The following is a 57,671-nucleotide window of genomic DNA, read 5'->3' as shown; positions in this document are numbered from 1 at the left end:
CATACAAAACGCCAAGGTTGCCGACTCCGGGCTTTTTTCCCATCAATCGACAGAATCGCGCCGAAGCGCATCAGGGCAAAGGAGGAACGTCATGCTCGGAACTATTATACTGGTCGTCTTGATTTTGATGCTGCTCGGTGCATTACCCACATGGCCTCACAGTCGAGGTTGGGGTTACTACCCAAGCGGCGGGCTGGGGCTGCTTCTGATCATCCTGATCATCCTGCTGCTCTTAGGACGAATTTAAGGCGGCTGCGCGCATGGTTCCTGAAAATCACGCGCGGAAAACGGACGCAAAACTCTTGCATGGAGAGCGCAGAGCTTGCATCACAACGTGGCCGTACTGCAACAGTGCGCAACCATACTGGTTTTTATGAAGGAGGTAATAGTTATGAAAAAACTGAAAGCGGCGAATATTTTCTTTGCGGTTGTTCTTGTGCTCGGATTCACGGCTCCCACGTTTGACGTGCTGGCCGCCGAGCGAAGTCCTGAGCAGAAAGCCGACCAGCAGGCCCTTCGGGAAGGATTGCAGGAATCCCTGGGAATGCCGGTTCTCAAGGGTAATGTCTGGCAAAAAATGCCGCACGACTCCAAGGTGGCTTTTGTTTGGGGCTTTGGCCATGTTGTGTCGATTGAACAGCACCTGATGGAAAAATTCCCGGAACTCAAAAGGGATAGTTTTGTGGCCAAGGTTGTTGAGGGCATGGCTGATATCCCCATGGACAATGTCATTGCCCGGGTGGACGAGTACTACGGTGCAAACCCGAATAAGTTAGAAACCCCGGTCACGAATGTGATGTGGGATTTAATGATCAAGCCGAATATAAAAACGGGCATCGCAGGCCGTCCGCTCACGAAATGACAGAAATCATCATAACCAAAGCAGGAGAGATGAGATGAAACACATCATGGTTGTTTTTATTATTTTTGCCCTTGTTTCGACATTCGGCTGTTCCGGAATGAGCAGGACAGAACAAAAAACCCTGAGCGGTGCTGGGATCGGCGCCGGCGGCGGAGCCGTGCTCGGAGCCGTAACCGGCGGAAGTCCCGTTGTCGGAGCCGTTGTCGGTGGCGGTGTCGGCGCGGTTACCGGCTACATCCTCGGCGAAAGTGATAATTAAGCAGATTTCTCGCACGTGTCACTATTTTGCACCTCCCCCTAATTGATAAAAGGAAAATTATGAAAAAAATTGCATACATTCTTTGTTTGTTCCTGTTCATCTTTTCCTGGATGGGCAGCAGTTTTGCCTTTGACGACCTCAAGGTGGAAACGCCCCGGCACAAATCAAAACTGAGCTTTGAGGCCGTAAACGAAAACAAGGTGCTGGCTTCGGTCTTAAATGAACAAAACGAGGCCATCCTCGGTCTGCAGAAAGAGGATTTTCAGATTACCAGAGGCCCCAAGACCGCCGAGATCATCTCCGTGGAAGAAGTCAGGGAACAGCGGGACACGGGACTCAATATCGTCCTGGTGGTGGACAACTCCTATTCCATGCAGCAGCGCAAGGCCATTGATCCGGTTCTGGCAGCCATGGATGAATTTCTTTCCCTGGTCCGTCCCATTGACAATGTCCATATCATCACCTTTGCCGACCCCGGCAGCGTCGCTCAACAAACCGGCCGCTCCAGGGTGTCAACCAAGGTTACCCAGTCAGGCGATCCGGCCTTGCTCAACCTGGCCTTGAAGGAAAGCTATTCCGAACCCACCGACGGCACGTATCTGTATGACGCCATGCAGGAAGGCATGAAAATCATCCGCGGCATGCCGGAAAAGAACCAGAAGTTCATGGTGGTCTTCTCCGACGGGGAAGACATCAACAGTATCACCAAAACCGGTGATCTGCAGATGGCCACCGCAGGGCTGCGGAATTTCACCACCTTTGCCGTGGACTACATGGATAAACCAGGTCTGGACCCGTTTCTGCAGTCCTTTGCCGAGGGCACGGGCGGTTCGATCCGCAAGGCCAAGTCATCCAGCGATTTTCTCCCCATTTTCAAACAGTTCTCCACCACCATCTTTCACCGCTATGCCGTGACCTTCCGCTTCCTCACCCCGCCGACCGGCACGCTCACCAGTGAGCCATCGGCAATCAACATCGAGGAAATCACCATCATGGACAGCTCGCCGTTGTTGAACTACGTCTATTTCGACACCGGCAGAAGCGAGATATCCACCCGCTACGTCACTTTTGCCCATCCGGACGAGACAACGGGATTCGCCGAGGATAAGCTCACGGACACCATGGAAAAATATCACCACATCCTGAACGTCATCGGCAAACGCCTGGTGATGAACCCGGAGGCCAGGATCAGCATTGTGGGCTGCAATTCCAACACGGGTGAAGAAAAAGGCCGGATGGAGCTGTCCCGCAGCCGGGCCGATAAGGTTTTTGCCTATTTCAGATATGTGTGGGGCATTGATCCGTCACGCATGGAAGTCAAAGCCCGGAACCTCCCCGCCGTGCCCAGCGCCGGCCGGGTGCCGGAAGGAATCATTGAAAATCAGCGGGTTGAGATTTATTCCGATCATCCGGCCATACTCGACACCATCAAAAGCACCTATATGCAGGAGTACTGCGACACCAAACAAATTCGCATCGTCCCGGCAATTGAGGCACAGGCCGATCTCGCCGCATGGCGGCTCAATCTGATGGGCGGCGGCAATGTGATCCTGACCAGGGAGGGCACCGGTAATCTTCCTCCGGAATTTGTCTTTGACATGGAAACCCTCGGCGGCCTGCACAATGTTGCCCTGATGGATCAGATCATTGCCGAGATCGAAGGCCGGGACAACGAAGGCAATGTCTTCACCTTCCCGACCGTGGCGCCGATCACAATCAACTTCATCAAGCGGGAGGAGCGCCTCGCTCAGAAGCTGGAATCCAGGGTGGTGGAGAAATACGGCCTGATTCTCTTTGAATTCGACCGCGCGGATCTGAAAGACCGCAATCAGATCATTGTCGACCGGGTTATCACCAGAATGGGCGAGCTGCCGTCGGCGGCAATGAATATAACCGGCCATACGGACACCATCGGCAAGGAGGATTACAACATCAAATTATCCGAACGACGGGCGAGCGCCGTCTACTCCGCCATGATCAGGAGCGGCATCCCCACTGGTGCATATATCAGCCATGCGGGCAACGGTCCCAATTACCCGCCCTATGACAACTTTATTCCGGAGGGCCGGGCGCTGAACAGGACCGTCATCATCACCCTCACCTATACGGAGTAAGCAAACTGTGCCGTGACGTCTCCCCGGTAAACAAAGGCCGAGAGAAGCCTGTTGACGGGGAGACGCGCAAGAAACGCTGTCGGAAGGCGAGGCGCCATCCGAAGCAAGAAATTGGAAAATTCAAAACCGAAAAAATCACACAAGGAGGACCACCATGAAGGCATTCAATCTCTTCGCTCACTTTTTTCTCGTCATTCTGCTTTTTTCTTTTCTGGGATGCGCGTCAACGGCAAAACAGGAGGGAACGGGAGAATACATTGACGACTCCGTCATTACCGCCAAAGTAAAGACGGAAATTATTAGAGACAATACGCTGAAGTCAAGCGAGATCAACGTTGAAACGTTCAAGGGCGTGGTTCAGTTGAGCGGCTTCGTCAATTCTCAGGCCGACATAGCCAGAGCGATCGAAGTTGCGCGAAACGTCAAAGGAGTGACGTCGGTCAAAAATGACATGCGCGTCAAGTGAAGATTCGTAACGCAGGCCGTCTTTCATCGGAACGGAGTGGTCCCCATGCCCATCACCAGCATTATTGACCACGATCTGTTTTACATGGAGGTATTCGCCGGGGGACCAATCGGCTGGGAGGAAGTCAAAACGCATCTGCTGGAGGAGCGTCTTGAACGCGGCCTGAGCTACCGGGAGCTCATCGACGCTCGCGCCGCAACGCCTGCCTGGTCTGCGGCCCAAGCCCGCGAGATCGTTGCCCTGCTCTCGGACTTCAGCCGCAAATCAGCCCTCGGGCCAACCGCGATAGTGGTTTCCAGTGAATTTGCCTTCGGCATGATACGCATGCTTGAGATTCTGCTTGAAGACGTGTGCATCGTGAAGCCGTTTCACGATTATGACGAAGCGGCGCAATGGCTCCGGAATACAAAAAGACTATAAACCGACAAACAAAAACAAGGAGGATTCTATGTTGTGGACAATTGCCGTGATACTGATAGTTTTGTGGGCCCTGGGACTGGTCAGCAGTTACACCATGGGAGGCTTCATTCACATCCTGCTGGTGATTGCCGTTATCGTGGTGCTGCTCAACATCATTCAGGGACGCCGACCTTTGTAACCGGCTAAATATTATCGGCCCATCCAGGTCGACAACAAAAGGAAGATTGAAATGAAATCATACACGCTGGTAGCCGTCATTCTCATCGCTCTGGGGATCGTGGCCTTTGCCTACCAGGGCATTACCTACACGACCAGGGAAAAGGTCGTCGATCTTGGTCCCATTCAGATGACCGCCGAGACGACGAAAACATTCCCGCTGCCGCCGATCGTGGGTGGTATTGCGCTTGTCGGCGGCATTGTCTTGCTGGTCATGGCAAGGAAAAATTACTGATGATGGATGGAAAAGTACAATTCAACCACGATGAGGTCGCCGTGACGAACAAACATGAGGCGTTCGAAGAAATGTTTGAGGCGCAACTGCAGGAATGGAACGCGCAAATCGCTTTGCTCAAGGCCAGGGCGGACAAACACAAGGCCGAAGCAAAGATAGAATATTACAGTACAATCGAAGCGTTGCAGCACAAACGAGATGCTGCCAAGGCCAAGCTGAAGGAGCTAAAGGACGCAGGACCCGGAGCATGGGAAGAACTCAAGGACGGCACGGAAAAGGCATGGGATGATGTCAAGACCGCCTTGCACGATGCGGTTTCAAAGTTCAAATGAAAACGGACGATAAACATATCGGAGTTACCGGCCTCCTCTGCTCCGTCTCACTCTTTCTCGTGCTCCTTTGTTCGTCTCCCCCCGCAATGGCGGCGGACAGGGGTGGCGATGAATTTCTGGCAGGGTATATTGCCGCCATCCTTGAGAGGGACCTGGGCTGGAAGAGAGACAGCTATATCTTGCGCATTGTCAACGGTGTTGCCACCATTACCTTGTTTCAGGACGATCCGATGCGGCAGGAGGCCGCCGACAAGCAACTGCGCGAAATCGACGGATTACAGAGGATTGCGATTGTGGTAAAGCCCGCGGATAGCGCCAAGCCCGGGATGGTAAGCAGGTTGCTGGGCATCAGCGGCGAAGGGGAAGCCTTTCCCACCGGCGACCTGTTCCGGCCACTCATCGCCGACCCGAAACAGCCGCAGTTCTTTGTCAGCCTCAACGGCTTCAAATCATCGGAAGTGCGATACACCCTGGCGGCAGTCGGTTTCGGCGAGACATTCGGCATGTACAGGTTCTTCGGGAGCAGTGAGGGAAACGGACTGCAACTCAGCGTGCAAGGCGGCCTGTTCGCCCAATTCAACCTGGACAGTTCTTCCTCGGACCTCATCAATGCGGATTACACCATCGGCATTCCCGTCACCTACCGGCATAACGACAATTCGCTTCGTTTCCGCCTTTATCACCAAAGCTCGCATCTGGGGGATGAATTACTGCTGAGTACGAATCATCCGGAACGGGTGAACCTCAGCTACGAAGCCGTGGAACTCATCTATTCCCGCGAATGGCGGGGATGGCGAGGGTACGGCGGCGGCGAGTACCTGATCCACAAGGAACCGGATGATCTCCGGCCGTTAATCGCCCACTGGGGGATCGAATATCGCGGCGCCAAGCCGGTTGCGTGGAACGGCAGGCCGGTTGCAGGGGTGGACATGAAGAGCATGGAGGAAAATGACTGGAACGTTGATACCAGCGTCAAGGCCGGTCTCGAGTTCGGCCATCCCAATCCGGGGCAGCGTCGTCTGCGGCTCATGGCCCAGTGGTACAAGGGATTTGATCCGCACGGCCAGTTTTACAATAACGAGATTGAATACTATGGCCTGGGTCTGTCTCTGGGATTCTGACAAAATCCGGGCATGGAGCATGAAGGCAACCAATCGAAAATATTGCGGCATTGTAATGGAGGACCGCTGCCATGAGCGATAAAACCAGGATCAAGGGCATGGGATCGATTCCACATGCGCAGGGAGTCGCCTTCCGCGTGTGGGCGCCCCATGCGCAACGAGTATCCGTCATCGGCTCGTTCAACGACTGGGACGGCACCAGGCACCCCATGCAGGCCGAGGAAAACGGCTACTGGTACGCCGACGTGGCCGAGGCCCGTGCCGGCGATCAGTACAAATTCCTGCTGATCACTCCAAACGGCGAGTTGAAACGCATCGACCCGTATGCCCGCGAGGTGACCAACTCGGTCGGCAACGCCATTGTTCATGATCCTGGTTTCGACTGGCAAGGGGACGACTTCCACCTCGCACCGTGGAACGAGCTTGTCATCTACGAACTGCATGTCGGCACGTTCAACGACCAGGACGACGACAACCATCCCGGCAAATTCCCCTCGGTGTCGGCAAGGTTGGAACATTTGCAGAAACTCGGCGTCAATGCGATCCAGATCATGCCGGTGGGCGCCTTTGCCGGAGGGTGGTCGTGGGGGTACAATCCCGCCCATATCTTCTCGGTGGAGAACACCTACGGCGGCCCGTTGGCGTTTAAGCAGTTTATCAAGCGCGCCCACCGGCAGGGCATCGCCGTGCTTCTGGATGTTGTATACAACCACCTGGGCCCCAGCGACCTCGATCTTTGGCGGTTCGACGGCTGGTACGAAAACGATCGCGGCGGAATCTACTTTTACAACGACGAACGGGCCGTCACGCCGTGGGGAGAAACCAGGCCCGATTACGGCCGCGGCGAGGTGCGACAATATATTCTCGATAACGTCATGATGTGGCTCGAGGAATACCATGTTGACGGCATCCGCTTCGATTGCACCCAATTCATTCGCACCGTTGACGGGTTTGGCGCTCGTGACCTGCCCGAGGGCTGGGGGTTGCTCCAGTGGATCAACCGAGAGGTTGCGCAGAAATTTCCCGGCCGGATCACCATCGCCGAGGATCTGCAAAACAACAAATGGCTCACCAAGGATGTCGGCGGCGGCGGAGCCGGGTTCGCCGCGCAGTGGGACGCCATGTTCGTCCACCCCATCCGCTGGGCGGTGATCACTCCGGAAGACGAGCAACGTTCACTCGCCGCCATCCGCGACGCCATCTGCTATCGTTACAACGACGACGCCTTCGACCGGGTCATCTACAGCGAGTCCCACGACGAGGTGGCGAACGGCCAGGCGCGGGTGCCGCAAGAAATCAGTCCGAACGACCCCAAGGGTTGGCACGCTCGCAAACGTTCGACCATGGCCGCGGCGATGGTCTTCACCGCCCCGGGCATCCCCATGCTTTTCCAGGGGCAGGAATTCCTTGAGGGCGGATGGTTCCGCGACACGGTCCCCGTCGACTGGGACCGGAACGAAGAATTTCACGGCATCGTTCGACTGTACCGAGACATCATCCGTTTGCGCCTCAACCGGGACGGCTTCACGCGCGGTCTCTGCGGGCAGAACACCCAGGTCTATCACCTGCGCGAGGATCGCAAGGTCCTCGCCTTCCACCGGTGGGACAAGGGGGGAGCGGCGGACGATGTCGTGGTCGTCGCCAATTTTTTTCACGAGCCGCAGGATGGCCACGTCATCGGCTTCCCGGCCCCGGGAAACTGGAAGCTCCGTTTCAACAGCGATTGGCAGGGCTACAATGACGACTTCGGCAACCATCCGAGCGTTGACGTCATCGCCGGGCCGGGCCCCTGCGACGGCCTGCCCTGGCATGCGGCAGTATCCGTCGGGCCGTACAGCGTGCTGATTTTTTCGCAATAAGCCTGTCCTGCCCAGGTGGAGAAACCGGAGGTATTCAAACAACTGAAAAAATACCGGAGAAAGCGCGCTTGGCACCCTTTATTCGCCATCGCTTTTTGCGGACTGACCCCGGTATAATAATTAGACTCAGCCGAGAAATGACAAAAAAATCAACAAAACAGGAGATGCATCATGAGCGAATATAAACGCATTCTGGTTGTGGTCCGAATGATCCAGTCCTGCAGAAAGGCCATTCAATACGGGGTTTCCCTTGCCCGCAAATACGAGGCCGACCTGTATGTCATTCATTCCATCCACAATCCCTTCGGACTCAAGGGCTGGGGACTCGGCACCAGGGCCCTTGCCCTGGAGTACGAGAAGAGTATCCTTAATGCCAAGCGCCAGTTGTCAAATCTTGTCGAGACCGAGAGAACGCACGGCATGAGCATAACGGAAATGGTCCGGGAAGGAGATCCCACCGATGAAATCCTGGCAACCGTCGAGGCGGAAAAAATCGACCTGCTGGTTCTGCTCGCCCACGAAGAGGGGCATGTGGAACACTTTCTTTTCGGCCGCAGCAACGAAGAACTGATCAGAAAGATGCCCTGCTCGATCATGCTGGTGAAAAAGGAACCGGGGGAAAGTGCTGAAGAAAAGGACGATGAATAGGACTGCCTGGTTTCACCAGGAATCCCGGAGGTAACGCCATGAAAATTTTGCTTGTTTATCCCGAATATCCGGACACATTCTGGAGTTTCAAGCATTCCCTCAAATTTATTGCCAAAAAAGCCGCTTTCCCTCCCCTTGGCCTGTTGACCGTGGCCGCCATGCTGCCTGGCGACTGGGAAAAAAAGCTGGTGGATCTCAATGTCGAATCCTTGACGGATGAGCATCTGGCCCGGGCGGACATGGTCCTGCTCAGTGCCATGATCGTCCAGCAGGAAAGCGTCCGGCAGATCATTGCACGGTGCAAGGGACTGGGCAAAAAAATTGTCGCCGGTGGACCCTTGTTCACCACCCAGCATGACCAGTTTGCCGGAATTGATCATTTTGTCTTAAACGAAGCGGAAATCACCCTGCCCCTCTTTCTCCGGGATCTGGCCGCCGGTCATGGGCAGCCGGTTTATTCCTCCACGGAACGACCCGATATCAGCAAAACGCCGGTTCCCCTCTGGTCGCTCATCGACCTCGGCAATTATGCAACCATGTCCATTCAGTATTCGCGCGGATGCCCGTTCAACTGCGAATTCTGCGATATCATCATCATGAACGGCAGGATTCCGCGACTGAAATCAGCGGAACAGATGCAAAGGGAATTCCAGGCGCTGTTTGACGCGGGCTGGCGGAAATCAGTCTTCATCGTTGACGACAATTTCATCGGCAATACCCGCCAGGTGAAGCAGCTGCTGCCCGTGCTGATCAGATGGCAACAGGAGCACCGCTTTCCCTTTACCCTGTTGACCGAGGTCAGCGTCAACCTGGCACAGGATGAGGAACTGATGCAATTGATGAGCGCCGCCAATTTCTTCAAGGTCTTTCTCGGCCTTGAAACGCCGAACCAGGACAGCCTGGTGGAATGCGGCAAAAAACAAAATACGGCGGGCAGCCTGGCCGGGGCCGTGGAAACGATTCACCGGCACGGCATGCAGGTCATGGGCGGTTTTATCGTTGGTTTTGATCATGACCCGGAGAACATCTTCGACATGCAGATCCGCTTTATTCAGCAGATCGGCGTGGTCACGGCCATGGTGGGCATCCTGACCGCTTTACCGCAGACCCGCCTCTGGCACCGGCTGAAGGCGGAAGGACGGCTGCTTGGCGATGCCACCGGCGAAAACACCGATGGCCGTTTGAACTTCGAGCCGCGCATGGAAAAAGAAAAACTGATCGAGGGCTATCAAAAACTGCTTTCCACCCTCTATTCGCCGAAATGCTATTATCAGAGGATAAACACCTTTCTCAAGAACTACACCCCCACCGCCCGAACAAGAATCAGCAGGGATGACCTGCTGGCCTTCATGCGGGCTGCCTGGCGGCTTGGTATTGTGTCGAAAACCCGGTTTCGCTATTGGAAATTGATTATCAAAACATTTTGCGTCAAACGACGGGCTTTGCCCATGGCCGTGGAAATGGCCATCCATGGGTTTCATTTTGAAAAAATCCTGAAACGGATTTGCCGGCCGTAAAGGATTGCACTATTTGTGGTGCGCGGTTATCATTCATCCCCGGATTGCCGTGTTGCACGGCGCTCTTTCCCGACCGGGAAAAACATCAACAAAGGAGGCCTTTATGAAAAAAATATCACTTCTCATGCTTGCCGCAGCGGCATTGCTGACGTCCTGTTTAATGGTGCCGGCGGAACGCCGACACCATTCAGGCGGTGTCGTTATCGCTCCCCTTCTTCCGTCGGTCGTGGTGCTGGAGGCGGAACCATACTATTATTACAGCGACTTTCACTATCATTACTCAAACGACCGGTGGTACTACTCGAAGTCAAAACGTGGCCCCTGGGCCGAATTGCCGCGGGAACGCTACCCCAAGGAAGTCAGATTCAAAGGGAAAGGCGGCAAGCATGGCCATGGCAAGAACCGGTACGATGATGACCGGTATGATGACCGGTATGATGATCGATACGATGACCGGGACCGCGATTACCGCCGCGATTAACAGTAACGCCTTCAATCATCACCAAGAGGATTCCATGGATTACACCATCAAAATCGGCGGTGAAGCGGGACAGGGCATCCAGACCATCGGCGATGCCCTGGGGCGTCTCCTCACCCGCTCCGGCTATCACGTCTTTTCCCACCAGGACTATGAATCCCGTGTCCGCGGCGGGCACAACTTTTACCAGATCCGTTTTGCCAACCAGCCTCTTGCCGCGTCACGCAGCACCATCGATATCCTCGTGGCCCTTGACCGGGAAAGCATCACCCGCCACGAACACGAGCTTGCGCTGAACGGCAGGATCCTCTATGACGGGACAAGGCTCAAATTAAAGGCCAAGAACCCCGCCTTTCTGGCGATCCCCTTTGAGAAGCTGGCCCTGCAGCAGGGCGGCGACCCGATCATGGCGAACACTGTTGCCACCGGCGCGGTGCTCGGCATGCTCGGCATTGACCCGGAAATATTTTTCGCATTCCTGACCGACACCTTCAAGGACAAGGGCGATCAGGTTGTTCAGGCCAACAGGGACGCCGGGCAGGCAGGGTACCAGTATGTAAAAGAGCATTGTGACAAATGTGATTTCGCCGTGCCGGTCGGCGCCGTGAAACAGCGGATGCTGATCGGCGGCATTGAATCCATCGCCCTCGGCGCCCTTGCCTCGGGCTGCAAGTTTTATTCAGCCTACCCCATGACCCCGTCCACCGGCATCATGAACTATCTCGCCTCAAAGTCGGACCAGTACGGCGTTGTCGTCGAACAGGCCGAAGACGAGATCAGTGCAATCAACATGGCCCTCGGCGCCTCCTTTTCCGGGGTACGCGCCATGACCGGCACCTCGGGCGGCGGTTTTGCCCTGATGGTGGAAGGGCTGTCCCTTGCCGGCATGACCGAGACGCCCATCGTCATCGCCATGGGACAACGGCCCGGTCCGGCCACCGGCTTGCCGACACGGACGGAACAGGGTGATCTCGAATTTCTCCTGTCCGCGGGGCACGGAGAATTTCCCCGCGTCATCCTCGCCCCCGGTTCGCCGCGCCAGGCATTTTATCTCACCAGCAAGGCCTTTGATATCGCGGAAAAATACCAGATTCCCGTTTTCATCCTCTTCGACACCTACCTTGCCGATTGCCAGTGGACCTTCGAAAGCTTTGATCCGAGCCAGATGCGGTACCGCGATTACCGCCTGCGGGGCGATGACTTCAAGAATCTAACGGACTACAGGCGCTATGCCGACACCGACACCGGCATCTCTCCGCTTGCGGTGCCGGGAGACGCCGGCCATGTCGTTGTCGTTGACAGCGACGAGCATGACGAAGACGGCCACATCATCGAGGATGCCGCCACCAGAATCAGGATGGTCGAAAAGCGTCTGTTGCGGAAACGTCCGCGCATTCAGTCCGAGATCGCGCCGCCGGATCTCTACGGAGACCGGGAGGCGCGCATCGTTCTCACCGGCTGGGGCTCGACCTATGGCGTCATGAAGGAAGTCGTCGATACCCTGGCGCAATCAACGAGCATCGCCATGCTTCACTTCAGCGAGGTCTTTCCCCTGCCGAACCTCGATGCTTTTGATTACGTTTCATTCCTGCGCAAGGCAAAGCTTTCCCTGTGCATTGAAAACAACGCCACCGGCCAGTTCAGCCGACTGCTGCGGGCTGAAACCGGTTTTGAGTTCACGGCCCTGATCCACAGGTACGATGGCCGGCCGTTCACGCTGGAAGAACTGCGAGGAGAGATAGATGGTTACCTTGGAAAAATATAAAGGTCAGAATCCGGCTTGGTGTCCGGGTTGCGGCAATTTCGCGATCCTGAAAGCGTTCAAGGAGGCGATGGTCGATCTGCGGCTTGAACCCCATCAGATCACCCTGGTTTCGGGCATCGGCCAGGCGGCCAAGCTGCCGCACTATACCAGATGCAACACCTTCAACGGCCTGCACGGCAGGGCCCTGCCGGTGGCAACAGGGATCAGGCTCGCCAACCACGCCATGCCGGTGATCGTCACCACCGGCGACGGCGATTGCTACGGCGAAGGCGGCAACCATCTCATGGCGGCGATCCGCCGGAACATCAACGTGAAGCTCTTTGTCCACGACAACCAGATCTACGGATTGACCAAGGGGCAGCCCTCTCCCACAACCGGCACCGGAACAAAGGCGAAAAATACCCCTTTCGGCGTGATCTCCGAGCAGTTCAACCCCATGGCGCTCGCCGTGGCGCTCAACTGCGGCTTCGTGGCCCGGGCCTTTGCCGCCGACACGGCGCATCTCAGCGGCCTGATGAAGGAGGCCGTGAACCACAATGGCTTTGCGCTGATTGACATCCTCCAGCCCTGCGTCACCTTCAACAAGGTCAACACCTACGACTGGTATCAAAAGCGCGTCTACCACATCGAGCCCGAGTACAATCCCGAGGATCGCATCGCGGCATTTACCCGATCCCTCGAATGGGGCGACCGCATCCCCATCGGCCTTCTCTACCGCAATAACCGCCCGACCTTTGAGGAGCAGGTTCCGATGCTGGCCGCCGGACCGCTCGTGCATCAGGATTTCGACCCATCACGAATCGAAGAAACCCTGCGGGAGTTTTATTGAGAAACAGACTCAAGCCAGGCATCCGGCACCTCAAACCAGCTCGCCTCGTGGTAGTCGGGAACAGGCAGCTCGCCTTTCAGCGGCGCCTGGAGCACCTGCGGATTGCCGGGAATCTTCACCCACACCTTCCAGCCGCTGCCCGCCGCATATTCCCGGTAATCTTGATACCCTGAAAAAAACGGCTGCCAGTCCATGTCGCTGCCGCCGATGCGGACATACAGATCGCCATGCCTGCCGGTGACAAAGGCGGCATACACCCCTTTCCGCCGGGCATTCTGCTGGGTATGCACCGTGCTGCCGGCATGAACCCCGGCAACCTTGCGGGCGTTGACCAGGGCGGTCAGCTTGTTGCGCAGATCCTGCCCCCAGTCGAAATAATGGGGCCAGAAAACGGTGGGCACGCCGGGATGGGTGAGGATATAGGCATAGGCCTGCTCCACCTGCCAGTCGTTTAAAAAATCGTCCGATTCATGATTCTGCTGGGCTGAGCCGTCTTCATTGGTGCGGTAACCGGTATCATGGTTCTTGACAAAGGTGACCGCCCTGTTCTTCCAGGCATGACCGTCGGTGGTGTCGCCCACCATGCCGATGCCGTTGCCGTACCCGTACAGGGCGCCGTAATTCCCCTTATTGTCCTTCAGGATGAAAAACGAGGTGAAGTCAAAGACGCTGCCGGCGGTGGCGAGCTCCCCCGGCGTGACGGCGGTATGCCAGATCCAGCCACGCTGCTCCGGGTGCGCCGCCCAGTCATATTCCCCCACCGAAAAGGTAGGCTTGGTTGCCCGGTTGTAAACCGCGATCCACCTGGCGTGATAGCCGTGCACCATGTCGTAGCGCCAGCCCCGGTAGCCGAGGGATTGCAACTGCAACAGGTAGCGGATGATGTCGCGCCGCACGGTTGCATTGGTGTGGTCGATGTCACGGAAGGAGTCGTAGGCATAGGTGGTGCCGCCGTGGCCGGAGTATGGCGCCGGGCTTTCCTCGGCCGCGCCCCGTTGCGCCGCCGGTGTCTGGTACACTTCCGAGCCGGGATTCACGAAACATTCGTCCCCTGCGGTGATCGCCCAGGTGCCCCAGTCGGGATTTTTGAAATCAGCCCAGCCCTTCACCCCGTCACGATGATTGATGACGATGTCGGCCACCGGTTCAATGCCGTTTTGCAGCAGGGCCTCCAGCATGGCACGATGCTGTTCGAGTGTGCCGTATGTGTTGCCCAGATTAAAATACTCCCGCGGATTGTATCCGGCGCTGATCTCCCCGGCAAAGGAGGGAGGCGGCAGCCAGATCAGATCAAAACGGCCCGCCCGGATGGCCGGGGACTGCGCCTTGACAATATCGTACCACCTTTTCGGGCCATACTCCGGGAACCGCTCCGGCATGCCGTGCCGGTACGATTCCCAGTAAAAGCCCTGCAGCATCACCCGGTCGTCGTCAAAACCGGCCTGGGCAAGGACCAGGCCGGGAACAAGGAACAAAACGAGAAGGAAACAAGTGAGCAGCGAACGGATTTTTGCCGGGAGTTTCATTGCGGGCATTGGTTTCCTCCTCATTTTGTACAGATCGCTTATTGGCTGACAACGAAAACAGCATGGAACTGTCCAGACAAAGCGGACCACATCAGTCGGTTGCCGCCGGTTTTTGCCGTAATTTAATATTTTTCAACGGGTTGACAGCAGTAAGGTTTGAATTTGGCCACTGCAATTCCTCGTGCTGAAGTTAAGCGGCCTCACTCCTTTCGCCTGTTGCAAAACAGCAACAAATCAGCTCAAAATACCCGTATTTTATCAATCTTTTCACCTTTTTTTGCAGGTTCAACGCAACGCATAAGGGGCGCGCAACGAAGATGTCCGCTTCTACACGAACCCTTCGCCAAGCGGTGGATCTTTTTCACAATGGGTAGGTGTCTCACTTACATTGACACAGAGGGCGTGGCCGTGCCACACGAATTCTTAAATCGTTGGGCAATTTCTCCGATTAGCCCTTTTCACTACTGATAAATCGATAGATTACAGCGCCAAGCATACCGCCAATGATTGGGGCCACCCAGAAAAGCCAAAGTTGTGAAATCGCCCAATCGCCTACAAACAGGGCAACGCCCGTACTGCGCGCAGGATTCACCGATGTGTTTGTAACCGGGATGCTAATCAAATGGATGAGAGTCAGGCACAAACCAATTGCAATCGGTGCGAAACCCTGTGGTGCCCGTTTGTCAGTGGCGCCCATAATGACAAGGAGAAACATCATGGTCATGACCACTTCAGTTATCAGGGCAGCCGGCAAACCATACCCGCCAGGCGAGTGGGCACCATAGCCGTTTGAGGCAAAGCCGGCGGACAGATCAAAGCCTGCCTTGCCGGAAGCAATAAGATACAGAACACCACCTGCTATAACTCCGCCCAAGACCTGCGCAACAATGTATGGCAGCAGCTCTTTTGCTGGGAAACGACCGCCGGCCCAGAGACCAAAAGAAACTGCCGGGTTGAGGTGACAGCCGGATATATGCCCGATGGCGAAGGCCATAGTGAGCACGGTCAGGCCAAATGCCAGTGATACACCAAGAAGTCCGATGCCTACATTCGGAAACGCAGCAGCCAAAACAGCACTGCCGCACCCACCAAGAACCAACCAGAATGTTCCAAAAAACTCTGCGCCATACTTATTCATAATTTTCTCCTTTTCTTTGTTGATTATGATATTCAACGGAAAGGTAAACCGCCTGCGGCAGAAAGCTTGCAGATTTTAGCAACAACGCGTCTTCCGCAGGTCAGCTTTAGCGATTTGCTTGGCTTTCAATAGTAGAACCACTGAGCACCTGAACAAGTATTTTCCTCAATGCAAATGAAGGGGAAATCGCCACCAATTAGAGATCGGTTTTTCAAAATGAATCACTCAATTGGTTTGCCTCGATATGGATAATTTTTTAGGCGAGTATCGCTGCGCTCATGGGTTTTCGTGATCGTCTTTTCATGGTCAATCCAATCCTCCCATTTGAAGTCCGCTATTACTTGCGCCTGATAACTCTCTTCAAGAGGGTGGTCCAATATATCATTGATATGGAGCCATTGTTGATGACGCATGAGGTCAACCTGATAAGGGGTTGGGTTTCCGCCAGCCTTTTTTACAATTGCTTTCAGATCTTCCACATCTTTTAAGGTGACTTTGGGCGTCCATGTGATCTTGCCGGGTAGCATGACAGGTTCGCCGGGAATGTTATTGATTCCTTGTTTCCAGGTTGCGAGTACAGCTACTTTAGTATCCTCTCGATAGAGGATGATGGCATGGCTGTATCGTTTGTCTTTAAAATAGCCGAGGTTGCCATATTGTAGTCTTGCTCCGGTCAGGAATGCCACCGCGTCCGACCAGCAAGGAGATTCGCCGCTTATTCCCCAAAGCACGCTGCGATCTATGATTCCATCCGGGAAGAGTATTTTGAAGGCAACCCATGCGCTATTTGAAGCGGTTGTGATGCCTTCGCAATCATGGCCGTGAAACCGCACAATGTCTTTAAGTGTTACGGGATATGTGTAAGGATAATAGCGACCTTGAGTACCCTTTGTGGCTAAAATCTCGAATACAGGAGCATACGGCTTTGCTACCATTGAGGCATACCAGGTTGGATTACGATCTGGCGCCTCCACTCCTGTTTCAATAAAAATATTTTTTCCTTGTTCGTAGGTTGGTTCAGCTGCAATGGAACCCGAAACAAGTAGAAAATAAAGGCTGCAAAGCCACATTGTAGATTGCGCGAACTTGCATACAAAATTCATTTAGTTCTCCTTTCTTGTCTAATGAAATGAGGTGCCAAACGGCTGCAATAAGCGGGAAATGGGGCCTGGCTTGGTGATCTAAAAATTAAAAGAAACAGTTACTGCCGCAACATCGTCTGTCCGTGCAGGATGCGCCATTGCCCGATTTCGATCCTGCGGCCTCAGGATGCATCTTCATCACTCCACCGCGGAAATCCATTTTCCTCCGAATCAAGATCAAGCTTATCCAAAAAATCCTTGGTGGTGATCGGCCGTTCCCTGATGGTAAAATAATGCTTGGGGAACCAGACAAGACGAAACGAAACCGCTTTTTCCGTGGGGGAAACATTGTCGAGGACGATTGAAAAGCGGTTGCCGTCCTTTAAGAAATGGTTGTCGGTCAAGGGAAAATCAAACCAGGTCAGGGTGAATATTTTCGAAGATTCAAACCCATGCGCTGCATCTTTATAATCCAGGATGAAACTTACCTTGAACTGCTGTTTCTCCCAGTCGGCATCATACAGATAGACAATCAACTCCCTGCCGGAAAAATCCCCCTGCTGTTCAGGGTGATTGTTTTCGGTACCGCCCGCCACGCGCATGACAGTGTTTTTCTTGCCTCCCCCTTTGCCGAGATCAAGGGAATAAGGCGGACATTGCGGGCATTGTTTTTCAAAAACCCTGCTGCCGCCATCCGCCGGTTGCTTTTCGACAAAGGCAAGGGTCTGGGAGGAAACGACACTGGCGCCTTCCTTGGCAAGGATGGAAATCTGCTTGTCGATGACCCGGCGGGACACGGAATGAAGGGAGGCAAGCATGTCATCGGCATCCTCGCCGGTCCGCCCGCTGATCCGGCTGCCGACATACTCGAGCAGGGGCTTGAACTCAAAATGCTCATGGAAATTCAGCACCAGCAGTTCGGTCAGCAGTTTCATCCTGTTGACGTCATCATCGCCGATGCCGCTTTCCTTTCCGACAATAGGATCGATGAGATTACTGAACATCGATGCGCGCAACTGGCTTTCCGCCTGTTCACGCTGGGTGATAATGCTGGTGGCGCTCATTTTTGACTGGAAACTGTTGGCAATGAGGGCGGCAAAAATAAGCGCGGCCGGTCCCAGAATTTTACAGAAGGAATCAAGCACTGTTGCCAGGGTACTTTTGCCGTTTTCCCCTTCCGTTTCGCCGATGCCGTTCTTGTCTTTTTTTTTACCCATGGCAACAAGCCCTCAAAGACCATTGCGTGAAAAAACGTACCGGAATGCGGAAGGCCGCGCCGCGGTCTTATTCCGCCGGATAAAAATAAAGGTTCAGTTCATAGGGCTGCGGATAACTCATTATCACCCCCCTGAACCTTCCGTCAGCGGAAACGGCATCATAACTGCCGGGCGGCAGATGAACCCTGTAGCTCCTTTCCGGGGAAACAAAAACCTGCTCCTGGTGGCTGTCATTGATGCGGACAAGAAAAAAACCGTTATCGCCGAATTCCCCCATTATTCTCCCGTAAACGAGCCCGGCAAAGACATCGGCGCAATGCAGCAGCAGCACGTCGATAATCAAAAGGGGCAAAAATATTTTTTTTCGCAGATTGCGCATCATGGCCGGCATTCCTGTACCCCTTCGGGCAGCATCGTGATGAATCTCGCTTCCGTCGATCATCACAACAACAAACATCAATATTCATGCCAGCAAAGGATTCATGAAATAAAACCCGTAAAATCAGCAAGTAAACAAAAAATGCATGTTCAGGCAATGACCCTTGCCCGGTGAAATCCGTAACCTGAATTCCCGTTGAAAACTAAAAAAAAGGGGAACGGGGAAAAGAGAATCGGCGCTTTTCTCTTACCTGACAAGAGATTACGCCGTCACGGGAAGGGTTACAGAAAATTGTTACCACGCAGCGTGACAAGGATACCCTTGCAAATCCCCGCCATTGCATCCCTGCCGGGATTCGCGCCGCTGCCGTGCCCGAAGAAAATAATGGATCATTTTTATTGCAGTCGCGGTTTCGCACCTCACGCAGTGACGGCTTGATTTTTTCGTCAGTGAAGAGTATAGAATTCTCCTTGCCGGAGTTACCCGCGGAGCGTAAAAAAACCGATCATGACAAACCTTCTTCCCTTTTCAGAACACGATATCTCCCGGTTGTTGAGCGCCCGTGGGCACGATGATTTTATTCTGCTCGAGAGCATGAAACTCTCCGAAGAAAATCAGACATCCCTGCTGTTTTCCGATCCGGTTGACACGCTTGTTCTCCATGGGCATGATGACCCCCGTATTTTTTTCACCCAGGCGCAGGAATGGCTGGATCGCGGCTTTTATCTCGCCGGCTGGTTTGCCTATGAACTGGGCTACCTGCTTGAACCCGCCCTGACGGCCCTGGCCCGGCCGCGCCAACTCTTGCCGCTTGCCCGATTGGGGGTCTTCCGGAAACCGATTATTTTCGATCATGCCGACCGGTTGTCGATCAGCAGCGCCCTTGCCGCTTTTGCACCTGACGAGGGAATCGATGCCGGCACAGACACCCTAGACATCGGCAACCTGCGGCTCAACCTTGCCGAAAGCGAGTATATCGAGGCAATCGAGACCATCCGCCGCTACATTGCGGCAGGCGACACCTACCAGGTCAATTACACCCTGAAATATCTCTTTGACTTTGCCGGGAAACCGTCCGACCTGTACCGGACGCTGCGGCGAAACCAGACCGTTGCCTATGGGGCTTTTCTGCGGCATGGGGAGCGCCACATCCTTTCCTTTTCGCCGGAGCTTTTTTTCCGCCGCCGGGGAAACAGATGCACGGTACGCCCCATGAAAGGAACCATGCGTCGGGGCCGCACTTCCCTGGAAGATGAAAAAAACAGACATTTTTTGCAGACCGACAGCAAGAACCGCAGTGAAAACGTGATGATCGTTGATTTGCTGCGCAACGATCTGGGCCGGCTGTCAAAACCCGGCACCGTGCGCGTGGCATCCCTTTTTGACGTGGAAACCTATGAAACACTCCATCAAATGACCTCGACCATCACGGGTGAACTTCCTGACAAAGTGCGACTTTACGACCTGTTCAAGGCCCTTTTCCCCTGCGGATCGGTCACCGGCGCCCCGAAAATCAGGACCATGGAGATCATCCGGCAACTGGAACGGGAACCACGGGGCGTCTACACCGGGGCCATCGGCTACATTGCCCCTCACGGAGATGCGGCCTTCAATGTTCCCATCAGAACGATTGTGCTTGACCGGGACCAGGGAGAAATGGGGGTCGGCTCCGGCATTGTCCATGATTCGAACCCGGAAAGCGAATGGCAGGAATGTCAACTGAAGGGGAATTTTCTGAGCCGTCCCCTCCCCCCTTTCCAATTGATAGAAACACTCCTGTGGCGTGCAGGGGAAGGATTCCGTTTTTTTGAAGAGCATCTCGCCCGGCTGGTTGATTCAGCCGCTTATTTTCAGATTCCCTGCAATCCGGAGCAGATTCGGCAATTATTCAGCAGGGAACACAAGAGACTGGAAGTCCTGGGGGGATGTCATCGCTGCCGTTTGCTGCTCAACAAAGACGACGGCGGGCTCAGCCTCACCGCTACCCCATGCGATGAGCCCAAAGGCCTGGAACAGGCGGGCGAGGAGCCGGCACCGCAAGTACGTTTTTCTTCGCAGCAGACGGACTCAGCCGACATCTTTCTCTGCCACAAAACAACCCGGCGGGATCTGTATGACCGTGAACGGCACAAGGCGACGGCGGAAGGATATTACGAGGTTCTTTTCTGCAATGAAAAGGGGGAAGTGACCGAGGGCGCGATCACCTCTGTTTTCGTCCGGCAGGGCGACATCTTCTTCACCCCGCCGGTGGCGTGCGGACTGTTACCCGGCGTGTACAGAAACCATTTTCTGACAAAAACGGGGTTCACCGTCATCGAAAAAATTCTTTTCCCCGAAGATCTGGCCAGGGCCGATGCGGTCTATGTGGCCAATTCGGTGCGGGGCATGGTGCGGGTGCGCATCTGACGGGATGTTGATCCAACCGGCCGGCAAACCCATAATATTTGCATGTAATTGCAACAAGTTGCCTGCACGAAACCCGCAAGACTCCACTCCCCTCCCAATAATTTGTGAAAATTTTCACATGAGTGAATCTTGTGAAAAATGAACAGTTTGTAAATTATGGACACATTGTTCCGTCGTTTTTTGGCCTGTCAACGGGAGGGTTTTACTTTTCAATACTCATTTTGCCGTTTGTGTGAATATTTTGCCCCGGCAGGGCGCAAATCAGGAACTGAAAAGAACAAACTCGGTTTGTTCCATCGCCAGTTCCATATGAAACCTGCTGGTGCCGATGGCAAACGACACCCGGCGGTTGCTCTGGTAATTCATATCGGGCGTGAGGGTAATGGCATTATTGAGCGACAGGGCCTTGGGTTGCCCGCAGTAGGATGTCAGATCAAACTTGCTTTCCACCATGCTCATGGCGCGGCCCATCATTTGGTTGGTCATTTCCCCCATGGTGTCGATGACGTCATTTGAGGTGAATTCCTTGGCCAGATCGCTTTCAGGCAAGCCCATGTTGAGCATGTAGCTCCTGTACAGATCCATGGCGGCCTCCGCCGAAAAATTCATGATGACCAGGCCGTTGTAATCTCCGAAAAACATGACGAAGCTCCCAACCTCGGGCTTCAGACTCACCTGTGGAATGGCTTGGAACGTGGTTGAAAACTTGATGGTTTTCTTCGTGCTTTTTTCCAGAGTTTTCTTGATCGCCTGAGCGAAAATATTTGCGACGATATCGATTGTTTCCTGTTCAACAACCATGTTATCTTTGTCTCCTGTTTTTTTTTGGTGATTTGCTCCGACCAGACTTTCATATTGCCTGATATCCTCTTGCCATGTCAATACTTTTTGCCGGTGACGCCCTGCCGGGTCCAGGTATTGCCGGGTATGCGCCGACATGGCTGATGCCGACTCTTGTGCCGGGATTTTCTCCCGCCGCATCAGGCAATATATTTTTTTCGCGCTATGACGCCTCGGCGTTTCGGCCTTGCGTTTTTGTTTTTCCCGAATGCATCATCTTTATTTTTTGTCGAAAAACATTACATTTCATCTTTTACTCACCCATAAAGGTTACTGAAAGGAATTATGCTTATCAATTGTCAGTCAATCAGCAAGGCCTTCGGCGCCCAGCAGCTTTTCAACGACATCTCCCTCACCTTTTCCAGCGGAGAACGGCTCGGACTCATCGGACCGAACGGATCCGGCAAATCAACCCTGCTGAAAATTCTTGCCGGCCTTGAAACGGCGGACAGCGGTAAAATTATTTACCGGAAAGGCGTCAAGGTCTCCTATCTGGCACAGGAAGACACCTTTGATCCTGATCTTACCGTTGAAAAGGCCCTTTTCCTGGCCGCAGCCGATGAAGCGGACGAAACCGCACGACTTGGCCGGGTGAAAAGAATGATCAGCCAGGTCGAGCTGGGCCAGGGCACGGAACTGGTGGCCAACCTGTCCGGCGGATGGCGAAAAAGACTGGCGATTGCCCGGGCCCTCATCAAAAATCCCGATATTCTCCTGCTGGACGAACCGACCAACCACCTCGATATCCAGGGCATTCTCTGGCTGGAAAAACTCCTCAGCAATCAACAATTTGCGTATGTGGTCATCAGTCATGACAGAACGTTTCTGGAAAATACGACGAACCGCATCGTTGAGATGAACAGGTGCTACCCGGAAGGATTCTTCCGGGTCAACGGCAATTACAGTCGCTTTCTTGTCGAGCGGAATGCCTTTCTCGAGAGTCAGCAACAGTTGCAGGAAGTCCTGGCCAACAAGGTGCGTCGTGAAACCGAGTGGCTCAGCCGGGGTCCCAAGGCGCGCACAACCAAGGCCAGATATCGCATTGACAAGGCACATGATCTGCAAAGCGAGTTCAGCGATGTCCGACGACGCAACTCGGCAGACAAACAATTGCAAATCGACTTTGAGGCAACCGGCCGGAAAACAAAAAAACTTGTCGAGGTAACCGCTGTGGACAAGTCCATGGGGGGACGAACTCTTTTCAGCAATCTCAGTTTTGTGCTTACTCCCGGACGGCGTCTGGGGCTGATGGGCGCAAACGGCAGCGGCAAAACAACCCTGATGAATATTCTTGCCGGCAAAACAGCGCCGGATAACGGTTCCGTTTTCTTCGCCGACGGCGTCCGCGTCGTACTTTTTGACCAGAAACGTGAACAGATCAACCAGGAACAAACCTTGCGCCAGGCCCTTTCCCAGACCGGCGATACAATCATCTACCAGGGCAACCCCATTCATATCGTCGGTTGGGCCAAACGCTTTCTTTTTCAACCGGATCAGCTTGATCAACCGGTCAGCCGGCTTTCAGGCGGTGAGCAGGCCCGCATCCTTATCGCACGGCTCATGCTGCAGCCGGCCGATGTCCTTCTGCTCGATGAGCCCGGCAATGATCTCGACATTCCATCACTCGCCATGCTGGAGGAAAGTCTGCTTGATTTTCCCGGCGCCGTTGTCCTGGTCAGTCACGACCGTTTCTTTCTCGATCATGTCACCAACAAGATCCTTGGTTTTCCGGGTGATGGAAAAACCGTCATGTATGACGACTTCAACCAGTGGCTCAAGGGCCAACAGGCAAATGAATCAGCCCGCAGGCAACAAAATCCCCCAAGAAAAAAAACAGCCGTTCCACGGACAAAAAAACTTACCTATAAGGAGCGACTCGAACTCGAGTCCATCGAAGAGCAAATACTGACCGCCGAAGAAACACTGATACATTGCAGGCAGCAACTGACAAATCCCGCGGTGATGGAAAATGCCGAGGAACTGGCAAAATGGTGCGCCCTACTCCAGCCCGCCCAGGATACTGTTGACCGGCTTTATGCCCGCTGGGAAGAACTTGAATCGCAAAATGAGGGACAATAAAGGGAATATCAATGCCGATATACGAATTTTACTGCAAAAATTGCCATACGATATTTAATTTCCTGTCACGCCGGATCAACACGACGGCCGCGCCGCGCTGTCCGCGCTGCCAAGGACAATTACAGCGCCAACTATCCACCTTCGCCACCATCGGCAAGAGCCGGGAAGGCGACGACGACGTAATGGCCGGCCTCGATGAATCGAAAATGGAAAAAGTGCTCGCCGGTCTTGCCCGGCAGGCCGAAAATATCAACGAGGACGATCCCCGCGGTATGGCGCAGCTGATGCGTCAATTTTCACAACAAACGGGAATTTCTCTCGGCGATGGAATGGAAGAGGCACTGGCAAGGCTGGAGTCGGGTGACGATCCGGACAAAATCGAGGCGGAAATGGGAGATATGCTTGAAGGCGAAGATCCTTTCAGCATTGCCCGCAGGAAAATCGGCTCACGCAGGATTCCTCCGGCGCAGGATGAAACGCTTTATGAACTTTGATAGTCAACAGAGAGGATCGGAAATCGCCCCTGCCTGCTCCGGCCCCTTCTCGTTATGCCGCAGAAAGGAAGCCGAACTACCCGGCGATCGATTTCATCTGTGAATGGGTGTGAATCTGCAGAAATTCCGCCAGAAGTTCCTGGCGCTGGAGAAGGGAAAGCCTGAAATAAATCGGGCTTAACATCAGTATCCGAATTGCTTCACGTTTGCTCATTTTTTCACTCATCATTGAAAAAAACTCTACTTAAAGGCAACAAACCGCTTCTCGTAACTGGACATTTAAAAAAATGAATATATATTCATAACAAACGCGGCAACAAAATCAAGCTTTTTTTTCGCATCCCCGTCCTTTTTATTAGTGCAAAAAAAATCCTCTGGCATGACCTGCTCACCTGACAACAACTCAACGCATCTCCTGTTCGGCGATTATCCCCTTTGCTTTGCCGACTTTGGAGACGAGAGCCATAAAGCCCTTGGGCAAAGGGACATCGCGCTCCTCCAGCAGAATGCCGCAGGCTTTTGCCTTTTTAAGCATTTCTTCATTGCCGTCTTCAATCCCCTCCTGATGATTACAAAGGAAATGCATGCGCAAGGCATCAGTCAATAAAAGACGGAGTTCAGGGGACTCCTCGGCAACTTTTTGCAGTTCATCGGCAATGAGAGCCCTGTTTTCCTCGGCGAAAAACCGGAACCGCTCTTGGGGGTTGGGGGTGCAAAACAAATCATTCATCACGGCACCGGCCAGCATTGCCGGATAGCCGTTTCCTTGCCCGGGATATTTCCGGGTAAATTTTTGCTTCAGATCCTGAAAAAAAATCATTTTGACAACATCAATTCCTTCACGCAGCGAGGGAATAAATCTTCTTTCCACCTGATCAGACATAAAATAAGAACCTCAGCTTTTTTCTGAAAACGGATTTGCAAAAATAGCGCTGTCGCATCGACTTAAAAAATCCCAATGCAGATTTTCCGGGGCGATGTCACGCTGCAAGCGCAGGACCGACACATGAAGATGGGCCGGGACAGCTCCGGAGACAGCGGCAATCATCCCGACAACATCACCCTTTTTCACATCAGCGCCACACTGAACGGCCGGAAGAATATGGGAGTAAACCGTAATGAACTGGTCCACGGCATCGGTTTTCTCCCTGACAAAAACGGAATCAGCAAGAAAATCTTTTGTGATTGCGACAACCTTGCCGGCGCGGAAAAACGGAACTTTTGTTTTTTCGCCAAAGCAATGCAGCCGTTTTTGATGATCACGATAAAAGCGGATATCCACCCCCTCATGAGGCCTGGGCCTTTTACCGTTGCCGGACCACCATTTTTCCGGTTCACCAAATCCCATGCCCGCCAAAAAATGGAATGCAGCAAATCTTCCCCGCAAGTGACCATTTAACCGGGCGAACAGCCTGCCGTATTCATTCATGCCGACCATGAGTCACACCTGTGCGCCGTTGCGGGAAATTTCATATTCCAACGGATTTCCCTATGATGACGTCACGCTTTGGGTCCCAAATTACACGGGCGGAACAAGCTGCCAGTCCGTCATTTTCCAGAAATCCGGTTTATTTTCCGGAAAAACAGACTATCCTTCACCCGCAAACAATGCCGGCAAATCATACCATGCAGGCCATGACCCATCTCGCAAAAAAGAAAAATTTTCACAATTCCCATAGAAATCGAATGATTACAATAAAATCATGTGCAGCCGGCAAGCCCGGAAAAATCATCCTGAAAACCAATGAAGATGATGAAACGTAACAAAAAAATCAAGGAATAAATATTGCACTCTTTTCCCCTAATCGAGTATCTTTTATTTCAATATTAAAATATTTATCAGTCAGGCATACGAATACACCCCAAATTATGCTGGCGGAGGTTGAAAATGGACATGGAACTGACAGAGGCTTCCCACGAAAGAAGAAAACATAAACGGTACCAACTGTCCGACGATATTCTCGTTTTCAACGAAACCACCTTCGGCCAGATTATCAACATAAGCCAGGGCGGCCTCGCTTTCCGTTTCCTGATCAGCAAGGAAATCCAGCAGGATCCTTATTTCCACCTGGGCATCCTGAACAGCTCAAGCGGTTTTTATCTGGAAAACATTCCCTGCAAAACCGTAACCTCAACGGATTCGGCGCCGATTCACCCCACCGGCTCGACCATCGTGCGCCGCAACGGTGTTCAGTTCGGCGAATTATCCAGTGAACAAAGAAAAAAGATTGAAGATTTCCTGGCAGCAAACATTGATGCATCCCCTCCGCATCAAGAAACAGCTCATTAGACACACCCTTTTCACAACCCTTAACAAGCTAAGAATCTCTTGATACTCAAACTTTGTCTGGCAGCAGGGATTGCTATTCTGGTATCAGCTCTTTGCAGTATTTGCGAAGCAGTTCTTTACTCCGTCCCGGTTTCCCATATAGAAATTCTTGCCAGAAACAATCGTCTCTCCGGGAAACTGCTGAAAAAGTTCAAAGACAACATCCAGCAGCCCATCACCGCCATCCTGACGTTGAACACCATTGCCAACACCATGGGGGCCGCCATTGCCGGCGCCTCGGCAGCGGCCGTTTTCGGCGACAAATACCTGGCCTGGTTTTCCGCTCTCTTCACCCTCGTGATCCTCATTTTTTCCGAGATCCTGCCGAAAACAGTAGGCGTTATCTATTGCAAAAAACTTGCACCCTGGATCGCCGTTCCATTGGCAGGATTGATCAAGGCGCTTACTCCCATTGTCTGGGTCATCCACCATGCCACCAGACTGATCCCCGGCTACAACCAAAAAGCTGAAATTTCCGCGGAAGAAATCCGGGCAATGGCCATTCTCAGCAGAAAATCCGGCATCCTCGACCTGCAGCAGGAAGGCATCATCAAAAATATCATCGACCTGAAAAACAGAACCGTCCGCCAGGCCATGACCCCGCGCACCGTCACATTTACCCTGGAAAAACACATGACGATTGCCGAAGCAAAACGCAGAAGCGAGGAGTGGAACCGCCACAGCCGCGTCCCGGTTTACAACAGAAATCCCAATGACATTGTCGGCATTGTCCTGCGCAAAGATGTGCTGCTCGGCATCGTCGAGGGGAAGGAAAACAAAACCCTCGCCTCACTTATAAAACCAGCGCATTTCGTGCCGGAAACAGCCCCGCTTAACACCATACTGCTCCAGTTTTTCGAACGACGGCAGCATCTTTTCTGTGTGGTTGACGAATACGGCGGCATGACCGGCGTCATCAGCCTGGAAGATATCATTGAAGAAATTGTCGGCCAGGAGATATTGGACGAATCGGATCATCCCTCAAAAACCATGCGCGACATCGCCCGCGACAAAAGCAAACTTCGCTTTCCCGGAAAAAAACCGCCGCAAAACGATTGATCCTCGAACAGGATTTTTTTCAAAAGAAACGTCCACCGGGGGACTCGGAACCGCAACGATACAAGGCGAAAACCGATGAGTCCGCGCCAACTCACGCACCAGGCCATCGCTAAAAAATAACCAGCAGATACCCCAGCAGTGTCCCCAGCAGCAGCACGTGAATGACAAAAAAACTCTTCAGATCAACCAGTCCTTCAAAGGGTCCGAGACAATAGCGCCAGACAATGTACCCTCCGGCAATGGAACCGTTCATCATAAAAAAGGCGGAAAGCACCTGAACCGGGAACTCAGGAATAGCAAAGGAAAATTTTTCCAGAAACAACATACCGAACTGGCGACCGAATGTCGGCACAAAATCGCCGATACCCTCGGCAAAATGCGCCATTCGATACACCAATTCGCCGGTGAAGGCCATGGGGATGAGAATGGGCACCATGGGAGACAGACGGCCGACAATCGGATCCGTTTCCGTCACCCCGAAAAGCCGGTTGCCGATTTTGATAATCACCAGCACCACGACTATGCAGACAAGCAGCAGAATACTGAAAAGCAGGGGTCCCGTCAAACCCCATGAAGCAAATATTTCACTGTATGCAGGCTTGTCCCAGATGAAACGGGCGAACTGGGAGCCGATGAGAAACGGCACCGTATACATGCAGGTTATATACCTGCCGGCATTCCAGATAAGTTCGTTGTAGGGATTGCGAAAAAGAAACTGCGGTGAATCGCGGTCGCACAGGGGAAGACAGTGCCCGCAGACAAGACAGTGAAGATTATTCCGCACCGAAACAGCTCCGAGATAAACCGGGCATCCCCGGCGGCCGTCTATCCCTTTTTTACAAGCAAAGGTGTCACATCCCCGGCATTTTTCATGATCCGCGCGAAATTCGGTGATGGAGATCGTTGCCGCGGCGCCGCTTATTCTTCCCAGCGGGCAGAGATGACGGCACCACGCCTGCCCGGGAAAAAGAACCGCCATGACAGCGGCCCCGGCGACTATAGTCAGGACCAGATAGGATGTCCCGGCCGGCCACTCATTCAAACCGGCCACGGTTTCAAACCAGATAATCAGGGCAAGCAGGGAGACGGAACAATAAACCCCGTATTTCTGCAGCAATCTCGGCACTTTGATGGCAAATGTCCAGCCCCTTCTCTGCAGAAAGACACCAAGCCCCGGGAACGGGCAGATGCCACACCACATGCGACCGACAAAAAACCAGGAAAGAACGATGGCCGGCCAAAGGATTCCCCAGGTAAGAAAAACGGAAATATTGCGTTCAGGATCCTGGGGGCCGAAAAATCCGGATACCAATACAAAAACAAAAAGCAGGTCGGCGGCGGTCCGCAATTGGGCGTAATGATGCCGGGCGGCAAGAAATCTCCTGAAGGACGGGAAAATACGAAAAAGATCGAGCTGTTGCCCGTCATCAAAGGAAATAAGACTTTTCAGCGCCTTGGTCCACCAGGTCATTGCCGTGCCCAGTTCGTCTTCATGATTTCCCTAGCCGACAGCGTCCAAAATAACGTTTACCTGAAATTCCTGGTTATCCCTGATGACCTTTAACGTCACCTCGTCGCCGACCTGATGCCGATCCAGCTCGCGGCGCAGGTCATCAATTCCGGTTACGGGATTCCCGTTGACCCCGACAATTATATCACCCAGATAAAGTTCACCATCGACTCGCCTGACGCCGCGCAAGCCGGCTTTGTCGGCGGAACTGCCCTTTTCCACCTGAACAACGAGAACCCCCTCAATACCGAAACGATCCACCAGTCGCTCATTTCCCACGGAAATACCGAGGCCGGGCCGGATAAGTCGACCATGCTTGATAAGTTCCGTCACCACCCGGTTCACCTCATCCACCGGTACGGCAAAACCGATACCCGCATTGACGCCGTCCGGACTGTAGATGGCGGTATTGACACCAATCAGCCTGCCGGCGCTGTCAAGCAGAGGCCCGCCTGAATTTCCCGGATTAATGGCGGCATCGGTCTGAATCACATCGTGAATGGTCATCCCGTTGGCCGACTTTATTTCCCGCCCCAGGGCACTGACGATACCGGCGGTGATGGTTTGATCAAGACCAAAAGGGTTGCCGATGGCAAAAACCTTCTGCCCCACCAGCAGGCCGGCGGATTCGCCGACGGAAATGGGTTTCAGGCTTGCCGCAGGCGCGGAAATCTTGAGAACGGCAATATCTTTATCAACCGAAGCCCCGACAAGCGCCGCTTTCCAGGTGCTGTTGTCGGCCAGCGTCACCTGTACCTGGCTGGCGTCTTCGATGACATGGTAATTAGTGACGATCCGTCCATCGCTGTCCCAGACAAACCCCGAGCCGGTACCTTTCGGTATTTCGTAGATGTTCAAACTGAACAGGTTGCGACGCAATTCAATGCTGGTGATATAAACCACGGACGGCGATGTTGCCTGAAAAACATCAATGGTGTTTTGTTCATCGGCAGCCAGATCGCCCCTGGCGGTAATCGCCCTGGGGACGGCTTCCGGACTGTTGAGGGCACCCTCCTGCCTGACGAAGAAAAACCAGATAATGATTAATGCCGCCAGGAAGTAAAGGAACGACGTATTTTTGTAACGGGGCACAGTGCTCATGATGTGATGAGGTGTTTAAATATCAAGAAAAAATTTAGCAATGGAAAAATAGGCGATGACGCCGAATATATCGATAGTCGTGGTAACAAAAGGACCGGTGGCCACCGCGGCGTCAACATCAAGTTTTTTTAAAATAAGCGGCACGCAGGAGCCGACTGTTGCGGCCAGGGCCATGGAAAACATGACGGAAAAACCGACAACCAAACCGAGTTGCACAGGGTCTCTATAAGTAAAAAAGGCAAGCACGCCAAGAATGAGTCCGTAAAAAAAACCAAGTATAATCCCGACACGCATTTCCTTCAAAATGACCTTGCCCAGTTCCTGCATATTGATACGGCCGGTGGCGATACCCCGCACGACAATGGTGCTCGACTGGGTGCCGATATTGCCTCCCATGCCCATGACAATGGGAATAAAGGCGGCCAGGGCAAGCACCTTTTGCAGCTCCTCATGAAAAAGGGTAATGATCATCGCCGACACGATACCGCCGATCCAGCTGGCAAAAAGCCAGGGTGCCCGAGTGAAGGCATTGGAGAAGGTCGACTTCAGCAAAATCTCCCGGTCCTTACCGGCACCGGCCATCTGCAGGAAGTCTTCGGTGGCCTCCTCGCGGATAACATCGATGATATCATCCACCGTAACGATACCGACAAGCCGGTAGGAAGCATCGACAACCGGGATGGCCAGAATATTATACTGGGAAACGATATGGGCCGTTTCCTCCTGATCCGTATCAGTGGTGACGGAGATGACATTGGGATTCATGATGTTTTTGAGCTGGCGGTAGGGAGGATGAGTCAGCAGCTCCCGCAGGGACAGGACCCCTGCCAGCTTTCCCTCGTCACCGTGAGTGATATAGAGATAAAAGGCCATCTCCATCTCCTCACTGCGCTGCTGCACCTTCAGGATGGCGTCGCCGACGCTCAGTTCCCCGTCCAGGGCCATGAAATCAGGCGACATGAGACCACCCGCTGTTTCCGGGTGGTACTGCATGAGCTCTTCGACCTCTTCCCGATCCGCCTTGCCCATGTATTTGCGGATTTCCCCGGCAACCTCTTCCGGCAAGGCTTCCAGCAGGTCGGCCACATCATCCGAGGCCATTTCCTTGATGACCGCCACCATGAACTTGGGGGAAAGATTATGGACAAGCTCGAGCATGAGGGCGCGGTCAAGTTCGCTTAAGAACTCGCCAACCACGCTGGTCTGGGCAATGACATTAAAAACGTGAGTCCGCTCTTCAACGGTCAGATGACGAAAAACCCAGGCAACATCGGCAGGATGGGTTTTGTTCAGCAGTCTCATCAAGCGGTCCACGGCATTGCGCCTGTTCAAGCGCCGGATGGTGTCAAGCAGCACCATTCCTTCCCTGCCGATCAGCTCTTTTTTGACCTTTCCTTTCATAAGACCCTGTCCTGATTAAACCGGATATTGCAAAGCAAATGACTGCCCGTGTTCACGGGGCGACAATCTGCAATGACAAAAACGACGAATTATAATTTTATTCCCAGGGACGTCAACGGCTAAAACAACTAATCCTTATCCTTCTTCAGCCACTGCCTGACAAGTTCACCGGCCTTCCGCGGATCACTTTCCGCAATCTTGCTTATTTCCCGCTGATCGGCCCGGATGTCGTTCTCCGCCGAATATTGCTCTTCAAAATGCTCCTGTTCGTCGCCATCCCGGCTTTCTTCCAATCTCTCCGCCATTTTCTTCTGCGCCCGGCGAACGGCGGCAAGGGCATCCAGCCTCTTTTTATCAAAGAGAAAGGCGAAAAAAGGCCGCACGGCAAAAACAAAAAACAGCACAAGCAGAAAAAGGACGACCAAAGGCAACGCCAGCAACTCGACAATCTTAATCAGGGTATCTATGTTTTCCATATGAAAAAGATTCTGTTCGGCATCACCAAACTTATGTTGAGTAAAAGTTGATTTAAGGTAAAATAAAGGAAGTTTTATTTCGTATACCATGCAAACTTACAGACTTCCACCGCTCTTTTGCACACCCTGACCGATTTCAACCTCGGCGGAGGATATATGCAGGTCATTCGCAATAAAGTTCTGCAGTGTTTATACAAGTTTTCCGGTGATGATGCAAAGCTCATTCACGAACTTGACGAGATCATCAAGGAACACGGAAACCTTGCATTCCCCGTCATTTTCCATGTGCTTACCCACCTTGACCTGCCCCAGGCGGAGGCTGAAACCGCATGGCGGGATATTTGCGCCCATCGGGAAAAAATGTCCGCCCTGCTTGAACACAACGTCAACCTGCGCACCGCCATCTGTGATTATTTCTGCTCGATTCACAAATCGCTGAAAAACCCCAAGGTTGTCGAGATCCATGTTTTTGAGTCCACCTTGAACAGTGTCAAATACGACAGGATGACGGGTCTTTACAACCGCGCCTATTTTGACGAATCAATTATCCGGGAAGTGGCGCGAGCCAAAAGGTATGACACCGATCTGTCCATTCTTTTTCTTGATCTCGACGATTTCAAAACCGTCAACGACACCCATGGACATCCCGCCGGTGATCATGTCCTGAAAGAAATTTCCCAGGCCATAATCCATGCCGTCAGAACAGAGGATATCGCCGCCCGTTACGGCGGTGAGGAAATCGTCATCATTCTGCCGGAAACAAGCAAGACAACCGCCCTTATCCTGGCGGAAAGAATTCGCGCTCTTATTGAAAATCTCCAGCTGCAATTTGACGGTAAAAACATCGGCCTCACCATAAGCGGCGGCGTGGCAAGTTTTCCCATCGACGCGGCAGGGACAAGCGATCTGGTCATCTTTGCCGACCGAGCACTTTTACAGGCAAAGGCGGCGGGAAAAAATACCATCCAGGCCTATTCCCCCAACAAGCGACGCTTTATGCGCATTGATTTTTTCGCCACAATCCTGGTCAAACAGATACGCATGAGCAAATCATCAACTCCGGTAGCGGCCAATGCAAAAAACCTGAGCCTGACAGGTATTCTATTTGAATCACGGACTGCTTTCGACATCGGCAGCAAGATCCAGCTGCAGATTCCCTTTGACGAGTTCAATGAAACGCTTCTTATCCTCGGCACGGTGGTCAGGATTGAAATATTCGACAACAACCTGTTCGATATCGGGGTCTCCTTTCTGGAAATGGATCACACCAGCAAAAATGAAATTTCCCGTTATCTCCTGAAGCAACTGGGCAGAAATCAGCCTGATTAAAACAGACGGATTTCTTTTTACCGGGTCTTGCCGAATGAACCAGAGAATCAAACATTTTTTCCAGATAACCGACGACACCAGGACTATCTGGAGCCTGCGGGAGCGTGATCTCCCCCTGCTGAAACGGGTTATCCTCCGTTTGTACAAAATAATTTTCATTGCCGCAGGATCACCGTTCAACAAACAGCTTACAAACTACGCCTCGGCTCTTTCCTTTACCTTTCTCCTGTCACTTGTTCCGATGCTTGCCATGATCTTTTCCATTGCCAAAGGGTTCGGCATCCAGGAAAAAGTGGAACCGCTGCTGATGGGAAAAGCAATGGGTGGGGAAATCGCCGCCGACCTGATTCCAAAAATAATTGAATATGTCAACAACACCAATGTGACGGCCCTGGGCACCATCGGCCTGGTGTTCATTGTCTCCACGTCAATCTCCCTGCTCGGACAGATCGAAAACGCATTCAACAGAATATGGCTGGTTACGAAACCACGCTCCTTGATCAGAAAAGCAAGCGATTATCTGTCGCTGCTCATCCTCAGCCCTCTTCTGCTGGCCGTAACCCTGGGCCTGTCAACCACCCTGCAGAGCCACGCACTTCTTCAGAAGCTGCTTGCAATCGGCCTCTTTGCCGGGGCCATGAAACTGTTTCTGCTTTCGCTGCCCTGGATATCGAGCGTTGTTGTCATTACCCTGCTTTATATGATAATCCCCAACACAAACGTCAGACTTCTTCCCGCCCTGACGGCAGGAACGATCGCGGGCATTCTCTGGCAGCTCAGCCAGATTCTTTTCATCAGCTTCCAGATCGGGGTGGCCCGTTACAATGCCATTTACGGCACCTTTGCCTCCGTGCCCATCTTCATGATCTGGTTGCAGGCAAGCTGGATCATCATCCTCGTCGGCGGAATAATCAATTTCGCCTGCCAAAGAGCGGGGAAATTTCATCCCCTTGAATTTGCGACAACCATCCCCTTTGCCGGCAAGGAAAAAATCTGCCTGGCGGTGCTCATCGCCATCTGCCGTAAGTTTGACAAGGGAAAAGGGGCATCAAGCCCAGCGGAAATAAGTGACCAGCTGGGAATTTCCGAACACTTTGTGCGGAACGGCATCCATCGACTGCTGCAGATCGACAAAATACTGGCCGTTAATGCTGAAGCGGGAGATTTTTTCGTGCCGGCAAAATCAACGGAGGAGCTGAAAATCGCAGACTATTTTCTTGATGTGAGAGGAGTTGAAACGGACAGGTTGGAATTCCGTGACGAAGAAATCAACACGACCATCCGCAACATCCTGGAGACGCGCAGCCGGGCCTTGCATGTTCAGTTTGACGGCAGGAGGATGACCACGGAAAAAAGCAATGAGGAGTCGGAAGCCGGGAGTCAGGAGTCGAAATAAGCACATTTCCTTTCTCTCCCGCCCTCCGGCTTCCTCAACGAAGCCGAACAAAAATCAGCCTTACGGCTTAAAGCTGCCGACCTTGCGTTTCCGCAGACGGATCGAGGCCGGCGTCACCTCAACCAGCTCGTCATCATTGATATAGGCGATGCACTCTTCAAGGCTCATCTGTCGGGGCGGTGTCAGGATGACCGCTTCATCCGAACCGGAGGCCCGCATATTGGTCAGCTTCTTGCCCTTGGCCGGATTGACCACCATATCCACCGGCCGGCTGTTTTCTCCCACTATCTGCCCGGCATACACATCCAAGCCCGGCCCGAGAAAAAGGCGGCCCCTTTCCTGCAGGTTGAAAAGGGCGTAGGCAACGGTGGTACTTGTTTCCTTTACCACCAGCACCCCGTTCACCCGGTTGACGATATCGCCGGCATAAGGTCCGTATTCGGCAAAGACATAATTCATGATGCCCATGCCCTTGGTATCGGTCATGAACTGGGATCGGAAACCGAGCAGGCCGCGGGTGGGAATCTTATAAACCAGCTTGACCATATTGTTTTCATTGCGCATTTCCAGCATCTGGCCTTTCAGCTTGCCGAGCTTCTCAATGACCACCCCCTGGTACTGCTCGTCCACATCAATGGTCAGCTCCTCATAGGGTTCAAGCTGCTTTCCGTTTTCCTCCTTCATGATGACCTGCGGCCTGGTCACCTGAAATTCGTAGCCTTCGCGTCGCATCTTTTCAATCAGAATGGAGAGATGCAGCTCACCCCGGCCGGAAACTTTGTAGCCGACGCCATCAGTGAGCGGCTCAACCCGCAGGGCGACATCGGCCAGGGTTTCACGGGAAAGGCGCTCCTCGATATGCCGGGAGGTGACAAATTTGCCTTCCTTGCCGGCAAAGGGCGAATCATTGGGCACGAAATTCATGGAAAGGGTAGGCGGGTCGATATCAATCAACGGTAACGGCTGCGGGTTGAGGGGATCGGTGAAGGTCACACCCACGGTCACATCATCCATGCCGGCCACCGCGACAATCTCTCCGGTAGTTGCCTCGGTTACCGCAACCTTTTCATTGACTTCAAAGCGAAAAATCTTGGAAATTCGGATGGGAGAAATCGAACCATCCCGCCGGGCCACGGCAATGTCCTTGTTGATTTTCAGAGTACCGTTGACCACCTTGCCGATGCCGAGTCTGCCGAGATAGGGTGAGTAATCAATGGTATTGACCTGCATCTGCAGCGGTGCGTCGTTGCTGCCGGAAGGCGCGGGGATGGAAGAGACGATCAGTTCCGAAATAGGGTCCATGTTGTTGTTTGCTTCCCCCAGGGACCGCAGGGCAAAACCCTGCTTGGCGGAGGCATACACCACAGGGAAATCAAGCAGCTCATCCGGAGCGTTCAGCTTGACGAAAAGATCGAATACCTGGTCCACCGCCCAGTCACAGCGGGCAGCGGGTTTATCGATTTTATTGATCACCACGATGATCGGCAGATGATTGGCCAGCGCCTTTTTCAGAACAAAATAGGTCTGGGGCATGGGGCCTTCCTGGGCATCAACCAGCAGGAGACAGCCGTCCGCCATGCGCAGTACCCGCTCCACCTGACCGCCGAAATCGGCATGCCCCGGGGTGTCGATGATATTGATCCAATAGTCCTTGTAATTATATGAACCGTTTTTCGAGGCAATGGTAATACCACGCTCCCGTTCAAGGTCCATGGAGTCCATCAACCGTTCGGCCACTGCCTGATTTTCGCGGAACATGCCGCTTTGCTGAAAAAGCTGATCAACCAGGGTCGTCTTGCCGTGGTCGACATGGGCTATGATAGCTACATTCCTGATTTTTGACTGGTCCATATTTTATTCACAATGTCTTTATAAAAGGGGTATTGGTCGTACAGCGAATCTTTTACCCCATAAATCCGCCAAAAAATTTGATATAATAAACGACATTTGCGCTACTGACAACAGCAAAATGGCTTACCAACCGGCCAATCCGGCAAAAAAACAAGCCAATCATCTTGATTTCCCTTGACATGCCGCGGAGTTCGAATGCTATAATTTTTTTAAGCCGTTGCAAGAAACGGCTCTCGCAGGAAGTGGCTGTGGCGAATTGGTGAGAAGCGGAAGGGTTATTTCGCCGCAGCCCCTCACTTCAGTTACGGGGTGTTTTTCATGAGCAATGAGCAGGATTTCAACTGGGTCTTTGACCGTGATTACTGCGGACGCATCCTGCAAGGTGAATACAGCAACAATCTCAAAAAACGGGTGGCTCAATCCATCCGGCTCTTCCGCGGTTGCAACGTCACCGCCAACCCGGCCATGCCGTACATTTCCGCCTGGCGGGAAAACGAGGACCATGCCATCTGGTACGAATTCGTCGGTAACCGGCTGCTGCAGCTTCTGCGATGTTCTTCCTGCGAGATGGCGGAAATCTTTCGCGACAGCGTGGTGCAGCGCTGTTCCTATCACTATGCCGCCGGCAAGGGGAAAATAGAAAAGAAAATCCTGGCTCGCACCGAACTTGCGCACATTCAGGGCGAACTTCGCGACGAAGGCAAGAAAACCGGCACGGTGGAAGCAATCTATAAGGTTGCATTGCAAAACCAGGGAAACTTCTGGCTGAAAGACCAGGCTTCGGTGGAATCCTATCCCGATGACCACATCTGTCTTTCATTCGGCGCCTTGATCGACGTAACAAAGGAAATGGAGGCAAACGAACAGCATCGCCTTGAAGAAGAAAATTTGCGCCGTGGCCACGCAGCTCTCCAGCGCAAGCTGGAAAAACAAAGCAAGGAACTGTGGAAAATGCAGCTTGAAATGATCTACCGCCTGGCCAAAGCCGCTCATTTGCGGGACAAGAGCACGGGACCGCACATCACCAAAATGAGCCATTACTGCGATATCCTTTCCGAAGCGGCGGGATTAAACGAAACGGAACGGGAACTGCTTTTCCATGCCGTGGCCATGCACGATGTTGGGAAAATCGGCATTGCCGAAGCTCTCCTGCAGAAACCGGATCAGTTGAGCCCACAGGAATTTGCAATCATGAAGACCCATAGCGTCATCGGCGCCAAACTCCTTTCCGGCAATGATGCACCGCTGCTGAAGATGGCCAAAGGCATTGCCCTCACCCATCATGAACGATGGGACGGCAGCGGCTACCCAAAGGGTCTCAGCCGTGAGGAAATCCCTCTCGCCGGCCGCATTGCCGCCATCTGCGATGTCTTTGACGCCCTCACCTCGCAACGGCCCTATAAACACGCCTGGAATACCGACGAGGCATTCTCCGAGGTTGCCAAAGGCAAAGGCAACCAGTTTGACCCTGAGCTCGTCGATCATTTTCTCGCCAGGAAAAACGAGATCGCGATTATCAAACAACGTTTTTCCCCTTCAAACGATGACCCATCGATGTCCTTGACCTGAAACAGTTTTTTTCTGACTCCGTAAAACTTTCCCCCAAACGTCTTTTTGTGCCGAAATATTTTATTGTTACTATTTTATTCAGTGATATAATAAAACATCAATATTCTTTCTTAGTTGCTACGCTTCTACGAATAGTTACTACTCCGTGGTATCGTTATTCTTTTTCGCAAAAATCCTCATTTCACAAAAGGACCGGCAATGAAATTTGCAGACATAAAAATCGGCATCAAGATTATCGGCGGTTATCTGGCGATCTGCCTTATTATCTTTCTTACCGGACTTGTCGGATATCAAGGAATGAACAGTGAGAAAAAAGCCGCCTCCGTTGTTGATGCGGGCCTTGAAATGATGCTCGCCGTGCGCACCGACATGCAGATGATCATGGAACTGCTCGCATCTTCTTCAGTGGAAGAACTTGAGGGGGCCTGGCAAGAGCACCTGCTCGCGGTTGAAGACTTCAAGCTCTTCCTGACGGGAATCCGTCAGGGCGCGGAAACGGAGATGGGCATTGTCTATCCCGCCGATGATCCGCAATTGCTGGAAAAAGTAGCGGCGGCGGACAAACTCCACAACGACCACTTCCTGCCGGCAATCGAGAAAATCTACTCGCTGACAAAAAAGGATTTCGAACTGGCGGAAAGGCATGAGACTGCAATGACCCGGTTTGAAAAAGATTTTGACGCAATCATCGCTCTTGCCGAAGCCCTTGAAGTAAAAATCAAGGAAAGAATCAACAGCAAACTGGCAGCCGGTGACAGTGCCCAAGCGATCATCGACACGGAAAACTCCTGGGCCGACATGGCCATGGAAATAAAAACAACCCTGGCCATGAGCAGAATCGCCATTGAGGAATACGCCCAGTCTTTTGATGCGGCTGCCCTGCCGCAAATCGAAACGGAATACCGAAAGGAGATCGCCCGGTTCGATACCTGGGTGAAAGCGCTGCTGCAGGGCGGGGAAACGGAAATGGGAAAAATCGCGCCCGTGGATGTCCCGGAACTGAAAAAACTGGTGGAACAAATTGATCAGTTTCATGATACGCAATTTGCGAAAAACGGCGAAGCAATCCTCCCTCTGCAAAAAGAAATGACGCAGGCCGCGGCTGAACGAAACATCCTGGACAGTGAAATTGACGAATACGGCGAAAAAATAATGTGATTACCACTAAGTTTCAGTTTTTTAATTGGTAGGACGCTATTTGTCCTATCTCGTATGGGATAATCCTTCAAAAGCAACCATTCAATTGGAGGGTCCCATGGCAAAAAATAAAATTCAGTTTCAAAAAGGCATGAGTTTGACACAGTTTTTTTCCAAATACGGCACTGACGAGAAATGCCGTCAAATTCTCTTTGATCTGAGGTGGCCGCTGGGCTTTGTCTGCCCGGAATGCGGCCACACCTGTTATTGTCAAATCAGCAGCCGCAAAGTCTACCAATGCCGACGTTGCCACCGGCAAACATCTGTTACAAGCGGAACCATTTTCGATAACACAAAACTGCCGCTCAATATCTGGTTCCTTGCAATTTACCTTATCACCCAGTCAAAAGATGGCATATCCTCACTCAATCTTTCGAGAACCATTGGGGTTTCTGCCAATGCTGCTTTGCGCATGAAGCATAAGTTGCAGCACGTCATGAAAAAACAAGATGACGCAACACCCCTATCCGGCTTCATCCAAATCGACGATTCCTATATTGGCGGCAAAAGCAGAGGTGGAAAAAGAGGACGCGGAGCATCCGGGAAAACGCCTTTTGTTGCCGCCGTTTCCACTGACGAAGAAGGTCATCCCCAGCAAATGCGTTTCAGCCAGGTGACCACATTTTCTAAGCAAGAAATTTCCCAATGGTCCGAGAAACACCTGGCGCCAGGCAGTATTGTTGTGACCGATGGTTTCAGCTGCTTTACGGGAATCAAGAAAGCAGGTTGTGCTCATCAACGCATTATCACGGGAGGCGGTCCTGACAGTGTTGAGATCAAAGAGTTCAAATGGGTGAACACCATGCTCGGCAACGTCAAAAATGCCATCCGTGGAAGCTACCATGCAATCAGTGAGAAACATATACCTCGCTATTTTGCTGAGTTTTGTTACCGATTCAACCATCGTTTTCAGTTGGGCAAAATGGTGCCAAGCCTAGCCCATGCAGCTGTGCATACTTTGCCGAGGCCTATTAGGCTGTTGAAGCTGGCTGAAAGTCGATGGTAATCACAAAAAATAATGGACCTGCTCCAGACCGCGGCTCTCATCACCAAGAAAGACATGGATCACACAGTGGGCAATGCCGTGAGAAATATCTTTATCGCCATTGTTGCTGCTGTTGTTGTCTCACTTCTGCTGGGATTTATCATCAGCCGGAAAATAACCGCGCCCTTGCAAAAAGCCGTCTCTTTTGCCGACAGCCTTGCCGAAGGGGACCTGACCACGACAATTGATATTAACCAGAATGATGAAACGGGCATGCTGGTGAAGGCGCTGAACAGGATGGCCGGACGACTGCATGAGGTTATTTCCAATATTTCAGAAGGCATGAAGGGTCTGGCCGCCGCATCAACCGAACTGTCGAGCACGGCCCAGGGCCTGGCAACGGGAGCGGAGGAACTGACAGCCCAGGCATCGACCACCGCGGCGGCAGCGGAGGAAATCAGCGCCAATCTCAATGTGGTTACCACCACCGCTGAATCCATGGGAAGCCAAAGCCGGACAGTCGCCTCTTCCGCCGAAGACATCAGCTCCAATGTCACTTCCGTGGCTGCGGCCATTGAAGAGATGTCGGCTTCCATCCGGGAGGTTTCCCAGAACTGTGCCCAGGCGCAGCAGATGGCCGTCATTGCCAGCGAGGCAAGTCAGGGTGCCAGCGAGAAAATGAATGCCCTGAACCGGGCGGCAACGGATATCGGCAAGGTCATTGATGTTATCAGCGAGATCACCGAACAGACCAAACTGCTTGCCTTAAACGCCACCATCGAGGCCGCCCGGGCCGGGGAGGCGGGGAAAGGTTTTGCCGTGGTGGCCGGCGAGGTCAAGGATCTGGCCAAACAGACGGCCGCGGCAACTGAAAATATTGCCCGTCAGATCCGCGACATGCAAGGACAGACAGGCGGTGTGGTGGCTGACATCGAGAAAGTGACGGACATCAACGGCAAGGTGATGGAGTATACCAATACCATTGCGGCGGCGGTGGAAGAACAAACGGCAACCACCGGCGAGATCGCCCTCACCATCAGCGGAGTGGCCGACAGATCCGGAGATGTATCGGACCTGGCCAAGGGCTTCTCCGTTTCCATCGAGCAGGAGCTTGTCAGAGCCATTCAGGAAGCGACCACCGGAGTTGACGAGGTATCGCGCAATATCAACGGGGTTAACGATGTGGCTCGGGAATCAGCCCGGTCCGCCGACGGCATCGACAGCGCATCCAACGAACTGGCCGAACTGGCCAACAAACTGCAGATGGATGTGGACAGGTTCAAATTGAGTTGAGCAAAGCGGTCGATTATCGGTGCCGTCCATCCGGCGGCACCGACCGCCGAGCCCTTGAACGGACAGCCGTCACAATCACAGGCCGAATATTTTTTTCAGCCGAGAAAAAATCCCGCCGAAAAACGATTGTTCCCGTGCTTCTCTTTCTTCGCCAATGGCGCGTTCTTCCCCCGCTTCTTCCTTGAGAACCGCTTTTTCGGCAACAGCTTCCTTTTCCTCCGCAGCCGCGCGGACCTCCGCGACTTCTTCCCCGGCTAGGGGTTCGGCAAGCGGCACTTCAGGAACAACATCCTCTTTCGCTGCGGCTGAGGAGATCTCCACCACGGCCGTTTCTTCAACGACTTCAACGATCCCCTCCTGCCCAAGAGGAACAACCGGCGATTCCTCCATCGCGGCAAGCCCTTGCTCCGGCACTTCTTCGGGGATTTCCGCAAACGGTGTCAGGTCCGGGAGAAGTTCTTCCGCCACATCTTCTTCAACATCCAGCAGTTCATCAATGTCGATTGATTCAAGCTCAACCGCTTCTTCAGGAACCGTTATGTCGGCAGCCGCCTCATTGGCCGAGAAATCATCAAGTTCGACATCAAGCGAGGGCAGATCAGTCAATCCCTCATCGAGGCTGGTTTCAGCACCGCCTTCATGGCACGTGACACCCCTGGCCTCGACAATTTGTCCCACATGTTGCTTGGCTTCCCGCCAATACTCGGGCATATGCTCGGCTAAGCCGAGCTCCGTTGCCTTTTGTTCCCATTCGGCATTCAGCGCGGCAATTTCCTCATCGCTGAAACCGTATCCCTGAACATTATTTGCCGTGAAAATTTTTATTTTCACCATGAAACCGTTTCCTGAAAAAAATTGAGTCACAACCTCGGATCACAAAGGGTGCAAAAAGCAAAGAAACCTCTTCCGGAAGTCACGCCGCATCTTCCGGGGGCTCTTTTGGTATCACTGTTTACACCGTGGCAATCGGATCGCGGCAACGTCTCTCACTAAGTATAGTTATTTGCTTTTCGGAAAATTTTGTCAACCTGTAACCAGCGACAGCCAGGTGACGACAAAAAGCGTCAGGCTGATCAGCCCGTTCATGGTGAAAAAGGACATGTTGATGCGGGAAAGGTCGCGGGGATTAACGATGATATGCTGATAAAAAAGCGAGGCAGCGGTCAGGACGATGCCCATATAATAAAAATAATTGAGATTGCAGACCATGCCGGTGGCGACAAAAAGGACAAAGGCCACGGCATGGAAGAAAACAGCCAGTTTGAATGCCCTTTCGCGCCCGAAACGGGACGGCAGGGAAAAAAGCCCGGCCTCCCGGTCAAAATCAGCATCCATGCAGGCGTAGACCGTATCAAACCCGGCCACCCAGAAAAGCACTCCCAGGGAAAGCGCCCAGGGAAAGCCGGCGAGAGTCCCCTTGACCGCCACAAATCCGCCCAGGGGCGAAAAGGCCAGGGCAACCCCCAGCACGAGGTGACAAAGCCAGGTAAAGCGTTTGGTCAGGGAATAGAAGAGGGTGAGCCCCAGGGCAAGGGGCGCGAGTTGCAAAGTCAGGGTGTTGAGATTGTAACAGGCGAAAAAAAAGAGCAGTCCGGCAAGAATCACCATGGCCCAGGCCTCAGCCATCTTCACCGCGCCTGCCGGAATGGCCCGCTCGGCCGTACGGGGGTTTTCCCGGTCAAAACGGGCATCGGCAATGCGATTAAAACCCATGGCGCAGGTGCGGGCGCCCACCATGGCAAGCACCACCCAGAAAAAAACCGTGGTCTCAGGCACCCCGCCCGCGGCCAGAAAGGCCCCCATCAGAGCAAAGGGCAAGGCAAAAACCGTATGCTCGAACTTGATCATTTCAAGCAGGATAGCGATTTTCTTAAACATCAAGACCACTCCACTCTTTGAGTCCGGGCACGTGAATGCCTGCCTGGGCGGCCACCCGCCCGGCAAAATGGCGGGCCATTTCCGACAAATCCCTGGGCTGATGGTAAAAGGCGGGCATGGCGGGACAGATAACAGCCCCTGCCTCCGAGGCCCGCAACATGTTGCTCAAATGATTTCGATTAAACGGGGTTTCCCGCACCGCCAGCACCAGGGGTCGTTTCTCCTTCAGCATCACATCCGCCGCCCGGTGAATGAGGTTGATCGACAGCCCGCCGGCAATGGCGCCGAGAGTCCCCATTGAGCACGGCAGGATGACCATGGCGTCATAACGGGCCGAGCCGCTGGCCGCCGCGGCGGCAAAGTTGTCGACGGCAAACCATTTCCGCACGCAGGAGAGATCGGACGGCCCGAGTCCGGTTTCAAGCTGCAGCACCTTAACGCCTGCCGTGGAAATAATGCCGTGCACCTCCACATCAAGCGGCTCAAGCAAACGGGAAAATTCAACGGCATAAAGGGAACCGCTGGCGCCGGTTATGGCCAGAATGATTTTTTTCATTTTACCCCTATGTAAACGGAAACAATGCCAAAGGTGAGCGGCCGGCGGGAGACATGGGCAAAACCGGCTTTTTTCATCATGCCCATCAACTCCTCCGGTTCATAAAACCGGGCGATGGAACTGGCCAGATACTCATACGCCTCCTTGTCACCGGAAACCAGGCCGGCAACCTTGGGCAGCACCTTGTTCAGATAAAAGGCATACACAGGCTTGACGATAACATTCCGCGGCCGGGAAAATTCCAGAATAAGCAGTTTCCCGCCCGGTTTCAGTACCCGGTGCATCTCGTTCAAGCCGTCCTGGGTGCGGCCGAGGTTGCGCACGCCGAAGGCCACGGTAATCCCCCAAAAGCTGGCGTCGCGGGCGGGGATCTTTTCACCGTCGCCGCAGACCGGGAAAATCCGTGCTCTTCTGCCGTCACGGGGCAAAGTTTTTATCCCGGCCCGCAACATATCCTCACAGAAATCGATGGCCACCACCTGCCGGCCAGGCGCCTGCCGGGTCAGTTCCAGGGAAAGCGGCAGGGTGCCGGCGCAGAGATCAAGCACCGCGCCGGTCGGAAACATCTTCAATTCCCTGGTGGTCACCCACCGCCAGTAACGATCGATCTGAAAACTGAGCAACGAATTTAAAAAATCATACTTATGACTGATGGAAGAAAACTTTTCCTTGACGAAGGTCTTCTTTTCATCCGGATTTTGCATTATGTGGTCCTATTGATTTTGTTGGTCCGACTGGTTGGATTGGTCGTATTGGCCTCACTGGTCGAATAGCCTATTTGCCTCATAAAGTCCAGTAGCCTGATAAAACCGGATGACCCTGGAAAGGTGACCAGCAAGACCAGTGAGACCGCAAGACCGTTCAGACAGGTCAGACTAAAGAAACCGGCAAGGCTGCTGCCGGCAGCTCCCCCCGCCGGATAAGATAATCAAAAAAAAGCTCCAGGGCCAGCAGCTTGCGCGGACTAAGATCATACTCGATGCCGCTCAGGTAGCGGCGGCAGGACTCGACATCCATGGGGATTCGCGGCGCTACCTGCCGGCAGACGGCGGGCAATACTTTTTTCCCTTCCTCGATACAGAAAAGCAGTTCCCGGCGAATCTCGTGCACGGTCTGCTCATGGCGCCGGAAAAAATCATCCCGCACCGCCCAGACGGCAAAAACAAACGGAAGTCCGGTGTGCTGCTGCCAGACGTGGCTCAAATCAAGGCAGAAGGGAAAGTCTCCCTGCTGCTGCAGACGAAGCGCCTCATCACCGATGGCGAGCTGTGCGACCACATCATGCCTGTTGCCGTTGTCCTTGTTGATTGCATAGCAGGGCGTTACCCCCAAAAACTCCTCCAGGATGATCTTCACCAGGGCGTTGGAGGTCTGCGACTGGGCGGAGAGACCGACCAGCCTGCCGGAAAGTTCTTGCGGGGCGATCCCGGAAAAAAGGAAAACACTGCCCACCGGGCCGGTGGCGCTGATGGAAAGCCCGTCAAGCACCCGGTAAAGATGAGGGTTGGCCCCATACTCGTGGCTTGAAACAAAACCGAGATCAAGCTCGTTGTTGCAGAGCATGCGGTTTAATGTGCTGGGCGCCCCTTCCACCACCTGCCAGTCCGTGCGCTTCACCCGTTGCTGCCAGATGACGTAAAGTGGCGCCGTGTTGATAAAATTGACCATGCCGATGCGCGCCGTCGTCATCCTCTTTCCTCCCCAACCCACCCAACCCGTGCCGAATTTCCGACTCCGGTCAGGAATTCATAGACATCCGCCCCTGACACTCCTCGGCCCTGCACTGCGAGAAAAGGAACGCGACTCCCCGGACAAAGAGTTCCGCCGGTGTCAAGACCAAGAGCCCGGGCACCACCCATGGTCGCCATCCGGAAAACATCCGCCGGATCAATCCCCGGATGATCCTCGCACAGCAGGCGCATCTCCTCCCACATGCTCATCAGCGGATTGCTGGCCGGGCTGTCGGTACCAAGCGCGGGCAGCAGTCCCGCGGCAAGCATCCGGGCAACCGGCGCCTTGCCCACCCCGAGAAACCGGTTGCTGACCGGACAAAGGCAAACCTTGGCATGGCGCGAGGCCAGAAGAGCTATCTCCTCATCGGTCAGGTGCACAGCGTGAACACAGAGGGTGCGCTCATCCATCACGCCCAGCCGATCAAGATAGGTTGCCGCCCCGCAACCGGGCGTCTGAAAAGAACCGTCCCAAACGCCGCGCTGCCGGACAAAATCCCGCAGAGGCCCTCTGCCGTCCCTGAGAAAGACGATTTCCGTTTCCGATTCCGCCACATGAATGGGGAAGAGATGACCGCGCCGCAGGCTGCGTTCCTTGAGCTTCCGGAGCAGACGCGGGTGCACCGAATAGGGGGCATGGGCGGTGCAGTCACAATCAATTTCGGCAAGACGGCCCATGACATGCTCAGCCGCGTCGTGACCAAGCCCCAGCATTTCCAAAAAAAAGAAGACCTTGAGCGCCGCTCCCTGACCGATGTCACGGCTGGCCGGCAGATTGCCGATATCAGCAAGACAGGCCACCCCCTGTGCATGAAAGGCGGCAAGCTGACGGCGGCCCGCAACGAGCGGATCGACCCCGCTCGCCTCTCTTTGCGCAAGCAAACGGCTGATCCAGTCGGTGATGTCCTCCCCTGCCCTCTGCTCCCGGCCAAGACCGCCGAGGTGGGAAAGCTCGAGATGGGTATGGCAGTTCACAAGGGCAGGGATCAGAATCGATCCTTCATGATCCCGCACCGCGGCCGTCCCGGCAAGCACGGCAAAACGATCCACCGCGACGATGACGCCGTTTTCGACCAGCACCGCACCATTTTCAATTGGGGGAGATATGACCGGCACCACCAGGGGCGCACGGTGGAGGATTTTCATCAGCGTCCCCTTACACCAGAGTGTAATCCATGGTGCGCTGCCGAGGTTCAAAACCTGCGCCCTGCACGATCCGGCGGATTTCCTCCTCCGTCAGCCTGAAGCTCACCCCGGCCGCGGCCACCACGTTTTCCTCGATCATGGTGCTGCCGAAATCATTGGCCCCGAAAAAGAGGGAAATCTGGGCGATCTTCGGCCCCTGAGTCACCCAGGAGGCCTGGATATTATCGATATTGTCCAGGAAAATACGGGAAAAGGCCAGCATCTTCAGATAAGAAAAGGCCGTGGTTTTCGGCAGATGGGCATACACCGTGTTGTCCGGCTGAAAGGGCCAGGGAATAAAGGCGGTGAAGCCGCCGGTGCGATCCTGCAGGTCACGCACCCGCTGCAGATGTTCAATCCGTTCCTCCAGGGTCTCGATATGACCGAACATCATGGTGGCGGTGGTGCGCATCCCCTGATGGTGGGCCTCCTCCATCACCCCGATCCATTCATCGGCCGAGCATTTGCGCGGCGCCGTTTCCCGGCGCACCCGGTCGGACAGGATTTCCGCTCCGCCGCCGGGGATGGAATCAAGTCCGGCACCTCGCAGGCGCACCAGCACCTCAGCCACGGAAAGACCGGAGAGCGTTGCGAAATGGCACACCTCGGGCGGCGAAAAACCATGGATATGGATATCATGCCCCTTGATAAAACGCAGCATCTCCTCATAATATTCCAGCGGCTTGTCCGGATGAAGCCCGCCTTGCAGCAGAATCTGGGTGCCGCCCAGACTTTTTGTTTCCTCAATTTTTCGACCCAGTTCGGCAAAGGAAAGCAGGGAACCCCGGTCATCTTCCGGGGCCTTGTAAAAGGCGCAGAATTTACAGGCGGAAATACAGATATCGGTGTAGTTGATGTTGCGGTCAATCACATAGGTGACCATGGGCGCGGGATGCTTGCGCCTGCGGATGGAATCAGCCAGCATGCCGAGCTGATAGAGATCCCCCTCGCGCAGCAGGGCAAGCCCCTCATCGCCGCTGATCCGTTGACCCGTGGTGACTTTTTCAATTATATTTTTCATACGAAATTCCCGTCTTATTGGTCCGACTGGTCTTATTAGTCCGGCTGGTCTTATTTGTCTTACTGGTCAAATGTAACCGTCTATCGGACCAGTCAGACTAATACGTCTTTATCACATCATAAAGTGTGCCGCGCTGTACCGGAATGCGGCCCGCTTCCTTAATAAGCCGCACCAGCTCGTCAATGGACATGGCCTGTTCGGTGTCCGCGCCCGCCATGTGAGTGATGATCTCCTCCTTCACGGTGCCGTCCACATCGTCCGCCCCGAAAGAAAGCGCCACCTGGGCCATTTTCGGGCCGATCATCACCCAGTAGGCCTTGATGTGGGGAAAATTATCAAGGAAACAACGGGCCACCGCAAGGTTTTTCAGATCATCCATGCCGGAGGTGCGGGAAAGATTGGCCATTTCGGTGTTTTTCGGATGAAAGGCCAGGGGGATAAAGGCGAGAAAACCTCCCGTCTCACCCTGCGCCTGACGCAGGGCGGCCAGATGGTCGATACGCTCCTCCACCGTTTCAATATGGCCGTAGAGCATGGTGGCATTGGTTTTCAGCCCCAGCCGATGGGCGGTTTTCGCCACCTCGAGCCACCCCTCGCCGGACAATTTTTTCTCGCAGGTCAGCTTCCTGATCCGCGGGCTGAACACCTCCGCTCCGCCGCCGGGAATGGAATCAAGCCCCGCCTCCATGAGAAGCCGCAGGGTTTCGTCCACCGGTTTGCCGGCAAGCTTGGCCAAGTGATCGATCTCCACGCAGGTGAAGGCCTGGACATGAATATCCGGCCGGATCGCCTTAATCTCCCGGAGAAGTCCGGTGTAGTAGGCAAAGGGCAGATCCGGATGGATCCCCCCCACCATGTGGATCTCACTGACGGGCTCGGCCAAGCGCTCCCGCACCTTGGCACCCACCTCGTCGCGGCTCATCTCATATGCCTTGTCCGAGTCTTTCGGCCGGCCGAAGGCGCAGAATTTACAGAGATTGGTGCAGATGTTGGAATAATTGATATGCTGGTTATAGATAAAATAGGCGTTATTGCCGTTTTTCCGTTCCCGCACCATGTTGGCCAGGTATCCCACCGCCAGCAGATCAGGCGATCGATAAAGCCTGATGCCGTCGTCCGCGCTGATCCGCTCCCCTGCCGCTATCTTTTCCAGGATGTCTCCCAGACCTGCCTTTTTGATGTATGAGTCCATGATCGAGTTACCTGAGTTACATAATGAAATGATTTATTTTCTTTCTTCTTAAGGCTGGGGAATGGCATGAAAGTCAATCAAATCCGCATTCCGCAATCCGCGATCCAAAATCTAAGTGGCCGCCAGTCCCTCCCGCAGCACCTGCAGCACCAGATCAATCTGACCGGTTAATTCGTCGTGTTTTCTGCCGGCAAGTTCCAATCCGCAGTCAAGGGAGCGCTGGGCGTAACTCTGCAGAAAACGGTCAAGAACGGCATCAAGGATAAAAACCATCATTGGCAAAGGGATGTCCCGCCGTATCGCTCCCCGTCCCTGCGCCGCTGCGCACAGCGGGCCAAAAAATTCTTGGGAAAAAAGCCGCACCTGGGAAAGGAGCGACTCCCTGTTCGGCACGTCGTGCTCAAAAAGAACCTTCAGATAAATCTGAAAATAGTCAGGGTAGCGATCAATAAAAAGGAGTCCGGCCAGTAATACCTTTCTGACCTGGCAAAAAAAATCCTCTTTCCCCCCGGTTCCGGCCTCCTTGACGGTTTTCTTCACCAGCCCGGTAAAGCGGTCAAAGACGAAAAAAAAGAGCATTTCCTTGTTGGCGAAGTATTGATAAAGCGATCCCTTGGCAATCCCCGCTTCCCGGACAATGGTGTTGATGCTTGCCTTGCGGTATCCTTGCCGGGCAAACTCGCCCACCGCCGCGTCGACTATTTTCTCCTGCTTTTCAAACGGCAGATTATTGAAGGTATTTCGTATTGTTGCGCCTTGTTTTGTCATAATGTGACCAGGTGGTCATATTAGTCCGCCAAAAACATTATGCAAGGAAAAAATGGATTTAAAAAATAAGCTGGGGTATTTTGTAGAATTGAGAAAACAATGGCGCAATGAACAAAGACGATTTCACCGATCACCGCCACCACTCTACCAAGGGAACAAAGCGTTACCAAAGAACCGTCATGAACAAACAAAACCTGAAACGCATTTCATATATTTCTTTTGGGGCAAGCGTCCTGATCGGCGTCCAGCTCCTGTTGATAATCCTCAAGGGAGAGGCGGCATGCCTGAACGAAGGGTGCAGGGTGGTTGAAAACCTGACAAAAATAAGCCCCCTCCTCTTCAATCTCATCGGTTTCATTTTTTTTCAGTGTGTGTGCTGGATTTTTTATCTGGCCCGCAAAAAGGAAAATTCATGCCTTGACCTTGCCCGGCTGCTTCTCCTGAGCGGGCTTGCGGTGGAAGGTGTCCTGCTCTCCTACCAGATTTACGTCGCCGAAACATTCTGCTCCTACTGCCTGATCATCTTTGCTTTCGTCTTCCTGCTTACTATCCTCGCGGGTCGCAGGCAGATCATCGCGGGAACCGCCCTGCTCGTCGGCATCTTTGCCGTTTCATCCATGCTGAGTTACGGCCCCACCGCCCTGCTGTCCAAAAAACAGACCATCACCAACGGCACCTACGGCATTCGCCTCTGCTCGAACCCCAGTAAAGAGCTCTATCTGTTTTTTTCCGCGGATTGCCCCCATTGCAAAAACGTCATCACGGCATTGGAAGGCTGCACCAGCTGCAATTTCCACTTCAACCCTATTGAAAAGATAGGCGACGAGGTATTGAACGGCAGCCTGCAACGTACCGATTCCTATGATCCGGAATTAAATAAACTTCTGCTCAAACTGCTCGGCATCGATACCATTCCGGTTTTGCTGGAAAAAACACCATCAGGATTTTCAATCATTCGGGGAGAAAAGGAGATAATCAGCTATGTCCAACAGTCGTGCTATCTGGCTGATCCGCTTCTTTACCTGCAAAAAAGCGAACCAGACAACCAAAGCAATGTGCCTGTTTTCAGACAGGAAGGGGAATGCTCAATGACGGTTGAATGCGATGAAGAAAAAAAATAACTCATTTCTTCACTTCTTTGCCCATTTCGGCAAGAACATCTTCCGCAATATCCGGATAAAACCTTTTCAGGCATTCCGGACAGATGCCATGGCTGAATCGCGCTTCCGAATGATCCCTGATATACGACTCAATCTGTTTCCAATAACCCTTGTCGTCTCGAATTTTTTTACAGCTGGCGCAGATCGGCAGCAAACCGCTTAACAGTTTGACCCTTTCAAGCGCCTCTTCAAGTTTTTCCTTCTGCTGCTGCAACAGATCCCGTTGTCGCTTCATGGCAAGATGGTTGGCCACGCGGAGACGGACAACATCCATATTGAAAGGCTTGGAGATGTAGTCTGAGGCGCCCAGGGCAAGCCCTCGGGATTCTTCACTCACCTGGCCAAGCGAGGTAATGAAAATAACCGGAATCAAGGCGGTTGCCGGGTCCTCCTTAAGACGTGCGCACACTTCATACCCGTCCACTTCCGGCATGACAATATCAAGCAACACCAGATCAGGCCGCTCGTCCATGGCAATGACGTTGAGAGCGATCCGACCGTCGGTGGCGATTTTGAGACGATAGAGATCGCCCAGTGCCTCGACCAGCATCCGCACATTCACCGGATGATCATCGACAATGAGCACCAGAGGTTTGCCGGGCGGCGCCGGCCCTTGCTTTGCGTTATCCTCCAGATTCACTCCGGCCATTACCCCTCTCCTTCCGATCCAACGGCAAAGGTTGATGCTATTTTATCAAGCAGATTTAAAGCGGTATCATACCGGTAATTATGCAGTTGCTTCCGCAAATCATCCAGAAGTTCGTCATCAACATGACCGGCGAGCACGCCGTTGAGTTCCTGCAGCAAGTTGTCCGGCACCACGTCATAGCCGGCCAAGATTGTCCGCACCTTCCGGACAAGTTCATTTATGGCGGCTCGATCAAGAGGGCGAGGAACACCGTGGACCCTGGGCAAGGAAATGTTTGCCTGAACTGCCTGTACCGCCGCCCGAAGCGCCTCGACAAATCGTGTGGAAGAAACGCTGGAGCCGGCTTTCAGCTCTTGTTCCAGAAGGCTCGCGGCGTGATACAGATCCATGGCGCCCAGGCTGCCGGAAGTCCCCCTGACACGATGGACCACCCGTGACGCCTCCGACAGTCGCCCATCATCCATCAGGGCGGTATACTGGTCAAGATCAGCGGCAAGATTTCCGGCAAAAGAAACAAGAAGCCCGGCCAGCAATGGCCGGTTGCCGCATATTCGATCCACGGCGGCGGGAAGATCAAAACCGGGCAGCGAATCCGGCAGTATGTAATTCAAACTCGCCTGTTCGCTTAAGAAAACACCATTCGACGAATTCGGCCGCCGTCCGACGGGCCGGATCCATTGCAGCAAAACTTCAGCTAATTGATCAGGCTCCAGGGGCTTCGCCACATGATCATTCATTCCCGCCGCCAGACAGGCCTGCTTTTCATTGGCCAGGGCCGCGGCGGTCAATGCAATGATCGGCACGTTTTTCCCCCAGTCGGCGGCCCGGATCATTTTTGTCGCCTCAAAACCATCCATCTCCGGCATATGCAGATCCATGAGCACGGCATCATACTGCCCCGCCTCCACCATCCCTATGGCGGTGAGACCGTTTTGGGCGATATCGACCAGAAAACCGAACTTTTCGAGCAATTCCCGCGCCACCTGTTGGTTCAGTTCATTATCCTCCACCAGCAGCAGGCGGGCGCCGCGAATCTCCGCCAGTTTGCCGGTCAGCCCCCTTTTGCGGCCGAAATCCCGCCGCTGCTCTCCCCCAGCCTGCCGATTCTGGATGCGGAAGATTGCATCAAAGAGACCGGCGGAGGTAAAGGGCTTGATCAGGATTTCATCAAGATGGAGATTGACGGTTGTTTCCCGCAGATGTTCCACACCAGACGCCGAAGACATCATAATGACAAAGGCACGCGGCTGATTGCCCTGCTTTGTTTCATCCCGCACTGCCGCGGCCACGGCCGGTCCGTCAACACCCTCCATTTTCCCATCCAGCAAAAAAAGCTCAAAAGGGCGATGCTCCCGACCGGCCTGCATCATGGCCGCCATCGCCTCATCTCCGGATGCCGCGGTGACAACATCAAAAGACCATGACGCCAATGTCTGCCGCAGAATCTGCCGCGAGGTCGGTTGATCATCCACCACCAGCACCCGCATATTCCTGAGCTTGCCGGGATCATACAGGACAGGCAGTCCGGCAGCCGGTTCAAGCTGGACGATAAAGGAAAATTCACTTCCCCGGCCAAGCTCGCTTTCCACCGCAATCTCCCCACCCATCATCGTCACAAGTTTTCTGCTGATGACAAGCCCGAGCCCGCTGCCGCCGAATCGCCGGGAAATGGAACCATCCGCCTGACTGAAGGCATGAAAGAGCTTGCCTTTCGTTTCCTCGGCGATACCGATGCCGGTATCCCGCACACTGAAACGAAGCAGAAAGGAGCGGGCCGTGCGTTCCAGGCATTCCACCTTGACATGGATCTCACCCCGGCTGGTGAATTTGACCGCGTTGCCCACCAGATTATTCAAAACCTGCCCCATGCGAAGCGGATCGCCCTTAAGCTGCATCGGCACATCGGGCTTTACCTCGATAAAAATCTCCACCCCCTTTTCTTCGGCAACAAAGGAAAAAAGATCACCAACCCCATGCAACACGTCATCGAGATGAAAATCAACACATTCAAGCTCCAATCTGCCGGCATCAATCTTCGAATAATCGAGGATATCATTGAGAATACTGAGCAAGGCGCGGGAAGAAGCCTGGATCTTGCGCAGATAATCGAGCTGGCGCGGGCTCAGATCGGTATCGAGCACGAGTCGGATCAAACCGAGCACGGCATTCATCGGCGTCCGGATTTCATGGCTCATGTTGGCCAGAAATTCACCCTTGGCCTGATTTGCATCCTCGGCAGCCTGGCGGGCCTCGGTCAACACCTTTTCCGTTTCGCGGAAATGGCTGATATCGTTGGTCATCAACAATAAATGCGGCACCCCAGACCTTTTAATCGGCACAAATTCGCAGTCAAGCATTACCCGCTTGCCGAAAGTGGTGACAATATCCGCTTCGCAACGCTGAACCATGCCGGTTTCCAAAGCCTGCAACGCCGTTTCCAACATGGAGGACTGCCTCCAGGACGCAATTTGCAGAAAATTCAACGCCAGCACCTCCGGCACCAGGGCGCCAACGGTCTTTGCCAGCGACTTGTTGGCGATAACGCATTGTCCCTCAGCCCGATAAACGGCAATACCCGATGGACATTCATCAACGATCTTTCGGTTGAAATCAAGGGTTTCCTGCAGCTCCATTTCAACCTGTTTCCGTTCGGTGATGTCTTCGTAAACGCCGAGAATACCAAAAACAGAACCTTGTCGGTCACACAGGGGCACCTTGCTGGTGCGCCTCCAGACCAGACTGTCGCCGGCAAGCCGTATCGACTCCTCATAATTTATCCTGGACTGATTCGAGTCCATCACCTGACAATCATCGGTATCACAAATTTCCGTTTTTTCACACAGGGAAAGATCACAATCCGTCTTGCCGATGAGCTCCTCCGGCCCGGCAAAACCGCAATCAGCGGCGTAACTGCGGTTACAGCCGAGATAGGTCAAACCGCGGTCTTTCCAGAAGACCCGTTGTGGAATGGTATCCAGCACAAGCTGCAGCATCTGCTGGGAACGGAAAAGTCTGTCGTGCGCCTCCTTGATATCGGTGATATCCCTGAACGAGACGACCGCTCCTATGATTTCCGCCTGTTGCCGCATGGCCGTCACCAACAGGTGCACAGGAAAAACAACCCCGTTCTTGCCGACAAAACTATCCTCCACCTCCCGCGTTTTGCCGTCTTTCAGCGTCAAGCAAACCGGACATTCCTCTTCCGGATACACTGAATTATCCCCACGGGAATGATGAAACAACGAATGGGTGTCCCGACCCAGGACCGCATCTTTTTCATGCCCCAGCATAGCCAGGGCCGCCGGATTAATAAACATGCACTCCCCATTCATCCCCACGCCGAAAACACCTTCCCCCAGGCTTGACAGGATCATCTCACGCGTTGCAAGACGTTCCGATTCCGACTGCGAGGAAACAAGCTCCATCTGGGTGCGCCGCAACTGACGCCCTCCCGCCCAGAGGCCGACTCCCCCCAGTAATCCGAGAAGAATGTGCCAGCAAAAAAGTGATTTTCTGTTCGCAGCGGCAATTTCCAAATAGGGAGCAAAAGGCACGGAGACACTGATCCCACCGCGGATATCGCCCACCCTGTATCCCTGGGCGCCATGGCACTTCAAGCAGCCCATCTCGGTCATCATCGGGCGCATGAAGCGCAGATACGGTTCGCCATTGATCTCAACCAAAGAGCTGACTTCTTTTGTTGTTCCTCTTTCAAAAAACTGCAAAGCCTGCTTTTCCCACTCGTCCGGCACATTTTCCGGCCGGATCGGATTCAGACTGGTAATATGGCCCTGCACACCATACTGCTCCGTGCCCATTTCATGAATCTGACGCGTCATATAGGCGGGGTTGATCAAAGTCAGTTTCTTGCCCGATGTGGTAACAACATCCCGGTCCGGAATATGGGACAGGTGAGGATTCGGCGGCGTCTTTTCCGATGGCGCGACATAAACTCCGCCGTGGCTGGTCGCCCAGCGACGAAAGACGAGATCCTTGTTAAAGGTGGCATACCCTTCGGCAGTGGCAAAACCGATGATGGATTTATCTTCCTGCCGCCAGTTCCAGAAAAATGAAGCGGCAACCAGTCCAACCCAGACAGCCGTGACAACGGCAACAAAGGCATGGGAAGAATAACGGTTTACTTGTTTTTTCACAGGGGAATCCATTTTCCTTATTGTTTAAACAAAAAGGCAAAACAGAGGTCGAGTTTCCCTGGCCCCTGTTTTGCCTTTTTTGAACATATATGAGCGCATCCGTCATCAATCGTCCAAATCAACGATCACCCTGTTTTTTCCTTCGTTTTTAGCCCGGTAGAGAGCCTTGTCGGCCCGGTCGATCATGACGGCAGCGTTTTCCGGCCAGGAAAGGGTTTCATCACGCCGGCAGTGCACCAGCCCGACACTGAGACTGGTTCCGGCAAATCCGGCGTGCTGAAAATTATGCAAAACCCTTTCCGTGATCTTTATCGCCTGTTCCCGGCTGATCTGGGTAAGGATGGCGGCGAACTCATCTCCGCCGTAACGAAAGGTGAAATCCACATTATGCCGGGTGCAGTCATTGAGAATCATCCCCACGGCATTCAATACCTTGTCGCCTGCCGGATGACCGAATGTATCGTTGTACCCCTTGAAATTATCCACATCAATCAGGGCCAGATAAACATGAAAATCCTGACGATGACCACGCTGCACCTCTTCCGCCAGCTTCAGGTCAAAGGAGCGGCGGTTGTTCAGTCCGGTGAGGGAGTCGCACAGGGAAAGCTTTTCCAGCTTACGGATCATCTTGCGTTCCCGTTCCACCCGGTTCAATTTTGCTTCCAGCTCATCCCGTTCAAACGGCTTTTTAATGAAATCAATGGCGCCCGCCCGGATAACATCCGCGTAGCTTGCCTTATCAGTATAGCCGGTGGCGACTATGACATCGGTATCAGGATGGTTGTCGTTGATGTAGGAGAGGAGCTGCAATCCGTCCATCTCCGGCATGACCACGTCCGTGACCACGATATCAACGGCGGCGTCTTTCAGCTTCGCAACGGCATCACTACCGTTGACCGCGGTCAGGCATTTGTAGCCGTATGACTCAACCAGCAGGTGCAGTGCCTCCAGAACCAGTCTATCGTCATCAACAACCAGAACCGTCACGTCATGCGTTTGATTAAAACCGATTTCCCCCAGATCCATACCTCGTATCCATTACTGTAATGTAAAAAGTCTTTCTTTCAGCGCATCTTCGAATTTGCGGGTTGCCCGGAAGCAGCTGAGACCACCCTCACAAATAAAAAGCTCAGGCGTTCGAAAAAGGCAAAAGCAACAAAAAACATCTCATTTCAAATTATCATAATTATCGCAAACCGACAATCACCAACAACCGGCACACGGATTATCGGCCATTGCCGCGCACAATTAATACACGGGATCAATCCGCCCGTCAAACAAAGCATGCCGGCGAAAAGAGCCGGCTTTTTTCGCGCATGATGAATTGAGTCCATCACGTACCGCGCAGATCACCTGCTCCCGCTTTTCACCACGTTTTTGCCGGAAATGAGGCAGAAGATGGCGGAAGAGAGCACTCCCTTTTTCCAAAAACCGACGAAACCGCTGGAGCTTGTAATATACCCATTGTAGCATAAAATAAAGGTGTCAAAACAAAATAATGGATTCTCTTGTTTTGTCCGCACCGGCATCAGTCCCGTCACTGAAAGAATGAAGCAGATCGCCTGATAATCGTGTTATGATGGCAATGGGTTGAATATTT

54 protein-coding genes are annotated in these 57,671 nt (G+C 53.4%); 28 read left to right on the top strand and 26 right to left on the bottom strand.

The features are described from left to right. The first annotated feature begins 91 nt into the window (after positions 1–91). The 15 genes from BM485_07470 (at position 92) to BM485_07400 (ending at position 13,121) form a co-directional block, all read left to right on the top strand. A complete protein-coding gene (locus tag BM485_07470; GenBank protein ID OKY75562.1) occupies positions 92–247 on the top strand; it encodes a DUF3309 domain-containing protein in 156 nt (51 codons plus the stop codon). Between the two features lie 144 nt (positions 248–391). Next, a complete protein-coding gene (locus tag BM485_07465) occupies positions 392–862 on the top strand; it encodes a hypothetical protein (protein ID OKY75561.1) in 471 nt (156 codons plus the stop codon). A gap of 34 nt (positions 863–896) precedes the next feature. Continuing rightward, complete coding sequence (locus tag BM485_07460) at positions 897–1,121, top strand: hypothetical protein (protein OKY75560.1); 225 nt, start codon at positions 897–899, stop codon at positions 1,119–1,121. Between the two features lie 59 nt (positions 1,122–1,180). After that, a complete protein-coding gene (locus tag BM485_07455) occupies positions 1,181–3,235 on the top strand; it encodes a hypothetical protein (protein ID OKY75559.1) in 2,055 nt (684 codons plus the stop codon). A 154-nt stretch (positions 3,236–3,389) separates the two neighbouring features. Continuing rightward, positions 3,390–3,701: a transporter gene (locus BM485_07450; protein ID OKY75558.1), complete on the top strand. Its 312-nt coding sequence runs from the start codon at positions 3,390–3,392 to the stop codon at positions 3,699–3,701. A 45-nt stretch (positions 3,702–3,746) separates the two neighbouring features. Next, positions 3,747–4,121, top strand: coding sequence for a hypothetical protein (locus tag BM485_07445; protein OKY75557.1), 375 nt, complete (start codon positions 3,747–3,749; stop codon positions 4,119–4,121). 229 nt (positions 4,122–4,350) lie between these two features. Further along, positions 4,351–4,572: a DUF3185 domain-containing protein gene (locus tag BM485_07440; protein OKY75556.1), complete on the top strand. Its 222-nt coding sequence runs from the start codon at positions 4,351–4,353 to the stop codon at positions 4,570–4,572. 2 nt (positions 4,573–4,574) lie between these two features. Then, positions 4,575–4,904: a coiled coil domain-containing protein gene (locus BM485_07435; protein ID OKY75772.1), complete on the top strand. Its 330-nt coding sequence runs from the start codon at positions 4,575–4,577 to the stop codon at positions 4,902–4,904. A 257-nt stretch (positions 4,905–5,161) separates the two neighbouring features. Continuing rightward, complete coding sequence (locus BM485_07430; protein ID OKY75771.1) at positions 5,162–6,025, top strand: hypothetical protein; 864 nt, start codon at positions 5,162–5,164, stop codon at positions 6,023–6,025. A gap of 71 nt (positions 6,026–6,096) precedes the next feature. Continuing rightward, a complete protein-coding gene (locus tag BM485_07425; protein OKY75555.1) occupies positions 6,097–7,884 on the top strand; it encodes a 1,4-alpha-glucan branching protein in 1,788 nt (595 codons plus the stop codon). A gap of 171 nt (positions 7,885–8,055) precedes the next feature. Beyond that, positions 8,056–8,532, top strand: a complete 477-nt coding sequence (locus tag BM485_07420) for a universal stress protein (protein ID OKY75554.1) — start codon at positions 8,056–8,058, stop codon at positions 8,530–8,532. Between the two features lie 38 nt (positions 8,533–8,570). Continuing rightward, positions 8,571–10,049: a B12-binding domain-containing radical SAM protein gene (locus BM485_07415; GenBank protein OKY75553.1), complete on the top strand. Its 1,479-nt coding sequence runs from the start codon at positions 8,571–8,573 to the stop codon at positions 10,047–10,049. 103 nt (positions 10,050–10,152) lie between these two features. After that, complete coding sequence (locus BM485_07410) at positions 10,153–10,530, top strand: hypothetical protein (GenBank protein ID OKY75770.1); 378 nt, start codon at positions 10,153–10,155, stop codon at positions 10,528–10,530. A gap of 34 nt (positions 10,531–10,564) precedes the next feature. Next, positions 10,565–12,292 (top strand): 2-oxoacid:ferredoxin oxidoreductase subunit alpha, encoded by a 1,728-nt coding sequence (locus tag BM485_07405; protein ID OKY75552.1) that lies wholly within the window; start codon positions 10,565–10,567, stop codon positions 12,290–12,292. Next, positions 12,270–13,121 (top strand): 2-oxoacid ferredoxin oxidoreductase, encoded by an 852-nt coding sequence (locus BM485_07400; GenBank protein ID OKY75551.1) that lies wholly within the window; start codon positions 12,270–12,272, stop codon positions 13,119–13,121. The genes BM485_07405 and BM485_07400 overlap by 23 nt, the downstream gene beginning before the upstream one ends. Here BM485_07400 and BM485_07395 read toward each other — a convergent pair. From BM485_07395 to BM485_07375, 5 genes are all read right to left on the bottom strand, one after another. Continuing rightward, positions 13,115–14,647 carry an alpha-amylase gene (locus BM485_07395; protein ID OKY75769.1) on the bottom strand — a complete coding sequence of 511 codons (1,533 nt, stop codon included), beginning with the start codon at positions 14,645–14,647 and terminating at the stop codon, positions 13,115–13,117. The two genes, BM485_07400 and BM485_07395, sit on opposite strands and share 7 nt — an antisense overlap. Before the next feature lie 448 nt (positions 14,648–15,095). Beyond that, positions 15,096–15,785 carry an aquaporin Z gene (locus BM485_07390; GenBank protein OKY75550.1) on the bottom strand — a complete coding sequence of 230 codons (690 nt, stop codon included), beginning with the start codon at positions 15,783–15,785 and terminating at the stop codon, positions 15,096–15,098. A gap of 221 nt (positions 15,786–16,006) precedes the next feature. Next, complete coding sequence (locus BM485_07385; protein OKY75768.1) at positions 16,007–16,855, bottom strand: hypothetical protein; 849 nt, start codon at positions 16,853–16,855, stop codon at positions 16,007–16,009. A gap of 194 nt (positions 16,856–17,049) precedes the next feature. Further along, positions 17,050–18,084, bottom strand: coding sequence for a hypothetical protein (locus BM485_07380; GenBank protein ID OKY75549.1), 1,035 nt, complete (start codon positions 18,082–18,084; stop codon positions 17,050–17,052). A gap of 67 nt (positions 18,085–18,151) precedes the next feature. Then, on the bottom strand, positions 18,152–18,541 hold the full coding sequence (locus BM485_07375) for a hypothetical protein (protein ID OKY75548.1): 390 nt from the start codon (positions 18,539–18,541) through the stop codon (positions 18,152–18,154). A 429-nt stretch (positions 18,542–18,970) separates the two neighbouring features. On the opposite strand from BM485_07375, the gene BM485_07370 reads away from it, so the two are divergent. Next, entirely contained in the window at positions 18,971–20,869 is a 1,899-nt protein-coding gene (locus BM485_07370) for an aminodeoxychorismate synthase, component I (GenBank protein ID OKY75547.1), read from the top strand. Positions 20,870–21,130: 261 nt separating this feature from the next. Here BM485_07370 and BM485_07365 read toward each other — a convergent pair whose 3' ends face one another. Further along, positions 21,131–21,670, bottom strand: a complete 540-nt coding sequence (locus BM485_07365) for a chemotaxis protein CheC (GenBank protein ID OKY75767.1) — start codon at positions 21,668–21,670, stop codon at positions 21,131–21,133. Between the two features lie 324 nt (positions 21,671–21,994). Here BM485_07365 and BM485_07360 point away from each other — a divergent pair, with 324 nt between their 5' ends. Both BM485_07360 and BM485_07355 read left to right on the top strand, forming a co-directional pair. Further along, positions 21,995–23,788: an ABC transporter ATP-binding protein gene (locus BM485_07360; GenBank protein OKY75546.1), complete on the top strand. Its 1,794-nt coding sequence runs from the start codon at positions 21,995–21,997 to the stop codon at positions 23,786–23,788. An 11-nt stretch (positions 23,789–23,799) separates the two neighbouring features. Further along, a complete protein-coding gene (locus BM485_07355; GenBank protein ID OKY75545.1) occupies positions 23,800–24,282 on the top strand; it encodes a hypothetical protein in 483 nt (160 codons plus the stop codon). Positions 24,283–24,685: 403 nt separating this feature from the next. Here BM485_07355 and BM485_07350 read toward each other — a convergent pair whose 3' ends face one another. Both BM485_07350 and BM485_07345 read right to left on the bottom strand, forming a co-directional pair. Beyond that, positions 24,686–25,165: a hypothetical protein gene (locus BM485_07350; protein ID OKY75544.1), complete on the bottom strand. Its 480-nt coding sequence runs from the start codon at positions 25,163–25,165 to the stop codon at positions 24,686–24,688. A gap of 12 nt (positions 25,166–25,177) precedes the next feature. Further along, a complete protein-coding gene (locus tag BM485_07345; GenBank protein ID OKY75543.1) occupies positions 25,178–25,720 on the bottom strand; it encodes a hypothetical protein in 543 nt (180 codons plus the stop codon). Positions 25,721–25,773: 53 nt separating this feature from the next. Here BM485_07345 and BM485_07340 point away from each other — a divergent pair, with 53 nt between their 5' ends. The 3 genes from BM485_07340 to BM485_07330 all read left to right on the top strand — a co-directional run bounded on the left by BM485_07340 (position 25,774) and on the right by BM485_07330 (position 27,670). Further along, positions 25,774–26,046 (top strand): hypothetical protein, encoded by a 273-nt coding sequence (locus BM485_07340; protein ID OKY75542.1) that lies wholly within the window; start codon positions 25,774–25,776, stop codon positions 26,044–26,046. Between the two features lie 124 nt (positions 26,047–26,170). Continuing rightward, on the top strand, positions 26,171–26,572 hold the full coding sequence (locus BM485_07335) for a hypothetical protein (protein OKY75541.1): 402 nt from the start codon (positions 26,171–26,173) through the stop codon (positions 26,570–26,572). 42 nt (positions 26,573–26,614) lie between these two features. Beyond that, entirely contained in the window at positions 26,615–27,670 is a 1,056-nt protein-coding gene (locus BM485_07330) for a hypothetical protein (protein OKY75766.1), read from the top strand. Positions 27,671–27,779: 109 nt separating this feature from the next. Here the strand turns inward: BM485_07330 and BM485_07325 are convergent, their stop codons facing one another. The 4 genes from BM485_07325 to BM485_07310 form a co-directional block, all read right to left on the bottom strand. After that, positions 27,780–29,141, bottom strand: coding sequence for a (4Fe-4S)-binding protein (locus BM485_07325; GenBank protein OKY75540.1), 1,362 nt, complete (start codon positions 29,139–29,141; stop codon positions 27,780–27,782). 30 nt (positions 29,142–29,171) lie between these two features. Further along, on the bottom strand, positions 29,172–30,281 hold the full coding sequence (locus BM485_07320) for a 2-alkenal reductase (GenBank protein OKY75539.1): 1,110 nt from the start codon (positions 30,279–30,281) through the stop codon (positions 29,172–29,174). A gap of 15 nt (positions 30,282–30,296) precedes the next feature. Continuing rightward, complete coding sequence (locus tag BM485_07315) at positions 30,297–31,682, bottom strand: magnesium transporter (GenBank protein OKY75538.1); 1,386 nt, start codon at positions 31,680–31,682, stop codon at positions 30,297–30,299. 128 nt (positions 31,683–31,810) lie between these two features. After that, complete coding sequence (locus tag BM485_07310) at positions 31,811–32,248, bottom strand: hypothetical protein (GenBank protein OKY75537.1); 438 nt, start codon at positions 32,246–32,248, stop codon at positions 31,811–31,813. Between the two features lie 66 nt (positions 32,249–32,314). Here BM485_07310 and BM485_07305 point away from each other — a divergent pair, with 66 nt between their 5' ends. After that, entirely contained in the window at positions 32,315–33,487 is a 1,173-nt protein-coding gene (locus BM485_07305) for a hypothetical protein (protein OKY75536.1), read from the top strand. Between the two features lie 34 nt (positions 33,488–33,521). Next, complete coding sequence (locus BM485_07300) at positions 33,522–34,883, top strand: hypothetical protein (protein ID OKY75535.1); 1,362 nt, start codon at positions 33,522–33,524, stop codon at positions 34,881–34,883. Between the two features lie 60 nt (positions 34,884–34,943). Here BM485_07300 and BM485_07295 read toward each other — a convergent pair whose 3' ends face one another. Next, complete coding sequence (locus tag BM485_07295) at positions 34,944–36,734, bottom strand: GTP-binding protein TypA (GenBank protein OKY75534.1); 1,791 nt, start codon at positions 36,732–36,734, stop codon at positions 34,944–34,946. Between the two features lie 318 nt (positions 36,735–37,052). Here BM485_07295 and BM485_07290 point away from each other — a divergent pair, with 318 nt between their 5' ends. From BM485_07290 to BM485_07275, 4 genes are all read left to right on the top strand, one after another. Beyond that, positions 37,053–38,303, top strand: coding sequence for a hypothetical protein (locus BM485_07290; protein ID OKY75533.1), 1,251 nt, complete (start codon positions 37,053–37,055; stop codon positions 38,301–38,303). Between the two features lie 198 nt (positions 38,304–38,501). Continuing rightward, a complete protein-coding gene (locus tag BM485_07285; protein OKY75532.1) occupies positions 38,502–39,461 on the top strand; it encodes a hypothetical protein in 960 nt (319 codons plus the stop codon). Between the two features lie 97 nt (positions 39,462–39,558). Then, positions 39,559–40,506: an IS1595 family transposase gene (locus BM485_07280; GenBank protein ID OKY75531.1), complete on the top strand. Its 948-nt coding sequence runs from the start codon at positions 39,559–39,561 to the stop codon at positions 40,504–40,506. Between the two features lie 12 nt (positions 40,507–40,518). After that, positions 40,519–41,778 (top strand): hypothetical protein, encoded by a 1,260-nt coding sequence (locus BM485_07275; protein OKY75530.1) that lies wholly within the window; start codon positions 40,519–40,521, stop codon positions 41,776–41,778. 75 nt (positions 41,779–41,853) lie between these two features. Here the strand turns inward: BM485_07275 and BM485_07270 are convergent, their stop codons facing one another. The 9 genes from BM485_07270 to BM485_07230 all read right to left on the bottom strand — a co-directional run bounded on the left by BM485_07270 (position 41,854) and on the right by BM485_07230 (position 50,108). After that, positions 41,854–42,612 (bottom strand): hypothetical protein, encoded by a 759-nt coding sequence (locus BM485_07270; GenBank protein OKY75529.1) that lies wholly within the window; start codon positions 42,610–42,612, stop codon positions 41,854–41,856. 189 nt (positions 42,613–42,801) lie between these two features. Continuing rightward, complete coding sequence (locus tag BM485_07265; GenBank protein OKY75528.1) at positions 42,802–43,656, bottom strand: 4-hydroxybenzoate octaprenyltransferase; 855 nt, start codon at positions 43,654–43,656, stop codon at positions 42,802–42,804. Beyond that, entirely contained in the window at positions 43,649–44,212 is a 564-nt protein-coding gene (locus BM485_07260; protein OKY75527.1) for an aromatic acid decarboxylase, read from the bottom strand. Before BM485_07260 ends, BM485_07265 begins: the two co-directional genes overlap by 8 nt. Continuing rightward, a complete protein-coding gene (locus BM485_07255) occupies positions 44,209–44,916 on the bottom strand; it encodes an SAM-dependent methyltransferase (protein OKY75526.1) in 708 nt (235 codons plus the stop codon). Before BM485_07255 ends, BM485_07260 begins: the two co-directional genes overlap by 4 nt. A gap of 166 nt (positions 44,917–45,082) precedes the next feature. Continuing rightward, complete coding sequence (locus BM485_07250) at positions 45,083–45,901, bottom strand: hypothetical protein (protein ID OKY75525.1); 819 nt, start codon at positions 45,899–45,901, stop codon at positions 45,083–45,085. Continuing rightward, positions 45,898–47,088, bottom strand: a complete 1,191-nt coding sequence (locus tag BM485_07245) for a hypothetical protein (protein ID OKY75524.1) — start codon at positions 47,086–47,088, stop codon at positions 45,898–45,900. The genes BM485_07250 and BM485_07245 overlap by 4 nt, the downstream gene beginning before the upstream one ends. Positions 47,089–47,098: 10 nt before the next feature. Then, complete coding sequence (locus BM485_07240; GenBank protein ID OKY75523.1) at positions 47,099–48,148, bottom strand: dehypoxanthine futalosine cyclase; 1,050 nt, start codon at positions 48,146–48,148, stop codon at positions 47,099–47,101. A 97-nt stretch (positions 48,149–48,245) separates the two neighbouring features. Then, entirely contained in the window at positions 48,246–49,340 is a 1,095-nt protein-coding gene (locus BM485_07235; GenBank protein OKY75522.1) for an aminofutalosine synthase MqnE, read from the bottom strand. A gap of 111 nt (positions 49,341–49,451) precedes the next feature. After that, positions 49,452–50,108 carry a hypothetical protein gene (locus BM485_07230; GenBank protein OKY75521.1) on the bottom strand — a complete coding sequence of 219 codons (657 nt, stop codon included), beginning with the start codon at positions 50,106–50,108 and terminating at the stop codon, positions 49,452–49,454. 179 nt (positions 50,109–50,287) lie between these two features. On the opposite strand from BM485_07230, the gene BM485_07225 reads away from it, so the two are divergent. Next, positions 50,288–51,229, top strand: a complete 942-nt coding sequence (locus BM485_07225) for a hypothetical protein (protein ID OKY75520.1) — start codon at positions 50,288–50,290, stop codon at positions 51,227–51,229. A 1-nt stretch (position 51,230) separates the two neighbouring features. Here the strand turns inward: BM485_07225 and BM485_07220 are convergent, their stop codons facing one another. The 4 genes from BM485_07220 to BM485_07205 form a co-directional block, all read right to left on the bottom strand. Continuing rightward, positions 51,231–51,917 carry a hypothetical protein gene (locus tag BM485_07220; GenBank protein OKY75519.1) on the bottom strand — a complete coding sequence of 229 codons (687 nt, stop codon included), beginning with the start codon at positions 51,915–51,917 and terminating at the stop codon, positions 51,231–51,233. After that, positions 51,917–56,083 carry a hypothetical protein gene (locus BM485_07215; GenBank protein OKY75518.1) on the bottom strand — a complete coding sequence of 1,389 codons (4,167 nt, stop codon included), beginning with the start codon at positions 56,081–56,083 and terminating at the stop codon, positions 51,917–51,919. The genes BM485_07220 and BM485_07215 overlap by 1 nt, the downstream gene beginning before the upstream one ends. A 93-nt stretch (positions 56,084–56,176) precedes the next feature. Further along, positions 56,177–57,097 carry a hypothetical protein gene (locus tag BM485_07210; protein ID OKY75517.1) on the bottom strand — a complete coding sequence of 307 codons (921 nt, stop codon included), beginning with the start codon at positions 57,095–57,097 and terminating at the stop codon, positions 56,177–56,179. A 323-nt stretch (positions 57,098–57,420) separates the two neighbouring features. Continuing rightward, positions 57,421–57,600, bottom strand: coding sequence for a hypothetical protein (locus tag BM485_07205; protein ID OKY75516.1), 180 nt, complete (start codon positions 57,598–57,600; stop codon positions 57,421–57,423). Positions 57,601–57,671: the final 71 nt, after the last annotated feature.

The sequence above is a fragment of the Desulfobulbaceae bacterium DB1 genome (genome assembly GCA_001914235.1).
Taxonomy (GTDB): domain Bacteria; phylum Desulfobacterota; class Desulfobulbia; order Desulfobulbales; family SURF-16; genus DB1.
The sequence above is the reverse complement of the archived record's forward strand: the minus strand, read 5'-3'. Positions and strand labels throughout refer to the sequence as shown.

Bases quoted from the DNA above. Each gene is read 5' to 3' on its own strand.
- BM485_07470 (OKY75562.1), top strand. From the start codon at position 92: ATGCTCGGAACTATTATACTGGTCGTCTTGATTTTGATGCTGCTCGGT.
- BM485_07465 (OKY75561.1), top strand. From the start codon at position 392: ATGAAAAAACTGAAAGCGGCGAATATTTTCTTTGCGGTTGTTCTTGTG.
- BM485_07460 (OKY75560.1), top strand. From the start codon at position 897: ATGAAACACATCATGGTTGTTTTTATTATTTTTGCCCTTGTTTCGACA.
- BM485_07455 (OKY75559.1), top strand. From the start codon at position 1,181: ATGAAAAAAATTGCATACATTCTTTGTTTGTTCCTGTTCATCTTTTCC.
- BM485_07450 (OKY75558.1), top strand. From the start codon at position 3,390: ATGAAGGCATTCAATCTCTTCGCTCACTTTTTTCTCGTCATTCTGCTT.
- BM485_07445 (OKY75557.1), top strand. From the start codon at position 3,747: ATGCCCATCACCAGCATTATTGACCACGATCTGTTTTACATGGAGGTA.
- BM485_07440 (OKY75556.1), top strand. From the start codon at position 4,351: ATGAAATCATACACGCTGGTAGCCGTCATTCTCATCGCTCTGGGGATC.
- BM485_07435 (OKY75772.1), top strand. From the start codon at position 4,575: ATGGATGGAAAAGTACAATTCAACCACGATGAGGTCGCCGTGACGAAC.
- BM485_07425 (OKY75555.1), top strand. From the start codon at position 6,097: ATGAGCGATAAAACCAGGATCAAGGGCATGGGATCGATTCCACATGCG.
- BM485_07420 (OKY75554.1), top strand. From the start codon at position 8,056: ATGAGCGAATATAAACGCATTCTGGTTGTGGTCCGAATGATCCAGTCC.
- BM485_07415 (OKY75553.1), top strand. From the start codon at position 8,571: ATGAAAATTTTGCTTGTTTATCCCGAATATCCGGACACATTCTGGAGT.
- BM485_07410 (OKY75770.1), top strand. From the start codon at position 10,153: ATGAAAAAAATATCACTTCTCATGCTTGCCGCAGCGGCATTGCTGACG.
- BM485_07405 (OKY75552.1), top strand. From the start codon at position 10,565: ATGGATTACACCATCAAAATCGGCGGTGAAGCGGGACAGGGCATCCAG.
- BM485_07400 (OKY75551.1), top strand. From the start codon at position 12,270: ATGGTTACCTTGGAAAAATATAAAGGTCAGAATCCGGCTTGGTGTCCG.
- BM485_07395 (OKY75769.1), bottom strand. From the start codon at position 14,647: ATGAAACTCCCGGCAAAAATCCGTTCGCTGCTCACTTGTTTCCTTCTC.
- BM485_07390 (OKY75550.1), bottom strand. From the start codon at position 15,785: ATGAATAAGTATGGCGCAGAGTTTTTTGGAACATTCTGGTTGGTTCTT.
- BM485_07385 (OKY75768.1), bottom strand. From the start codon at position 16,855: ATGTGGCTTTGCAGCCTTTATTTTCTACTTGTTTCGGGTTCCATTGCA.
- BM485_07380 (OKY75549.1), bottom strand. From the start codon at position 18,084: ATGGGTAAAAAAAAAGACAAGAACGGCATCGGCGAAACGGAAGGGGAA.
- BM485_07375 (OKY75548.1), bottom strand. From the start codon at position 18,541: ATGTTTGTTGTTGTGATGATCGACGGAAGCGAGATTCATCACGATGCT.
- BM485_07370 (OKY75547.1), top strand. From the start codon at position 18,971: ATGACAAACCTTCTTCCCTTTTCAGAACACGATATCTCCCGGTTGTTG.
- BM485_07365 (OKY75767.1), bottom strand. From the start codon at position 21,670: ATGGTTGTTGAACAGGAAACAATCGATATCGTCGCAAATATTTTCGCT.
- BM485_07360 (OKY75546.1), top strand. From the start codon at position 21,995: ATGCTTATCAATTGTCAGTCAATCAGCAAGGCCTTCGGCGCCCAGCAG.
- BM485_07355 (OKY75545.1), top strand. From the start codon at position 23,800: ATGCCGATATACGAATTTTACTGCAAAAATTGCCATACGATATTTAAT.
- BM485_07350 (OKY75544.1), bottom strand. From the start codon at position 25,165: ATGTCTGATCAGGTGGAAAGAAGATTTATTCCCTCGCTGCGTGAAGGA.
- BM485_07345 (OKY75543.1), bottom strand. From the start codon at position 25,720: ATGGTCGGCATGAATGAATACGGCAGGCTGTTCGCCCGGTTAAATGGT.
- BM485_07340 (OKY75542.1), top strand. From the start codon at position 25,774: ATGATGACGTCACGCTTTGGGTCCCAAATTACACGGGCGGAACAAGCT.
- BM485_07335 (OKY75541.1), top strand. From the start codon at position 26,171: ATGGACATGGAACTGACAGAGGCTTCCCACGAAAGAAGAAAACATAAA.
- BM485_07325 (OKY75540.1), bottom strand. From the start codon at position 29,141: ATGACCTGGTGGACCAAGGCGCTGAAAAGTCTTATTTCCTTTGATGAC.
- BM485_07320 (OKY75539.1), bottom strand. From the start codon at position 30,281: ATGAGCACTGTGCCCCGTTACAAAAATACGTCGTTCCTTTACTTCCTG.
- BM485_07315 (OKY75538.1), bottom strand. From the start codon at position 31,682: ATGAAAGGAAAGGTCAAAAAAGAGCTGATCGGCAGGGAAGGAATGGTG.
- BM485_07310 (OKY75537.1), bottom strand. From the start codon at position 32,248: ATGGTATACGAAATAAAACTTCCTTTATTTTACCTTAAATCAACTTTT.
- BM485_07305 (OKY75536.1), top strand. From the start codon at position 32,315: ATGCAGGTCATTCGCAATAAAGTTCTGCAGTGTTTATACAAGTTTTCC.
- BM485_07300 (OKY75535.1), top strand. From the start codon at position 33,522: ATGAACCAGAGAATCAAACATTTTTTCCAGATAACCGACGACACCAGG.
- BM485_07295 (OKY75534.1), bottom strand. From the start codon at position 36,734: ATGGACCAGTCAAAAATCAGGAATGTAGCTATCATAGCCCATGTCGAC.
- BM485_07290 (OKY75533.1), top strand. From the start codon at position 37,053: ATGAGCAATGAGCAGGATTTCAACTGGGTCTTTGACCGTGATTACTGC.
- BM485_07285 (OKY75532.1), top strand. From the start codon at position 38,502: ATGAAATTTGCAGACATAAAAATCGGCATCAAGATTATCGGCGGTTAT.
- BM485_07280 (OKY75531.1), top strand. From the start codon at position 39,559: ATGGCAAAAAATAAAATTCAGTTTCAAAAAGGCATGAGTTTGACACAG.
- BM485_07275 (OKY75530.1), top strand. From the start codon at position 40,519: ATGGACCTGCTCCAGACCGCGGCTCTCATCACCAAGAAAGACATGGAT.
- BM485_07270 (OKY75529.1), bottom strand. From the start codon at position 42,612: ATGGTGAAAATAAAAATTTTCACGGCAAATAATGTTCAGGGATACGGT.
- BM485_07265 (OKY75528.1), bottom strand. From the start codon at position 43,656: ATGTTTAAGAAAATCGCTATCCTGCTTGAAATGATCAAGTTCGAGCAT.
- BM485_07260 (OKY75527.1), bottom strand. From the start codon at position 44,212: ATGAAAAAAATCATTCTGGCCATAACCGGCGCCAGCGGTTCCCTTTAT.
- BM485_07255 (OKY75526.1), bottom strand. From the start codon at position 44,916: ATGCAAAATCCGGATGAAAAGAAGACCTTCGTCAAGGAAAAGTTTTCT.
- BM485_07250 (OKY75525.1), bottom strand. From the start codon at position 45,901: ATGACGACGGCGCGCATCGGCATGGTCAATTTTATCAACACGGCGCCA.
- BM485_07245 (OKY75524.1), bottom strand. From the start codon at position 47,088: ATGAAAATCCTCCACCGTGCGCCCCTGGTGGTGCCGGTCATATCTCCC.
- BM485_07240 (OKY75523.1), bottom strand. From the start codon at position 48,148: ATGAAAAATATAATTGAAAAAGTCACCACGGGTCAACGGATCAGCGGC.
- BM485_07235 (OKY75522.1), bottom strand. From the start codon at position 49,340: ATGGACTCATACATCAAAAAGGCAGGTCTGGGAGACATCCTGGAAAAG.
- BM485_07230 (OKY75521.1), bottom strand. From the start codon at position 50,108: ATGACAAAACAAGGCGCAACAATACGAAATACCTTCAATAATCTGCCG.
- BM485_07225 (OKY75520.1), top strand. From the start codon at position 50,288: ATGAACAAACAAAACCTGAAACGCATTTCATATATTTCTTTTGGGGCA.
- BM485_07220 (OKY75519.1), bottom strand. From the start codon at position 51,917: ATGGCCGGAGTGAATCTGGAGGATAACGCAAAGCAAGGGCCGGCGCCG.
- BM485_07215 (OKY75518.1), bottom strand. From the start codon at position 56,083: ATGGATTCCCCTGTGAAAAAACAAGTAAACCGTTATTCTTCCCATGCC.
- BM485_07210 (OKY75517.1), bottom strand. From the start codon at position 57,097: ATGGATCTGGGGGAAATCGGTTTTAATCAAACGCATGACGTGACGGTT.
- BM485_07205 (OKY75516.1), bottom strand. From the start codon at position 57,600: ATGCCGGTGCGGACAAAACAAGAGAATCCATTATTTTGTTTTGACACC.